Source organism: Dyella sp. 333MFSha (genome assembly GCF_900102405.1).
In the GTDB taxonomy this organism is placed as follows: Bacteria; Pseudomonadota; Gammaproteobacteria; order Xanthomonadales; family Rhodanobacteraceae; genus Luteibacter; species Luteibacter mycovicinus.
Genome location: NZ_FNBR01000005.1, coordinates 230687 through 284175 on the forward strand (window position 1 = coordinate 230687; position 53489 = coordinate 284175).

Consider the following 53489-nt stretch of genomic DNA (forward strand, 5'->3'; position numbering starts at 1 on the left):
GACATGAATCCGGTTGGCGTAGATCCCGCGCCCTCTCGGCACCACGACCTTTCCCTCACGCAGCCGGTCAAGCAGCTGCGTCCTCCCCGGTCCGTATAAGCCCGCCAGACGCACGCTGACACCACCGATATCGCGCGACGCGAGCCACCGCTCCGCTTCGAGCAACACGCGCCCGTTGAATCCCATCGGCGCGGGCACGCTCGTTTCATCGACCCAGTCGCCGCCATGCTCACCGTAAACCGCCGTCGACGAGACGAACACGGTTCGACGCGGCGGCGCAGGCAACGCATCGACCAGGTGACGCAGACCGTCGGGGAAGATGGCGCGGTAAGCCTCTTCGTCGCGCGCGCCGGGTGTGGGCGCGTAGACCACGGCATCGGCGTGAGGAAGGGCCTTCAGGGTGTCGGGGCGCGTGAGATCGCCACGCAGCCAGCGGATGCCCTCGCCGTCCGGCCGTTCGCTCCGGCGCAGGGCGAAGACGCGATGCCCCGCCTCGACGAGACGCCGGGCGACACGCGTGCCGACGTCACCCGCGCCCGCGACGAGCACGGTTTCGTACCTCTGGGGATGGCTTGTTGCTAGCATGGATGCGATGAATCCCTCGCCCAACCTGTTTCTGGTCGGCCCCACGGGCGCCGGCAAGACCACGATCGGACAACGCCTCGCGGCGCATTATGGCCTGCCGTTCGTCGATCTCGACGTGGAGATCGAAGCCCGCCTCGGCGTGACGATTGCCAGCCTCTTCGAGAGCGAAGGTGAGGCGGCGTTTCGCGCGCTGGAATCCGCGCATCTGGACGAGTTTAGTCGCGCCGACGGCATCGTGCTCGCGACGGGCGCGGGCGCCGTGCTCGACGAAGGAAATCGCGCGACGCTGGCGGAGCGCGGCACCGTGCTGCTGCTGTCAGTCAACGTCGACGAACAGTTCGACCGTCTGCGGCACGACCGGGCACGGCCGATGATCGCGGGCATCGACCGGCGCGGCAAGCTCGAAGCGCTGGCCGGACATCGCAACCACCTCTACGAAGAGATCGCCGACCTGATCTTCCACGGTCGCCACGAACACGTGGACGCCGCGGTGCCCCGCGCCGTCGCCCTCCTCGACCGTCACTGGAAACGCACCTGATGGATATCGCAACCGTCGACGTCGACCTTGCCGGTCGCAGCTACCCCGTCTGGATCGGTCCCGGCCTGCTGGCCGATAACGCACGCTGGCGCAAGGCCATCCGTGGCCGCCACGTGCTGGTGGTCAGCAATACCACCGTGGCGCCGCTCTACCTCGACGCGCTGGCTCAGGGGCTGGATGGTCTGCGCTGGTCGTCGTATCTGCTCGAGGACGGCGAGACGCACAAGACCTTCGCCAACGTCGGCAAGGTGCTCGAAGCGCTCGGTGAACTCGGCGCCACACGCGACGCCTGCGTGATCGCGCTGGGTGGCGGCGTCGTCGGCGATCTTGCCGGTTTTGCCGCCGCCTGCTGGATGCGCGGCATCGACTTCGTGCAGATACCGACCACCCTGCTGGCGATGGTCGATTCGTCGGTCGGCGGCAAGACCGGCGTGAACCTGCCCGCGGGCAAGAACCTGGCCGGCGCCTTCCACCAGCCGCGCGCCGTGGTGGCCGATACCTATGTGCTCGATACGTTGCCGCAGCGCGAGTTTCGCGCGGGTCTGGCCGAGATCGTCAAGGGCGCGGCCATCGGCGACCCGGACTTCTTCGCCTGGCTGGAAGACCACGCCGATGCACTGGCCGGACGCGAAACCGGCCCCCTCATCGAGGCGATCGCCCGCAAGTGCCGCTACAAGGCGGGCGTGGTCGCGCGGGATGAAACCGAACAAGGCGAGCGCGCGTTGCTCAACCTCGGCCATACCTTCGGGCACGCGCTGGAAACCGCGGGCAACTACAGCGAGATCCTGCACGGCGAAGGCGTCGCCATCGGCATGGTGCTGGCGGCGAAGCTCTCCGAACGGCTGGGCATGGCCCCGGCGGCGGACACGCAGCGTCTGGTCACCCTGCTGCGGCGACTGGACCTGCCCACGGAACCCTCGGGCAAGCATGCCGCCAGCCGACTTCTGGAACTGATGCGACTGGACAAGAAGAACACGGCCGGGACGCTGCGACTGATCCTCTGGCGAGGTGTCGGGCGGGCGGAGATCGTCGCCGGCGTGGCCGAGGACGACGTCCTCGGCGTGCTCATTTGACGCACAGGGTGCGCCCTTCCGGGGGAGCGCCTACAATGATCGGCCCTGCGCCAGCCCGGATCGCTCGATGCGGATCTACATGCAAACCATGCCCGAAGCGGGGACCGAAGCACCCCGCTACGTCCAGATCACGCTCGAACAGGACCTGTTCGGCGGCTGGACCCTGTACCGCGAAAGCGGCGTGCAGGGCGGCAAGGCCTCGCTCAAGCGCGAGGTACATATCGAACGCGACAGCGCGCTGGCGGCATTCGAAAAAGCGCGCGACGCGCAACTGAAGAAAGGCTTCAAAGTGATGTTCAGCCAAGGTCAGGAGTCGGCGCATGGCCGCTGACGTCCTGCGTAACGACCGTTTTCTCCGCGCGCTTCGTCGCGAACCCGTCGACACCACGCCCATCTGGGTCATGCGTCAGGCCGGCCGTTACCTGCCGGAATACCGCGCCACCCGCGCGCGGGCCGGCAGCTTCATGGGCCTGGCGACGAATCCCGAATTCGCCTGCGAAGTCACGTTGCAGCCGCTCGAGCGTTTCGAGCTGGATGCCGCGATCCTGTTTTCGGACATCCTGACCATTCCCGATGCGATGGGTCTCGGCCTGTCGTTCGAAGCGGGCGAAGGTCCGCGCTTCGCGCGTCCCGTCCGCGATGCCGCCGCGATCGACAAGCTGGTCGTGCCCGATATGGATGGCGAGCTGCGCTACGTCATGGACGCGGTGCGCCTCATCCGCAAGGAGCTCGACGGACGGGTGCCGCTGATCGGCTTCTCCGGCAGTCCGTGGACGCTCGCCTGCTACATGGTCGAGGGTCAGGGCTCGAAGGACTTCGCGCAGGTCAAGGCGCTGGCCTGGAACGATCCCGCGCTGGCCCACCGTTTGCTCGACACCATCGCGCGTTCGGTCGCGGCCTACCTGATCGCTCAGGCGCACGCCGGGGCGCAGGCCCTTATGATTTTCGATACCTGGGGCGGCCTGCTCGGTCCCGCGCCGTTCCGCGAGTTCTCGCTGCGCTACATGGCCCGGGTCGTCGACGCACTGAAGGCCGACCCGGTCAGCCGCGACCTGCCGGTCATCCTGTTTTCGAAAGGTGCGCACGGTCAGCTCGAAGCGCTGGCCGATACCGGCTGCGACGGCCTGGGTGTGGACTGGACCATCGACATCGGCGAGGCGCGCCGTCGTGTGGGCGACCGGGTCGCCCTGCAGGGCAACCTCGACCCCGCCGTCCTGCGCGCGTCACCCGAGATCGTGGCGCGTGAGGCCCGCGCGGTGCTGGATTCGTTCGGCAACCATCCAGGCCACGTGTTCAACCTCGGCCACGGCATCACCCCGGAAGTGAATCCGGAGAACGTAAAGGTTCTCGTCGATACCGTGCACGCCCACGGCCGGGCGATCCGGGGGCCCTGAGCCCCCTACCCCTGTAGGAGCGCGCCCCGCGCGCGATGCTCCTGACCGCGAACGTGCTCGCGCCAGAGCATATCGCGCGCAGGGCGCGCTCCTACGGGGTCTTATCTCAGAACCGGTTCGGTCCCGCGATGTGGCATTTGTTGAGCTCGGTCTTCGCCGACGCGGCGCCGGCCTGATCGTTCGCCTGCAGACGCATCTCGACCACCGTCTGCCAGTTACGTGCGCAGAGGCTGCCGGACTTCGGACCCATCTCGAACGACTGTTTGGCCAGCTGCTCCGCGCGGGGGAAATCCTGCATGCGCACGGCGATTTCCGCCCGGTCCTGGATCAGCTCGGGCGCGTCCGGCGCGCGCTTCAGCGCCTGCGCGAGCTTGGCGTCGGCATCGGGATAGTTGCCCGCGCGCTCGTCGGCCGAGGCGGCCTGCTGCAGGCCCTGCACGCCCGGATCGCGCAGCGGCGCGACTTCGATCGCCGACTTTTCACGCTCACCCGCGGCGCGGATCTGCGCCACGATGTCGTAAGACGGCTTGCTGGGGCGGGTGGCTTGCGGCGGCGCCGGCTGGCTGCAGGCGGCGACGAGGGTGACGGCGGCAATGGCGCAGAAGCGAAAGCGATGCATGGGTCAATCCGTAGGATTACTGGGAACGGGCGGCGCGGGCTGGTCAGCTCCGTCACCGCCGCCGAACATACCCTTGAATCGCTGCCAGAAACAGCCCTCTTCCGCTTCCGGCACGTAACCGGACACGAACGGGAACTGACGCGCGCCTTCGCACGACGGGTCCGTGCGCTTACCCGTCTGCGGATTCACATAGGCCATTTCCAGGCCCTCGCCCGGCGCCGCCGACAGCGGACGCGTCGGCAGCTTGCGGAACAACTCCTGCCAGACCTTCATGCTGCCGGTAGCGCCGTAGAGGCCGGTGGGCTTGTTGTCGTCACGGCCCATCCAGATCACCGCGAGACGGTCGCCCGTAAAGCCGGCGAACCAGGCATCGCGCTGGCTGTCGCTGGTGCCGGTCTTGCCCGCCGCGTGCAGATAGGCGAGGTTCGAATTACCGATGGCCGCGGCCGTGCCACCGTTGACCACCTGCTGCATGGCCCATGTCGTGAGGCGCGCGGCGGTCTGGTACTCGCCTTCGCCCTCCTTCACTTCGTAGCGCTTGATCGCCTGGCCCTTGCTGTCCATGACGCCGCGCACGGCCACGAGCGGCAAGGCGTGCCCGTCGGCGGCGATGTACTCGTACAGCTGCGCCACCTGCAGCGGCGAGATGTCGATGGCGCCGAGCAGGAGCGACGGGCTGGGATTGACGCCCTCGAGCCCGAACGACTCGAGAAAGCCCTTCACCCGGCCGACGCCGACCTGCATGCCGAGGTTGACCGTCGCCAGGTTCCACGAATGGACCAGCGCGTCCAGCATCGGTACCTGGCCGTGGACCTCGCGGTCATCGTTCTGCGGCGTCCATGGGGTGCCGTCGGGCTGACGCATGTTGATCGGCGAGTCGTCGACGATCGACGCCAGCGACCATTTGGACGGCTGCGCCAGCGCGACGAGATACACCAGCGGCTTGACCAGCGAACCGATCGAGCGACGGGCATCGAGCGCACGGTTGAAACCCTGCTCGCCCGGATCGCGCGAACCGACCACGGCCAGCACGCTGCCGTTGGTGGTATCGGTCACCACGGCGGCGGCTTGCGCGGCGGCGCCCCGCTTGCCGAGGCTCTTCATGGTCGTGACGATGGCCTGCTCGGTATAGAGCTGCGCGGTCGGATCGAGCGTGGTGAAGATGCTCAGGCTGCCGTCGCGCAGCGCGGCTTCGTCGAAGTCCGCCGTGATCTGCGACCGCACCAGCTGCATGAAGGCCGGGAAGCGGTTGTGCGGCAGCTGTGCGTTGGGCGCGATGCCCAGCGGCGCGGCCTGGGCCGCCTTCGTCTGCGCGTCGTCGAGCAGGCCGGTGTCGTGGAACTGCTGCAGGACGAGGTTGCGACGCGACAGGGCACGGTCGGGATAACGACGCGGATCGTAATAGCTGGGGCCCTTGACCAGGCCGATCAGCAGGGCGATCTCCTGAGGACGAAGGTCTTCCAGACGGCGGCCGAAGAAGAACTCGCCGCCGGCGGCGAAACCGTGCACCGCCTGATTCCCCTGCTGACCCAGAAAGACCTCGTTGACGTAGGCCTCGAGGATGCGTCCCTTCGGATAATGCGCTTCCATGAGCAACGAGAGAATGGCCTCGTTGACCTTGCGCAGCATGTTCTGGTCGCGGTCGAGGAACAGGTTGCGCACCAGCTGCTGGGTCAGCGTGGACCCGCCCTGCACCGTATGACCTGCACGGATGTTGGCGACCGACGCGCGCGCGATGGCCGAGAAATCCAGACCGATGTGATTCTTGAAGTCGCGGTCCTCGACCGCCTGCAGGCCCTGCACGAGCAGCGGCGGCACATTCTCCAGACGCACGATGCGACGCTCTTCCTGCTGCGCGCCATACAACGTCGCGATGCGCGCGGGATCCAGATGGATCGACTTGATCGGCTTGTCGTTGGTGTCGTCCACCACCGAGGCGACCTGACCGTTGGCCAGGACGACACGAATGCGGTGCGGCAGCTCGCCGCCATCCGGACCGAAGTAACCATGCGAGGCGATGATGAAGCGCGAGCCGTTCTTCGAGTAGCTGCCCTGAATCTTGCCGGCCCCCTCGGTGGTGTAGCCGGCGAAGGTCAGTTCCAGCTCGAGGGCCGCGGGGGTCAGTGCCCTGCCCGGTTCCAGTGGCAGCGGCCGGGCATAGACGCGGGTGGGCACCGCGAACACGAGGTCGTTGAAGCGCTCCTGCAGGCGCGCATTGAGAATCAGCGTGTAGGGCAAGAGGAAGCCGAACAGCAGCCCCATCACCAGCCAGAAGGGAATACGCAGCCACGGCCAGGCCGTGCGCAGGAGGGAGCCAAGACGATTCAGGAAAGCCAACGCGGGGAAGTCCTGCGAGAGAGGTCGGAGACCGATGATAGGGGCAGTTCACCGGCGCCCATCTGAACGGATGAGGGCAAAGTGACGGCGATGCGGATCAGCGGACCGGCTGCCAGGTGCCGGGCTGCGGCCGGAAAGGCCGCGGATGCACACCGAGGATGGCCTCCAGGTCCGTATTGTCGGCAATCAGGTCGGTATCGAGCCGGTTCACCGGTCCGCGCATGAGCGGCGACACGGACGCGGCAAGTTCGAGCACGAGACGAGGGACCGGGAGCGGCAACACGAAGCCGCCGGCGCTCCGCTGCGTCCGCCGGAACATGTCCGCGGCCGTGAGCCGTTCACCGCCGCCCATGGAGAGGGTGCGGCCGCGCGCCGCCGGTGTCCGCAGAGCGGCGACGACAGCCGCGGCGATATCGTCCGCGTGCACCGGCTGGCGCTGCCCCCGACCTGCCGGCAGCGGAAAGATATGGCGCCGGCGGGCGGACGCCACGATAGGCGTCAGACTCTTGTCCATGCCGGCCCCGTAAATAAGCGTCGGCCGGAAGACGGTCCATGGCATACCGCGCGATGCGCAGGTCGCTATCAGCATCGTTTCCGCGTCCCGCAGGCGGCGCGAGACTTCCCGCTCTTCGGGCACCTGCGATTCGCGCTTGGTTTCGGCGCTCATCGACGACGTGGCGACGATGTGGGGAATGCCCGGCAACCGCATCTCGGCAAGCCACTTTGCCAGCAGATCGATGGGCCCCAGCGAGACGACGGCCTGCAGCGGCGGCAGCTCCGGCATGCCGTCCGGAAGATGACCGGACCGCCAGCGAGGGTCGTTGCCCGGCGGGCGCCGGCTGACCGCCATCCACGCATATCCCTCCGCCTCGAGTCGCGGAAGGAGGAAGTGCCCGATCTGGCCGGACGCGCCCATCACCAATACCGTCATCGTGCTCAGCGCCCTGTCGCGATGCGCTCATAGGCGCTTTGCAGCCGCGGATCGTCCGGCACGTAGCGCCGTGCGTGGTCGAGCGACTGGAAGGCGCCCTGGCGATCGCCGCTGGACGCGCGCTGCAGCGCGTTATCGATGAGGGCGCTGCCGAGGCGATGACGCATCTCGCCCTGGGAAGCATCGCCCGGCGCCAGGTCGGACAGGGTGCCGTACAGATCTTCGGCGCGCTTCACGTTTCCAGCGGCGACGGCCTGCTGCATCTGCTTCTCGACCTGTGCGGGCAGGCCCTGCAGGCCCGCACGAGCGGTCGGGTCGTTACCGTCGATCGCCAGCGCATTGCGGTAGAGGTCGTAGGCGCTGTCGCCCGGGGGATCCATGATGTCGCCGCGCGACGCCGCGGCCTGTGCACGACGAACCAGATCGGCGACCTTAGCTTTCTGCTCCGGACTGACCGCGAGCGAGGCTTCCGGTGCGTTGTCATCACCTGCCTGCGCGCCTGCCGCGGGCGGGACGCCAGCGGCCGCATGCCCGTCGCCACCGCCCAGTCGTGCGCGTGCGGCGGCGAGTTCGGCGGATTTCGGGGCGAGCTTCGTCGCCTGATCGAGCAGCTTCGCCGCCTGGGCGTCGTCATTGCTGTCGAGCGCGGCATTGGCTTGCACGATCAGCGCCTGGGCCACCTGGCCGAGCCCGGCCTTCGCGCCCGCGTTGTCGGGGTCCGCGGCGAGCGCGGCGTTGAAGCGCGCCAGCGCGCTGTCGTCGCCGTCACCGGTGAAGCGCCCGGCGCGCATCGCATCGTTGCCCTGCTGGATGAGCGTGGCGATCGCCTGGTCGTCCTGCTTGCGTGTTTCCGCCAGCGAGGCACGCAGCGACGGAAGGTCGCTGTAGCCGGGCACGAGGATGGCGATACGATCGACCAGCGCATTGGCCCTGGGGCGGTCGTTGTCGGAAATCGCCTGCCTTGCCTGCGCCGCCAGCGCGTCGCCCACACGATCGAGACCGCGTGCCGCCACCGTGTTGTTGCGGTCGGCGTCGAGCACCCGGCGGTAAAGCGCACCCGCACCGTCGTCACCGTCGAACTTGCCGGCGGCGAACGCCGCCTGCGCACGGTCGATCAGTGATTCGGTGTGGCCCTGCGGATTACGCGCCTGCGACAGCTGCTGGGTGAGGCGTTCGACGTCGCTGCCACCCCCGAGCAGTTCGCGGGCGACGTTGAGCGCGGCTTCGGCTTCGTCGAGGTTGCCCGCGCTGAGGGCGGCGTCGGCGCGAGCCACTTCCGCCATGCCGACGCGGCGCAGGCCGTCGCGCGCCTGGTCGCTGTCGGGCTGCTGGTCACGCGCCTTCTCGAACAGTTCGCGGGCGCTGTCACCCGCCGTGCCATCGAGCTTGCCGGCCGCGAGGGCCTGGTTGGCCTGACCGAGGAGATCGTTGAGCTCCGTCGCCGGCATCAGATTGCGCAGCCGGTCCTGCTGCAACCACAGGCCGGTGACGCCACCGATGAGCACGAGAACCAGCACCGGAATGAGCCAGCCGCGTTTGCGCTCGCGCCGTGGCGGCGGTGGCGTGGGTCCGCCCGTACGCCGACGCGGCTCGTCGACGACGATGTGAGGCAGGCCGTCGTCCACCGGCGCGGCCGGACGGTCGAGGTCATCGAGCCGGCCGAGCGTCGGCTCGGTGCGACCGCGATGGTCGTGATCGTGGTTGTCTTTGCGTCCGCTCATGGGCGTGGGTCTTCCCTAGGAGCGGAGCAGCTTAACATTCAGGCGTGAACGGCCGTTGTAGGCCGCGCACGTCAGATTTCGACGCGGATCCGGCTGGCCGCGCGCTTGGCCTTGTCGAGCGCCTCGTCGACCGTCGCGGCGCGCGCCAGCGTCACGGCCATGCGGCGACGGCCGCGCACTTCGGGTTTTCCGAAGATACGCAGCATGGTGCCGGTCTCGGCCAGGGCTTCCGCCACGCCGTGGTACGTGGGCGAGTGCCCCTCCCCTTCCACCAGCACCGCGCAGGAGGCGGCGGGCGAAAAAGCGTGAATCTCCGGCACAGGCAGACCAAGGATGGCGCGCGCATGGAGGGCGAACTCCGACAGATCCTGCGAGATCAGGGTGACCAGGCCGGTATCGTGCGGCCGCGGGCTGACTTCGGAGAAGATCACTTCGTCGCCACGGACGAAGAACTCCACCCCGAACACCCCCCAGCCACCGAGCGCGGCCGTGATCGCGTCGGCCTGGCGTTCGGCGGACGCTCGCGCGGTATCGCTCATCGGCTGCGGCTGCCACGACTCGCGATAGTCGCCGTCTTCCTGGCGATGGCCGATGGGCGCGCAGAACGACACGCCGTCCCGGTGGCGCACCGTCAGCAGGGTGATCTCGTAATCGAAGTCGATGAAGCCCTCGACGATGACCCGGCCCCGGCCGGCACGACCGCCGGCCTGCGCATATTCCCATGCCGCCTGCGCATCGGCGGGCGTGCGCAGCACGCTCTGACCCTTGCCCGACGAGCTCATCACCGGCTTGGTGACGCACGGCGTACCGAGCACCTTCACCGCCTCGACGAACTCCTCGTAGGTGTCGCAGAACCGGTAAGGCGAGGTCGGCAGGCCGAGCTCCTCGGCGGCGAGGCGACGGATGCCCTCCCGATCCATCGTCAGCCAGGCCGCCTTCGCGGTCGGGACGACCCTCAGGCCCTCCTTTTCCATCTCGATCAGCGTCGGCGTGTGGATGGCCTCGATCTCGGGCACCACCAGATGCGGCTTCTCTTCCTCGATCAGAGCGCGCAGGGCTTTACCGTCCAGCATGTCGATGACGTGGCTGCGGTGGGCCACCTGCATCGCCGGCGCATTGGCGTAGCGGTCCACGGCGATCACCTCGACAGCGAAGCGCTGCAACTCGATGGCGACTTCCTTGCCCAGTTCGCCGGAGCCCAGCAGGAGCACCTTGAGGGCGGTATGGGAGTGCGGCGTACCGAAGGTATTCATGCGAGGGAGGTCCAGGAAAGCGTGATCGCACATTCTAGGTGTCGCGCCACAGGGGTGCCAGCGGGCCTTACATGAAGGTTTGCATCATTGACACGACAGCTAATCGTGCTTTCATGCGATCTGGCCTTACAACGTGGATGTATGCCCATGCGTCGTCAGATCGTCGCGCTCGCGCTCCTGTCGAGCCTCGCCACCGCCCATGCACAAGATTCGAAGACCTGGATGAGCGTGATGCTCGACGGGCGCAAAGTCGGCAAGCTGGTCACGGAACGCTCGGTCACCGGCGACACCGTGACCACCCGCCAGGCCATCGATCTGCGCGTCACGCGTGGCAGCACGCCACTGGTCACCCATAACGAAGCGGTCGCGACGGAGAGCCTCGACGGCAAGCCCCTGGCGTTCCACGCCAGCAAGACCGGCTCATCGCAGGAGAACGCCGTCGACGGCCAGCCGCGCCCCGACGGAACGTTTCAGGTGACCACGCGCGTCGGCGACGATGCGCACGTCAGCCTGCTGGCGTGGACGCCCGGCGCGGTGCTCAGTGAAGGACAGCGGCTCGCCATCGTCGCCGGCGGCTTCAAGGCGGGCAGCCACTACCCGCTGAAGACCTTCGACGCCATGAAGCAGGAGGTCGCGACGCTGGACGTCGAGGTGATCGGCGACGAGATGATCGACCTGCCGGGCGGCACGGAACGTCTCCATCATCTGCGCCAGCGGCTGGCCGGCGGCAGTGGCGCACAGTCGCTGGACATGTGGGTGAACGACCGCGGTGAAGTGCGTCGCGGCATCTCGCCACTGCTCGGTTTTCGTATGGAAGTCGCCGCGTGCGACGAAGCCTGCGCGACGGCGCCCGACCAGGACATCGACGTGCTTCGCTCGGCCATGCTGCAGTCGCCGCGGATCATTCCGAACGGGTCGCAGGGACAGGCGATGACGTATCGCTTTCACCTGCGCGACGATCTGCCGGCACCGTTCGTCAGCACGGACGAGCAGCAGGTGAAAAAGCTGTCGAACGGCGATTACGAGATCACCGTCGGCCATCCGCAGAGGCATGACGACGAACCCGGTCCGACGCCTGAAGACACGGCGTCCAACCCCTGGGTGCAGTCGGACGCACCCGAGGTGATCGCGCTGGCGAAGGAGGCCGTCGGCAACGCATCCAGCGATCTGAACCGGATGCGCCGCCTGCGCAGTTTCCTGACCAGTTATATCGACCAGACCGGTCTGGAAGTCGGCTATGCCTCCGCGCTGGAAACTATCCAGACGCGCCGTGGCGACTGCACGGAACACGCCGTGCTGCTGGCGGCCATGGCGCGATCGCAAGGCATTCCGACGCGCATCGTCACCGGCCTCGTCTATGCACAGCGATTCGCGGGCGCATCGCGGGTTTTCGTCCCGCACACATGGGTGCAGGCGTGGATCAACGGGCGCTGGGAAAGCTTCGATTCCGCGCAGTCGCGCTTCGACGCCACCCATATCGCTCTCGGCGTCGGCAGCGGCGATCCCTGGCGCTTCTTCGCCTCGATGGCATCGCTGGGACGCATGCAGGTCGCCGACGTCAAGATCTCCGGATCGATGCCCGATTTCATGCAGGGTCCGGCGCCGTCGCAGCAGCCCGCGACCCCATCGTTCAACCCGGTGGGCCCTGTCGGCCAGACGGGCGGCCGTCGCTGATCCGGGCATACCCCCCGACTCACGGGGGGCTTGACTGTGACGGCAAAAGTGCTGTCATGGAGCCGTCCCCGCCCATCCGGACGTACGCACATGAGACGGTATCCAGTCGTTCTCGCCGTACTGCTGTGTCTCCTGCCCGCGTGTGCGCTGGCGACGGAGACCTGGATGACCGTGTTGCTCGACGGGCGCAAGGTCGGCAAGGTCCGCATCGACCGTGACGTCGTCGGCGACCGGGTGACTACCTCGCAGAGCCTGGATTTCCGCCTCACCCGCGTGAAGACGCCGCTTGCGATGCATACCGATGTTCGCTCGGTCGAGACCAGTGCAGGTGCTCCCCTCGCGTTCTACGCGCGTAGCAAGATGTCCGCGCAGGAGAACACCGTCGAGGGCACCGTTCGCGACGACGGAGCCTTTCAGGTATCCAACACCGTGGGCGGCCAGTCGAAGGTAAACCTGCTGATCTGGCCGTCCGGGGCGGCGCTGATCGAAGGCCAGCGACTGACCATGGCCACTCATGGTTTCAAGCCGGGCACGACGTATCGTATGCGCAGCTTCGATGCGGTGAAGCAGCAGGTCGCCACCGTCGACATGGAGGTGATCGGCGACGAGATGGTCGATATGCCGCTGGGGCGCGAATCGCTGCACCACCTTCGGCAGACCCTGGCCTCGGGCAAGAACAACTCGTCGGTCGATCTGTGGGTCGACGGCCAGGGCTTCGTCCGTCGCGGCATCGCACCGTTGCTCGGCTTCCGCATGGAAATGACGGCATGCGATGAGGCCTGTGCCAATGCACCGGACCAGGACGTCGACCTGCTGCGCGCGGCGATGATCGGCGCACCCCGCCCCATGACCGCCAACCTTCGCTTCGCACCGGTCCGATATACGATCCTCGTGCGCGGCGGCTACACCAGTCCGTTTGTGCAGACCGACGAGCAACGCGTCACCCCGATCGGCGACGGGCTCTACCAGCTGGACATCGGGTTTTCCCAGTCGCACAGCGGCGAGCCCGGCCCGCTTCCGGAGGACACGGCGCCCAATCCCTGGGTGCAATCCGACTCGCCTGAAGTACTCAGCATGGCGCGATCGATCGTGGGCGACGCGGCGACCGATATTCAACGCATGCGACGCCTGCGCTCCTACCTCTCGGACTTCATCACGGAGAAAGGGCTGGACGTCGGTTACGCGTCGGCGCTGGAGACGATCCAGACCCGGCGTGGCGATTGCACGGAACACGCGGTGTTGCTTACCGCCCTCGCCCGCTCGCTGGGCATTCCCACACGCGTGGTTACCGGCGTCGTCTACGTCGAGCGATTTGGCGGCGTAAACCGGGTCTTCATCCCGCATGCATGGGCACAGGCGTGGATTGAGAACCGCTGGGTGAGTTTCGACTCCGCGCAACGCCGCTTCGACGCCACGCATATCGCACTGGGCGTGGGTGACGGCGAACCGTGGCGCTTCTTCTCGTCGATGTCGGTCCTGGGCAGGGTCCGCATCGAGCGCGCCATCCCGGCATCGTCGCTGATGGACATGCCGGCACCGAGCATGGGTGACATGGGCGGCGGAGCTGGCAAAGGCGGGTGATGGAGACGCTCTTGCAGGGAGCCGGCCCTGCTGGCGATCCTACGGCGCCCGCCGCAAGGACAGCCCGACCGCGATCCACGCAACGATAAACGCCACCCCGCCGAACGGCGTAATCGCCCCCGTCCACCGTGGCGCCCCCAGTGCCAGGGCGTAGAGGCTCCCCGAAAACAGCACGATGCCCACCGCGAACAGCGCGACGGCGACCGATCGCGCCCGTCCCGGCGCCAGCCCGACCACCGCGACGAACATCGCCAGCGCATGCCAGAAGTGATACTGCACCGCGGTGTGCCACACCTGCAGCCCGGCATCGTCGACCACGCCACGCAGGGCGTGCGCACCGAAAGCCCCTAGCCCCACGGCCGAAGCACCGGCCACGCCGACGAGGAGAGCATGGGCACCACTGACAGGTTGTCGCATTCGCTTCGTTCCGGGTGAGGGCGTGCCTGGGAACCGGCACGGGTGTCGTATCCTGCGCAGGATATCCCGCGGAGTGTCGCATGAAGCCGTTTCTTGCCCGCCGGGTCCTGCTGACCCTGCTCGCCCTCGTCTCACTGGCCGCGCTGAGCGCCTGCCAGCACGAGCCTCAGCCCGAGTGGCGACTGAACGATGTGTCGGGCCACCTTCCCGACCTGGACTTCAGGCTGACCGACGACAACGGCAAGGCGGTGACCGGTGCCGACTACCGCGGCAAGGTGACGCTCATGTACTTCGGCTACACCCACTGCCCGGACGTCTGCCCGCTGACCCTGACGCAGCTGCACGTCGTGCTCGGCCGCCTCGGGCCTGCCGCCGACAAGGTCCGCATCCTTTTCGTCAGCGTGGATCCGGCGCGCGACACCCCGCAGATCATGCACGACTACGTCAACGCCTTCGACAAGCACGCCGTGGGCCTGGTCGGTTCCGATGCCGATGTGGAAGCGCTGGCCAAGCGCTATCGCTCCGCATTCACCCGTGAGCCCGACAAGGGCGACGGCGCTTATGATGTCAGCCACAGTTCGGCCATCTACTTCTTCGATGCTCAGGGCAAGGCACGCCTGCTTGCCACACCGTCGGCGTCACAGGACGACATGGTCCACGACCTGACCCTGCTCACCTCGCTGGAACCCCACGCATGATGCTTCGCTCGCTCGCCGCCGCTCTGCTCGTTTTCGCCACGACGGCGCATGCCGCCGATACCGCGCCTGTCGTCGACGCCAGCGCCGCATGGATCCGCGTCCTCCCCGGCAGCCTGCCCGCCGGCGCGTACGTGACGTTCGAGAACCGGTCGACGACCGCACTGAAGATCGTCGGTGCGGAAAGCGCCGACTACGCCGAAGCCATGATCCACCGCAGCAGTACCGAAGGTGGCATGGGGCGCATGGAAATGGTGGACAGCGTGCCCCTGCCCGCGAATGGCAAAGTCGAGTTCAACCCGGGCGGCTATCACGTGATGCTGGAGAAGCCGAAGCATCCGGTGAAGGCGGGCGATACGCTGACCATCACCTTCGATTTGTCCGACGGGAAGAAGCTGCCGGTGAGCTTCGTGGCACGGCCGGCGAACGCCACGGGCCCGAAGGACTGAGGCGCGCTCCTACCGGATGAGGAAATCGACGGGCGCATCGTGCGCCCCGATGTCCTCGCGATACATCTCGTCCACCCGCGCGTGTTCCGGTCCGTCACGCAGCCAGACCTCGAGCTGGTCGATCGCCGCGGCATCACCGTAAGCGACCACCTCGACGCTGCCATCCGGCAGATTGCGCGCATGGCCGGTGAGCTTCAGCGCCACGGCCCGCTCGCGCGCCGAAGCGCGGTAGAACACGCCCTGCACCTTGCCTCTCACGATGAAGCGTGCGGCTTTCATCTCATGACCCCCTGGCGATGGCCTCGCTCAGTTTCTCGCCCGTCACCGGGCCGACGAAGCGCTGGGCGACGTGGCCGTCCGGCGCGATCAGGTAGGTGGTGGGCAAACCCTTGGGCGGGTCGAAGTCCTTCGGCGGTGCCGTGACGTCGAGCTGAGCGATCGGGTAGACCACCGGGTGCTTGTCGACGAAGGCCTTGATCTCCTTCGCGTCGGTGTCCTCGAAGGCGAGACCGATCGCCACGACGTCCTTGCGGCTCTTCACGAACGCGGAAATGTCGGGCATCTCCTTGATACACGGGACGCACCAGGTGGCCCAGTAATTCACGATCACCCACTTGCCGTGCTGCGCGGAAAGATCGAACGGCTTGCCCTCCAGCGTGGTGACCTTGAGCTCGGGTTTGGCGGCGGTGGCCGCCATCGCGGGCGTGGCGAGTGCCAGGGCGACGACGGCGAGTGTGCGCAGGATCATGCGGGGGAATCCTCGATGGAAACGGGTGCGGGTGTCGGAGGGAACAGCTGGTCGAGACGCGCGCCGAGTGTGGCGTCGAGCGCCGCCGCCAGATTGTCCAGCAACACCAGCAGGTCAGGGGGAAGGTAGATGCCCATGCGCTCGACCTGCTCGCGCGGACGCAACGGCAGACGGTACTGCGTGCAACGGTACACGCGCAGGAGTTCGGTCGTGTCGAGGCTGCGACTGAGCAACCAGCCACCAGCCTCGCCACGCTGAATCATGTCGGCGCGCTGCAGGTCTTCGAAATAGCAGGCGATCGCGCTGGACGGCAGATACGGCTCGCGCAGGCGGATGATGGCCGGATCGACGCTGTCACCGCGACGCTGCGCCGCGACGAAATGCTGCAGCACGACGAGCAGACCGATGAACTCCGCGCCTTCGGGCAAGGCATCGGTCGGTACGACGTACTCGAAAGCGGAAATCGACGCGGCGATGGAGGCGCCGAGGATCACGATGATCCACGACAGGTAGATCCACAGCAGAAAGATCGGGATCGCGGCGAGCGCGCCGTAGATCTCCTCGTAGTTGGGCGAGTTGCGGATGAACTGGGTGAAACCCCAGCGCGCGAACTCGAACAGGATCGCCCCCAGCAGCGCACCGATGGCCGCGTGCCGCCACGAGATGCGGCGGTTGGGCACCATCGTGTACATCAGCACCAGCGTCACGAAGGTGATGACGAAGGGCAGCAGGCTGATCAGCCGGAACTGCGAGGCGATCTGATCGGCCGCCGCATGCAGCAGCGGAAACGCGGTGATATAGGACGACAGGGCCAGACCGCCGACGACGAGGATCGGCCCGAGGGTGAGGGCCGCCCAGTAAAGCAGCAGCCGCGAGGTCCAGCCGCGCGGCTTGCGCACACGCCAGATCCGGTTGAGACGATCCTCAATGCTGATCATCATCGAGACCGCGCTGAACAGCATGACCAGGATGGAGATGCCGGTCAGCTGGCTGGCCTTGTCGGCGAAGGCCAGCATGTACTCCTGGATCTTCATGCCGGTGGCCGGCACGAAGTTCTGGAATGCGTAGTTGGCCAGGGAGCCGCGCCACTCCGCGAACACGGGGAAGGCCGAAAGGATGGCGAAGATCGCAACGGTCAGCGGCACCAGCGAGACCAGCGTCGTGTAAGACAGTGCGCCCGCGGTCTCGAAGCATTTGTCGTCGACGAAACGCAGCCAGGTGAAGCGGGTGAAGCTCAGGGCGCGGTCGCGGTCGAAGCGCAGCGGCATGGTGGTCCTTGAATCCTGGTCCCGGTGGTTTGGGAACGTAAACAGTTCTGCGAGACTAGTGCCTTCGCAAAGGCACTCATCCATGTCCCACGACGTTCTCGTACTCTACTACAGCCGCACTGGCCACACGGCCCAGCTCGCCCGACTCGTTGCCCGCGGCATCGAGGAAGTCCCCGGCATGCGCGCCCGGTTGCGCCAGGTACCTCCCGTGGCCCCGGTGACCGAAACCGCCATGCCGCCGGAACCCGAGGAAGGCGCGCCGTACGTCAGCCGGACGGACCTGGTCGAGTGCGTCGGTCTGGCGATGGGCAGCCCGACCCGCTTCGGCAACATGGCGGCCCCGCTCAAGCATTTCCTCGACACGACGGGCGCCGAATGGGCATCCGGCGCGTTGGCCGGTAAGCCCGCCGCGCTGTTCACCTCGACCAGCACCATGCACGGCGGGCAGGAATCGACCCTGCTGACCATGGCCCTGCCCCTGCTCCATCACGGCATGGTGATCGTCGGCCTGCCCTACACGGAGCCGGCGTTGTCCAGCACGACCACCGGTGGCACGCCGTACGGCGCCAGCCACGTCGCCGGCTCCCGTGGCGACAACGCGATCAGCGAGCACGAACGCGACCTTGCCCGCGCGCTGGGCAAGCGTCTGGCCGACATCGCGCGGCGGCTCGGCACCCCGGCATGAACGAAACGCCACAGGGCACGGGCGGCTCAGCCGGGCATCGCACGGCGCGCGCGGGCGGGATGAACGGCCTCAGCGCCAGCCAGAAGACCGGACTGGCCGCCTGGGCGGCACTGATCGTCATTCAGCTGCTCTGGTACTCGCTGTATCCGCCGGTCTCGATACCGACCTGGGTGGCCTTCGCGATCACCGTTCCGCCGCTGCTGCTCCCGCTGATGTCCCTGCCCCGCGTCACCCGCGCGCTGCTCTGGGTGGGCATCCTGGCGCTGTTCTACTTCTGCCATGGCGTGGCGGAAACCTGGAGCTCCGCGAACGATCGCTGGCTCGGCATCCTGGAAATCGTCGTGACACTGCTGCTGATCGGCACCCTCGGCGCAGGTGTGCGCCGTCGCCGATAAGGTCCAACCGGGCGTCATGCTGCTCCGCGTATCGACGCGGGCGTCCGCAGGATGCAGGCTTGGGTATCCGATCGACACGCCAAGGACGTCACGATGGCATTCGTGCAGCACGCGCCGCAGCTGGCGCACCCGTTTCAGCATGATCGCGTGCTCCAGGCATGGCTCGCGCAACGGCTTCCCGCGGAGCGAGCCGCGGCCGTGCGCCCGGACCTCGATGCCCTCGGCGACTACGCCGTCATGGCCTGGGAACGGCGTAACCGCACCCCGCGCACCGAACCGGTGCTCACCTCGTGGGATGCGTGGGGTAACCGCGTCGACCGGATCGCCCTGACGCCGGCGTGGGAAGAAGGCCCGGCCATCACCACACGCCACGCGGTGCTCGCTTCAGGTCACGAAGCCTCGCCCTGGGCGCGCGTCGAGGAGTTCTTCCGGGTTTACCTCTACCACGTGTCGAGCGAGTTCTATTGCTGCCCGCTGGCGATGACCGACGGCGCCGCCACGGCGATCCGCGCCTCCGGCAACGCGGCGCTGATCGAGCGGGCACTGCCGCACTTCCTCAGCCGCGACCCGGCCTCGTTCTGGCTCTCCGGCCAGTGGATGACCGAGACGCCCGGCGGCTCGGACGTCGGCCGTACCGAGACGGTCGCCCGGCAGGACGCGAACGGTCAGTGGCGGCTTTACGGCCGCAAGTGGTTCAGCTCCGCCGTCGTCGGCGAGGCCGCGCTCGCCCTTGCGCGCCCCGAAGGCGCTGGGCAGGGCACCGCCGCGCTGGGGCTCTTCTACGTGGAAACGAAGGACGACCACGGTGCGTGGCGTGAGATCACCATCGACCGGCTCAAGAAGAAACTCGGCACCCATGAACTGCCCACCGCCGAGATCCATCTGAACGGTCTGCCGGCCATCCCGGTCGGCCCCGTCGACCACGGTGTGCGCCAGATCGCACCCATGCTCAACGTCACCCGTACCTGGAACGCCGTCTGCGCGGTCGCGAGCATGGCCCGCGCGATCTCTCTGGCGCGAGACTACGCGAAACGCCGATACGCTTTCGGTGCGCGTCTCATCGACCACCCATTGCACGCGCGCACGCTGGCCGACATGCAGGCCGAATACGAGGCCGCCTTCGCCCTGACCTTCCACGTGGCCGAATTGCTCGGCCACGTCGAGCATGGCCAGGCCGGACCCCTGGACGCTCCCCTGCTCCGGCTGCTGACGCCGCTGGCCAAACTCTGGACCGCCAAGGTGTCCATCCGCGTCGTCTCCGAAGCGCTCGAGTGTTTCGGCGGCGCGGGCTACATCGAAGACACCGGCCTGCCACAGCTCCTGCGCGACGCGCAGGTCTACGCGATCTGGGAAGGCACCACCAACGTGCTGTCGCTCGACATGCTGCGCGCGCTGGGCAGCGTCGGCGTCGCCCCGATCCGCGGCGCGGTCGCCGCGCTGGCCGACGAAGGGAGCCCCGAACGGCGCGTCATCGACAGGACGCTCGATGCGACCGAAGCCCTTCTGGGCGACGTGGCGGCCGACCGGGCGTCCCTCGAGGCGTCGGCGCGAGGCATCGCCTTCACCCTCGCGCGCTGCATGGCGGCGGCCCTGCTCGCCCGTGCCGCACGGGCAGGCGATTCGGCCGGCGACGCCCGCCCGGCAGCCGCTCTCCGCCGGTTCGTCGCCCGCGGCCTCGACCGTCTGGCTCTTCCCGACAACGAGGGCGACAGCCTGCTCGCCGGCAGCATGTAAGATAGGCGCCCGTTTCACCCGGCTTCCCAGGTCAACCATGCAGCAGCTCACCATCGTCACCACCGGCGGCACGATCGACAAGGTCTACTTCGACGACAAGTCGGATTACCAGATCGGCTCCCCGCAAATCGGCGACATCCTGACCCAGCTCGGCGTCGCGTTCCGCTTCGACGTGATTCCGATCCTGCGCAAGGACAGCCTGCACGTGACGGACGAAGACCGTGCGCTCATGCGCAGCACCATCGAGGCCCAGCCGCATCGTCATGTGCTGGTGACCCACGGCACCGACACCATGGTGGAAACCGCGCGTGTACTGGCCGGCATCCCCAACAAGGTGATCGTGCTGACCGGCGCCCTGAATCCGGCTCGTTTTCAGGGGTCGGACGCCGTGTTCAACATCGGCTGCGCGGTCGGCGCGGTACAGACGCTGGCCGATGGCGTGTACATCGCCATGAACGGCCGCGTGTGGAATCCGGAAAACGTCCGCAAGAACCGCGACGCGAACCGCTTCGAAGCCATCTGATTCGAAGCGATCCAATACGCCGGCCTGAACGCGCCGGTCAGGGCTTGCCACGGTCTTCGACGACCGCGTCCACCGTGGCGCCTGCATCCATCAGGCCCGCACCGCAGCCTTTCGGACACGGACCGGGCAAGGGCCGCGCATTGTCGACGAGCTGCCGCGTGATCGCTTCCACACCGATCGCCGGGTCCGCCGATCGCATCAGCGCCACCAGCGCGGAAACCTGGGGTGCGGCCATGGATGTGCCCGCGTAGTACTTGAGAAGAGGCCTGCCCTCACTGCCGCGCTTGCCGCCGTCGACGGTCGACAGGATGTCGTCGGCACCGAATGTCGTCAGCGAGCCACCCGGCGCAGCCAGGGTGACGCCGTCGCCGTGATTCGAATACCACGCCATCGATCCGTCGCGAGCCAGGGCGTTCACGCTCACGACGCCCGCGCAATTGGATGGAGAGACCGCGGAGGCACGGATGCCGTCGTTACCTGCCGCCGCTACGACGGCGACACCACGCGAGCGCGCCTGTGCGATGGCCGTCGCCAGTGCCATCCCGCAGGCACCGGGCGTCCTCAGGCTCAGGTTGATGACGTCGGCGCGGCGGGCGATCGCGGGAACACCCGGCAGTTCACCACCGCTCGCCCAGACGATCGCATCCGCCACATCCGAGAGACGGCCTCCGCACTTGCCCATCACCCGCACCGGGATCACCTTGGCCTCGGGCGCGACGCCCAGCATCCCGCGACCATCGGGTGACCTCGCCGCCACGAGTCCGGCGACATGCGTGCCATGCCACGATGATTCGGACGCCGTTGCCGAACCACACTCACCCGCGTCGCTCCAGTCGCCTTCGTCCGCGGGATTCGTATCGCGTCCGTCACCGTCGCGTGCCGCGGCGGCATCGCTGACGAAGTCGTGGCCCGGCAAAAGCTGACCGACGAGTTGCGGATGCGGTGCGATGCCGGTGTCGAGTACGGCCACCACGGATCCGGCGCCTTTCGTGTAACGCCAGGCCACCTCCGCGTCGATGCCGACACGAGGATCGTGCATGTACCACTGGCGATGCCATAACGTCGTAAGGCGGCCCGCGGGCGTGACGATGCGGTCTTCTTCGATCTCGATGACACCCGGCATCGATGCGAGTACGGCCGGATCCAGGCCGCGCAGGTCGAAAACCTCACCGCCCGCCGCAAGGGTACGCACATGCACGGGCTGGATGCTGCGCGTGGAACGCGCGTGCGATACACGTGGATGCCTGGCGGCCGCCGCATGCACCTTGTCGCTGAAGTGCACGATGTATCGATCGGTGGGCATCTCGCCAGCCATGGCGACAGGTACGGGCACGCAGGCCGCGGCGGCGAGTAAAGCTAAACGGGGATACGTCATCGATCGCATCTCGGACACCCTGGGGAAAACGCGGCGACGCCGCAGTCGGTACAACGTAGGCCGATCCGTTCCCGGCTAGTACGCGCCGACGCTCATCAAGGCATGTAGGCGAAATGGGGATGCACGTTGAAGGGTTTGCGAGCAGCGAAGTGTGCAGACAGGCATCCTCTCGACGCGGGCACGAAAAAGGGCCCGGACGTTTCCGTCCGGGCCCCGACGCAGCAAGCGAGAGGGGTCGCTTACGGCGTCCAGGTTGCCTTGAGCGAGACGCCCGAGAACGTCGAGTAACCGCGGACCTTCACGTAATACGTGCCCGCCTGGGTGGTGGCGAAGGTGCAGGTTTCGTTGTTGCCCGAGACGTACGGACGGCAGTTGTAGCTGGAGGTGGTCGGTGCGGAACCGAACTTGACGTAGAGATCCGCATCACCGGTACCACCGCTGGTGACGATGCTGAGGTTCTTCGCGCCAGCCGCCACCACGACGGTGTAGCTGAGTTCGGTACCCGAGCTGCCGGCAAGGCCGGTCTTGGCCACACCGTTCTGCAGCGCCGTGCCACCGGTACCGCCACCGCCGCCGGTCGAGCAGCTGACACCCACGCCGGTGAAGGCGGTGGCGACATCCGTCGCGGAGTAGCCGAGATCGGTCGCCGCGCTGGCGACACCGCAGGCACCGGAGTTGAACGTGGAGCTGGCGGTCCAGTACAGGGCATTGGCGCGGGCGAACACCTTGAACGCCTTCACCGTGTCCCAGCCACTGGTCTTGGCCAGCAGGCAGAACGCCTTGTTGTAGACACCCGACGAGTAATGCACGTCGAGACCGCTGTAGTAATCGGACGCATTGTCGATCGAGCCACCGTCCTGCGACGGCGTGCACATGTAGCGCAACGCGTTACCGATACCGGCGCTGGTCTTGACGATGTCGGCACCGACGAGGAAGTCGTTGCTGCCGCGGTCGTAGTATTCGGCCGCTTCACCGGCGATGTCCGAGTACGCCTCGTTCATGCCGCCCGACTGTCCGCTATAGGCCAGGTTCGAGTGCTGTTCGGTGTACCCATGGCTGATCTCGTGCGAGGTCACATCCAGGGCGACCAGCGGGTAGAACGTGCTGGCACCGTCGCCGAAGGTCATCGAGCTGCCGTCCCAGAACGCGTTTTCGTAGGAGCTGCCGTAGTGCACCTTCATGATCAGAACCTGGTTCAGCGGCGCCGCGCCGGTGTACGAGGTGTACATGTCGTGCACCACGCCACCGAAGTGGTGGGCGTCGTTGATCGGGCCGTAAGCGCCGTTGACCGCGTCACCGCTCGATCCGGCGCTACAGGTGAAGCTCCACAGCGTGCCGCTTCCCGACGTCGCCTTCTTCATGTTGTACGACTTCACGTAGGCGTTCTGCGCCGTGCAGGTCGTGCCGGACTGCGTCACGCGCAGCGCGGGCTTGCCGCCGGCGCCCCAGGTGTACTGTCCGGTTTTCTGATTGCCGCCCGGACCGGTCGCATCGATCTCGGCGTAGGTCAGGCCTTCCCACTGCTCGATGATCTCCCCGGTGTTGGCGTCGATCAGGGCGGTCGGGCGGGTCGGATGGTCACCGCCGGAGAAGAACGAGGTGAGATAGACCAGACGCGCGGGAGCGCCGTCACCCGGATAGATGTACAGATCCGCCTTGACGTTCTCCGGCTTGACGGTGGCGACGCCGGCCAGCGACGGCGCCTGCTTGCTGAGCAAGGCGACGGCGCGCGTACCGTCCAGCCTGGGGGTGACCGAGGCGATATCGACCTGCAGGTCGGACGTGACCGCACCATTGGCGACCAGCGCATTCCCCTGCGTGTCCTGCTCGACGGCGATGCTGCGGCCATAGACCGGCACGCCCTTGAAGGTCTGTTGCATGCGGACGGTCTGCGTGCCCTTTACCGTGGGCAGCGAGGCTTGTGCGACGAATCCGTTGTCGGCGGAAAGTCCCAGTTTTGTCGCCAGCTGGTTGGCCGGTACGGCACCCAGGCTCTGCGCACGCAGTGCCTGTTCGGTAGCCGCCGATGCGACCGAGGTGGCGGCGATCCCGAGGGATGCGACCAGGAGCTTCAAGCGAACATGAGTTGCCATTAACGTTCCTCCTCCAGGAATGGGCCGCACTCCGCCATGGCGGACCGTGAGGACCACACTCCGAACGATTTGAATTCGCGCCGCGGCGCGATGCCCGTTTTATGTCGCGACGACCGGTCCCCCAACCGGAAGTCCTCATCAACCTAGCGCAAGAATTCGCGACCGACTACCTAGGGATTTCCCTAGGGCGGCAAAAAACGCGATGCTACGCACGAATTGCGAACACGAACTTGCGAAGGGGGCGACGCATGGCGCGATTACCGGATCTGGACCTTGACCTACGTCGACTGACGCCGACGGTGCGCGCGGCGTTCCGTCTCACGTCGGAGCGGCATACGCTGGATCATCTGCTGAGAGAGGTCGGCATCGAGGGTGCCGTCACGTGGCAAAAAGGCGAAAGCATCGCCTCGACGACGTTGCAGCGGCGGACCAACGGCTGGTGCTTCGAACTGCCGCCGCAACGCACGTACATGCTGGACGACGCGCTGACGGGGTTGTTGCACGCGCTTGCGCCGCATCGCGACCAGATCGTCGCGCTGACCAGGGCACTCGAACTCGACGCACACGTCGCGCTCGACACCGACATCTACGAAGACCGTGTGCCGACCGGCTACCTGTCACCCGCCAACGTCAAAGCCATCGCGACATACGGTGCGTCGCTCGGCACGGAAATTCATCTCGCCGAGCCGAACGGCTGAGGACGGCGTCGCCGGGATCAGAGCATCCCGGTTTCGAGCTTCGCCGCATCGGACATCATGGAGTGATTCCAGGGCGGGTCGAATACGAGGTCGACATCGGCCTCGACGATCGTGGGAATGAGCTCGACCTTGGTGCGGACATCGTCGACGAGGATGTCGCCCATGCCGCAGCCCGGCGCGGTCAGCGTCATCTTCACGTAAACGCGGCGCGAGCCCTCGTCGGTGGATTCGAGGCTGACGTCATAGACCAGGCCCAGCTCCACCACGTTGATGGGGATCTCGGGATCGAAGCAGGTGCGTAGCTGCTGCCAGACCAGCTTCTCCACGTCGTCGTCCGTCGCGCCGTCCTCGAGTTCGATCGGGCGCGGCGGCTCCTTGCCCAGCGCGTCGGCGTCGTCGCCGGCGATGCGGAACAGATTGCCTTCCACGTAAACGGTGAAACTGCCGCCGAGGGCCTGGGTGATGTAGCCGATCTGCCCGGCGGGGAGCGTCACCGTCTCACCCTGCGGCACCATGACTGCCTGGCAGTCACGTTCGAGGGTGAAGGGCTCGCTGCTGAGGCTGAAACCGCTCATTGCTGTCCTGTAAAGGCCGCGCCGCGGCCGCAAAGTCGTCGATTATGCGCCCGCCCGCGAAGCGGGGGGTAGGCACCTACCGGCTTAACGTCGGGGCGCACGCGTCGGGGCACAAGAGCGCCCGGCCGCTTGCCCCGCTATGATGGCCCCCTTTTTGCCGCACCCGGGATCCCATGCGCGACCTGACCGAAATCCATGCCGGCTGAGCGCACAGGCCTTCCCGGTTTCCTCTTCGGTGCACTCTGCGCGGCCATGTTCGGCCTCGCCGCGGGCGCCGTCTGGATGCTCCCCTCCATGATGTTCGGTCGCGCCATTCCAGCCCTCGTGCTGCCGGTGGGATGGGGGCTTGGCCTCGTCGTGCGCCGCTGGCTGCACTTTCGCGGCCTGGCAGGCGCCGTACTGGCGGCTGCGGCCACCGTGCTGGCGGCCCTGTACACGGCGTGCCTGGTGGCCGCCGCCACGATCTCCGGCATGATGGGCATCGGCTTCGGCCAGGCCATCGCCGACGCCGGACCGGCCATGCTGCTGGACCTCGCCCGTCTCGCGCAGCGCCCGGTCGACCTGTCGCTCTACCTGACCGGAGCCCTGATCGCGGCCCTTACCGCCTGGCCGCTGGGCCGGGGAAAGCCGCGCGGCGACTGACTTTCATAAGCGGTAAATCCCCCTACGGGAAAGATATTCCGGGGAAGTAACAGTCAACCGGCGGTCGATGACCGCGTTTACCGGAGTGAACCTGGCGATATGGAGCACGAGGATGCGAAACACGACGATGCGGAGAAAGCCGTGAACGGCTCCCTCGCACTCGACAGCGCATCGCTCGAGGATCTGCGCGAGGTCCCGGCGAACATGGACGCCTTCCTGGCGGGTATCGAGCGACGCGCCTGGCGCATGGCCGAAATCCACCTGGGCAACAAGGACGACGCCATGGATGCCGTCCAGGACGCCATGCTGCGACTCGTCAATCATTACGCGGGTAAGCCCGCCGGTGAGTGGACGCCGCTGTTCTGGGGCATCCTGCGCCGACGCATCGTCGATCTGCAGCGGCGCCGCAAGGTCCGGTCCATCGTCGTCAGCTGGATGGGCGGTGGTCGCGACGACGAAGGCGACGAACTCCCGATGTGGGAGCCGGCGGACGACGCGCCGGATCCCTCGGCCCGGTTGCAGGACACGCAGGCCTACGGCGACATCGTGACGGCCGTGCGCAAGCTGCCCCGGCGCCAGCGCGAAGCGTTCACGCTGCGCATCATGGAAGGCCTGGATGTGGCCGAGACGGCCGCCGCGATGGGCTGCTCGGACGGCAGCGTGAAAACCCACCTTTCGCGCGCGATGCATGCGCTGCGCGATCAACTGGAGGCTTGGCGATGAGCCAGCACGATCGAGAACTCGAACGTCGCGCCCGGGACCTGTACCTGCGGGCCAGCCGCGACGTGGATCCGGCCACCGCGGGGCGCCTGCGCGCGGCGCGGCGCACCGCGCTCGCCCGTCCGCAACCGTCCATGACGCGACGCCTGCTGCTCCCCGCGGGAGCCTTCGCCGTGGTCGCTCTCGCTTCGCTGATGATCTGGCAGCCGCGGGTATCCCCTTCGGACATGCCCGTAGCCACGCAGCAGTCCGCGGAAGCGGAGCCCAGCGATCTGCCGCCCGATGCCGACAGCGCGGACCCCGCGCTGTACAAGGACATGCAGTTCTACAGCTGGCTCGCCTACAACGACGCGCCCTCGTCCCCGTCCCGCAAGTGAGCCCCATGCGCCGCCTTCCGCTCGTCCTCGCCTTGTTCATGGCCTTCGCGGCGCCGCTGACGGCGAGCGCGCAGGATCGCCCCCCACCGCCGCCCGGCGGTGAGATGCCGCTGCCGCCGCCCCGTCCGTGGAGCGCGTTGTCGGCCGACGAAAAGGACATCCTGGCGCCGCTGGCCCACGACTGGGACACGTTCCCGCCGCAGCGCCAGTCGCGGATGCTCGAAAAAGCCCAGCGCTGGCGCGGGCTGCCGCCGGATCGTCGTGCGGAAATCCGCGACCGCATCGAACGCTGGCAGCACATGACGCCGGAGGAGCGAGCCGAGGCACGCCGGAACCAGCAGAAGTTTCAGGACCTCTCTCCCGACCAGCGTGCCCGCCTGCACGACGCCTTCGAGCGTTTCAGGAACCTCACGCCCGACCAGCGGCACGCGCTGATCGAGAAGTGGCGCAACATGACACCCGATCAGCGCCGCGACGCGGTGGACCACGCGGGCCCGAACGACATCGTGCCCCCGCCACACGGCGGTCCGGGCGGCCCCGACGGCCCGGGCGATCGCCGGCCGCCTCCCCCTCCGGGGGAGTGAGCTAAACTGGGCCAATGACCGAAAACGACCTGGCTTTCCTCAACGACCGCCGTTCGGTGCCTTCGCGCCAGCTCGGCGAACCCGCTCCCGATGACGCCACGCTGCGCCGCCTCCTCGAGGCCGCGATCCGTGTGCCCGACCACGGCAAGCTCGAACCCTTCCGCATCCGCGTGCTGCGCGGCGAGGCCAAACTGGTCTTTGGCCGCAAGCTGGCTAAGCTGGCGGTCGAAGCCAATCCGGACCTGTCCGAATCCAAGCGCGAGAAAGAACAGCGCCGCTACGAATTCGCCCCGCTGGTCCTGGTCGTTTCCGCGAAGATCGACACCGACAGCAAGGTCCCCGAGCTGGAGCAGGACCTCACCGCCGGCTGCGTCGCCTATAACATCCTGCTCGGCGCGCAGGCGCTCGGCTACGGAGCGCAGTGGCTCAGCGGCTGGGCCGCCTACGACCGTGAAGTCGCGAAGCTGCTCGACATGAAGAAAAGCGAACACATCGTCGGCTTCATCCACATCGGCACGGCCGCCATCGACGCGCCGGAGCGCGATCGTCCGTCGTACGACGACATCGTGAGCGTGTGGTCGCCGTGAGCGACGACTCCCTCGTCCACCTGGTCGACGGCAGCCTGTATGTGTTCCGCGCATGGCACTCCATGCCCGACGAATTTCACGACCACGAAGGCGAGCCGGTCAACGCCGTGCACGGCTTCACGCGATTCCTCTGCGAGCTGCTCGAGCGCAGCCGTGCGGAGCACATCGCGGTGGCGTTCGACGCGTCGCTCACCACCTCGTTCCGCAACACGATCTATCCGGCGTACAAGGCCAACCGCGACCTGCCACCGCCCCATCTGGTCCGTCAGTTCGGGCTGTGCCGCGAGATTTCCGCGGCCCTTGGACTCACCGTGCTCAACGATCACCAGTACGAGGCCGACGATCTGATCGGCAGCGCGCTGTGGGGCCTGCGCTCGCATGGCTTCCGCGGCGTCATCGTTTCCGCCGACAAGGACTTCGGTCAGTTGCTCGGCGAGCACGACGAGCAATGGGATTTCGCGAAGAACGTGCGCTGGGGGCCTTCCGGCGTCTTTGACAAGCTCGGCGTGCATCCACACCAGGTCGCCGATTATCTGGCGCTGTGCGGTGACGCCGTCGACAACATCCCCGGCGTGCCTGGCATCGGCGCGAAGACCGCGGCCGCCCTGCTCGCCCACTTCGGTAGCCTGGACAACCTGCTCGATCGCATCGACGAGGTGCCGTACCTGCGCATCCGCGGCGCCGCGGCCTGTGCGGTCCGTCTGCGTGAACATGCGGAACAGGCGCTGCTGTGCCGTCGCCTCACCCGCATCGCGCTGGATATCGCCGTCGCCGAGACCGCCGATGCCCTGAGCCGCCGTCAGGGCGAGGCCGCGACGATCGACGAATTGTGCGAGCGCCTGCGCTTCGGACCGCTGACCCGGTCACGCCTGCGCGCCTTGATGTAATACGTTACCCAGTCGATATACCCTTGGTCGGATATTCCCTTATCCCTCCAAGGAACCCGCCATGCAGACCAGTCCGCTGCCCCATGCCTCGCCGATCCCCGATGACGCCAGTGCGCCGGAAGAGGTCCTGCACAAGGCGAAGTGGCTGACCCTGAAGAAGCGCGGCCGCTGGGAATACGCCGAACGTAACAATCCGGGTGGCGCGGTGATCATTCTCGCGGTGACGCCCGACGACAAGGTCGTCTTCGTCGAGCAGTACCGCGTGTCGATCCTGAAGAACACCATCGAGATGCCCGCCGGCCTCGTCGGCGATCTTGCCGGTGCCGAGGACGAGGACGTACTGCTGGCCGCTCGCCGCGAACTGGAAGAAGAAACCGGCTACGCCTGCGGCAGCATCGAGTTCGTGCATGAGGGCCCGTCGTCGGCCGGCATGAGCACGGAGATGATCGCCTTTGCGCGCGCCTGGGACCTGTCCAGGGTGGGCAAGGGCGGCGGTGACGAGACGGAAAACATCATCGTTCACGAAGTGCCACGCGCCGAAGCCGGCAAGTGGCTGTTCGACCGTGCAAAGGAAGGTTTCTCCATCGACGCGAAGCTGTTCGCAGGGCTCTGGTTCATCGAGCATCCCGAAGCGCACATGCGCTGACAGCTAGCGGCAAACCCACTCCGGCCGGGTGGCCGGAGTGGGTGACAATCAATTCGCCGCGGTCGGCTGGACGCTGACGTGCACGTTCTGGATCGACACCGAGCCGCCTTCCATCCACATCTCATGGCCTCCCGGGGTCGAGACCCGCTCCTCCGAGTGGATGTCGACATACAGGAAGTTGGGATCGAACCCGACGTTCTGGCCCGGCACGGTGAAGCGGAACGTGCCGGCGGTATCGCCGCCGAACGTCGCCTTTTTCTCGCCAAGGTCCAGCCGGTGCCGCCCCTGGTCGTCGCCCAGCCAGAAATTCACTCGCAGCTTGCCGAGGGCGCCGCCCTCGACCTGCGTGAGACCTGCGTTGAACTGGACGGTGTAGCTGACGTCGCCGCCGTAATACGTCGTACCGAGCGGCGTGAACCCACGGACCGTCATGGTCGGAGCGTGCCACGCCGGGCCTACGCCTCCGTCGATCTGCTCGCCAGGGTGGCCGAACGATTGCCACATCGAGGTCCGCTCGAATAAGCCGTGGTCGGTCCGCAGTCGGCAGGCTGCCTGAGCCATGGCATCGATCGAGCCGCGGCAACCGGGGAGATTTTCCAGTGACGGAGCCGCCAGCGTGTGACCGGTGAAGAGCAGGGTCGCGATCGCCGCCGTGGCGACCCACCGCCGGTGAGAAGGGTGCTTGCGCATGACTTACATTCCTTTGTGAGTGATGAGGGGTAGTACGTACGCTGGCGCCAGGGCGAGGGAGGGGGATAGCTCAGGCGCCAGCCGACGGGATTGTCGGTCGATTGCCCAGGAAACTGTGGCCCGCTGACAGGCCTGACGGCGTAGACCGCAGCAACCTCGCGGCGACCACCTACACGGCCCCGCTAAATCACCTGCCGAGGCCGCCAGATGGCTGTCCGGCGGACAAATCCGTCCTGTCAATTCTTGTCCCCGCCCCCATCCCGGCGTAGCCTTCCCTCTGCTCTGCCCGGCGCCGCCCATGTCTGTTCGTTTCGCCCATCTCCACCTGCACAGCGAGTACTCGCTGGTCGACTCGACCATCCGCATCAAGCAGCTGGTCGCCGCCTGCGCGCGGGCGGGTATGCCCGCCGTCGCGCTGACGGACGAGAACAACATGTTCGGGCTGGTGAAGTTCTACAAGCAGTGCACGGCGGCGGGCATCAAGCCGATCGGTGGCTGCGACATCTGGGTCTCAAGCCCCGATGATCCGCGCCCCTGGCGTCTCACGCTGATCTGCCAGGATCGCGACGGCTACCTCAATCTCTCCCGGCTGGTCTCACGCGCCTGGCGCGAAGGCCAGGGTACCGGCCGCGCGCTCGTCGATGCCGCCTGGATGCATCCCGAGAGCGTACGCGGCCTGATCGCCATCGCCGGTCGCGAGAGTGAAGTCGCGCGCGTCGCGCTGACGGCGGGTCTTCCCGCCGCGACCCTGCGCCTCAGCTTCCTGCAGCGCCTGTTCCCCGACCGTCTTTACCTCGAACTGACCCGCACGGGTCGCGAGAACGAAGAAAACTGGGTGCGCGCCGCCATGGCGCTGGCAGGCGATCACGAACTGCCCGTGATCGCGAGTAACGACGTGCGCTTCCTGCTGCGCGAAGACTTCGATGCGCACGAGGCCCGCACCTGCATCAACCAGGGCCGCGTTCTCGCCGATCCGAAGCGCCCGAAGGATTACAGCGAAGAGCAGTACTTCAAGTCGCCCGAGGACATGGAGGCGTTGTTCGCCGACATTCCCGAGGCGCTGGAAAACACGGTCGAACTGGTCAAGCGCTGCAATCTCGTGCTCGAGTTCGGCACGTATTACCTGCCCAACTTCCCGGTCCCCGAAGGCCACACGCTCGACACCTTCATCCGCGATCTCGCGCAAAAGGGGCTCGAAGAACGCCTCAGCCAGCATCCCATCGCCGCCGGCAAGACGCTGGAGGATTACCAGGCGCGCCTGGATCGCGAAGTCGACGTCATCATCCGGATGGGCTTTCCCGGCTACTTCCTGATCGTCGCGGACTTCATCGGCTGGGCGAAGGACAACGGCATTCCGGTGGGCCCGGGCCGAGGCTCGGGCGCGGGCTCGCTCGTGGCGTGGGTGCTGAAGATCACCGACCTGGATCCGCTGCAGTTCGAGTTGCTTTTCGAGCGCTTCCTCAACCCCGAACGCGTGTCGATGCCCGACTTCGACATCGACTTCTGCATGGATCGCCGCGACGAGGTGATCGACTACGTGGCGCGCAAGTACGGTCGCGATCACGTCAGTCAGATCATCACCTACGGCTCGATGGCGGCGAAGGCCGTGCTGCGCGACTCCGGTCGCGTGCTCGGCATGGGCTACGGTCAGGTCGACCGTCTCGCCAAACTCATTCCCAACCGGCCGCTCGACCTGACCCTCGGCGACGCGCTCGGCCGTACGGAAAAAGCCAGAAAGGAACCCGATCGCATCGTCAAGGAATTCTGCGACGTCTACGATCAGGAAGAAGAGCCGCGCCAGCTGATCGACCTGGCGCTCAGCCTCGAAGGCCTCACCCGCAACGCCGGCAAGCACGCGGGCGGCGTGGTGATCGCGCCCACACCGCTGACCGACTTCGCACCGCTGTACTGCGAAGCCAGCGGCGAAGGCGTCGTCACGCAGTACGACAAGGACGATGTCGAGGCGGTCGGCCTGGTGAAGTTCGACTTCCTCGGCCTGCGCACGCTCACGATCATCGACTGGGCGGTCAAGGCGATCAACAAGCGCCGGGCGAAGGAAGGCACGGACGCGCTGGTGATCGAATCGCTGCCGCTGGACGATCCCAAGGTCTACGACCTGCTGAAGAAAGCGCAGACCGTCGCCGTCTTCCAGCTGGAGTCGCGCGGCATGCAGGGCATGCTGAAAGAGGCCCAGGCCGACCGTTTCGAAGACATCATCGCACTGGTGGCGCTGTACCGCCCCGGCCCGATGGATCTGATCCCCAGCTTCTGCGCGCGTAAGCACGGGCGCGAAGCGGTGGAGTACCCGGATCCGCGCGTCGAACCCATCCTGAAAGAGACCTACGGCATCATGGTCTATCAGGAGCAGGTGATGCAGATGGCGCAGATCGTGGGCGGTTACACGCTCGGCGGCGCCGACCTGCTCCGCCGAGCGATGGGTAAGAAAAAAGCCGAGGAAATGGTCAAGCACCGCGCGACCTTCCGCGAAGGTGCCGCCAAAGACGGGATCGTGGGCGACAAGGCCGATGCGATCTTCGACCTCATGGAGAAGTTCGCCGGCTACGGCTTCAACAAGTCGCACGCCGCTGCGTATGCGCTGGTGTCGTACCAGACCGCCTGGCTGAAGGCGCACTACCCCGCCGAGTTCATGGCCGCGACGATTTCGTCGGACATGGACAACACCGAGAAGGCCGTCACCTTCCTCGAAGAAACGCGGGCGATCGGCATCAAGGTGCTGCCGCCCGACGTCAACGCGTCGGACTGGATGTTCGAAGCGGTGGAGCCGCGCGTGGTGCGTTACGGCCTCGGCGCGATCAAGGGCGTCGGCCAGGGTATCTGCGAGGAAATCGTCGCCGAACGCAAGGCGAAGGGACCGTTCCGCGGACTGGTCGACTTCTGCCAGCGCGTCGGCTCGAGCAAGCTCAACAAGCGCACCATGGAAGCGCTGGTCCAGTCCGGCGCGCTCGACGCGCTCGGCGAGAACCGCGCCACCCTGGTCAAGCACATTCCCGAAGCGATGCGCGCCGCCGACCAGGAAGCGAAGAACCGCGCCTCGGGACAGGTCGACATCTTCGGCAACGCGTTCGGTGAGGCGGAAGCCCCCAGCATCATCGAACTCTCCGGTTCAGTGCCGGAGTGGCCGCTCGAACAGCTGCTGCAGGGCGAGCACGACACGCTCGGCCATTACCTGTCCGGTCACCCCACCGACCCGTGGAAGGCCGAACTGGCGCAGCTGGGTAGCTGCCCCATCGGCGAGATTCCGCAGCGCTACCAGCCGCCCAAACCGCGCCGTAACGACGACGACGAAAACGCCAACCGCTTCCGTCGCGGCCCGGACACGCCGTGGACCGTCGCCGGCATGGTGGTGGGCATGCGCAAGCGTGGCGAGAGCGATGCGTTCGTCCAGATCGAGGACGCGACGGGCGTGCTCGAGACCAGCTTTTTTCGTGACGTGTTCACCGACGCCGCCCCCCTGCTTACACGCGGAAGCATGATCGTGGTTGAAGGGGGCCTGCGTATCGACGACTTCGCCGGCGGCTATCAGCTGCGTGCCCGCAAGGCCTACGCGCTGTCCGACGCCATGGAGCACTTCGGCCGCCTGCTCACGCTGAAACTCAACGGCGTCGGTCCGGACTTCCCGCAGCACCTGCGTCAGGCCCTGATGGGTTATCGCGGGGGACGTACCCCGCTGATGCTCGCCGGCTACCGCAACGCGGAAGGCCAGGCCAGCCTGGAACTGGGCGATCAGTGGCGCGTGCGCGCCCTCCCCGACCTCGTGCGCACCTTGCGGACGATCCCCGGTGTTCTGGGGACCGAGCTGCGCATGGTACGGCCGGCCGACTGAGCGCCGGCCGCTCCTGCCGGCCGGGCGATACGCCGCCTATTCGGACGCCGACAGCTGGACGGGAATCTGGCCGGGGTAGGAACGGACGACGACGACATCGTCCGCCTTGATCGCACCGACGCCGTCGACTTTCTGGATCCTCACGCCGATATGCCGGACATGCGAGCCTGCCGGGACGAGGACGCTGTCGACAAGTTCGCCCGAGGGCCAGCCCCCCGAGTTCAACTCGCCCTTGATGGCCTGTGTCTTATGCGCCGCGTTCCACTTCTTGTCGCCGTCGTCGAACGCGGTGGCTATGAGGACCGTGGCACCGCCCTGCTCGGCACCGACATGCGCGTGGACGGTGTAGACGAAATCGTCGGCGTCGGCGGGCGGGAGGGCGACCCACTGGGTCACACTGTCTTCCGGCTCCGCCAGGCGCACCGTCCGGTACCGGTTATTCGACGTGTCGTAGAGCGCCAGCGACGCGTTGTACCTGTCGGCGCCCGGTCCTTCGAAGACCCAGGGCGCGAGGTGATCCCCCATCGCGTGGCGCTTCGTGTTGAACCCGAACCACTGGTACTCGCCATGCCAGAAGACGTCGTTTACGCCTTCAAAGTCACCGTTTGGCACGGTGAGCCGGCAGATCTGGCCTTCCGCGGCGATGTCGCACTCGGGCATGCGATGGATCGCGTAGGGGCCGGGGATCTCGGCGAACGCCACGTTCGCCCCTGAGACGCTGGCGACCAGGCCGACCATCAGAAGCGAGAAGCGGCGGCATTTTGCGATACGGTGAATTGCACCGGGCATGATGATTCCTTTCGTCAGAAGAGGTGATCCTCCCGTCGACGCGAAGGTCGAGGCAGGGCCGCGGGCAGCCGTGCCCGCCGACGCATTCAATCAAAGATCACACGCCCGGGGGGGGCCGTCTGACGCGTGCGCCCGTTGTACCTACATGAATTTCGGGCAATTCTTACGTCCGGGGCCGACCGTACCCTCGCGCACACGTCCCAGGGCGCCACTGGGTATAATCAGCGGTCTTGTCCGGATGCTTCGTATTCATGAATCCCAACTTCCTCGATTTCGAACAACCCATTGCCGAGCTGGAAGCGAAGATCGAAGAGCTTCGTCATGCCAGCAGTGGGCAGGCTTTCAACATCGACGAGGAAGTGGGCCGTCTGCGTGAAAAGCTGAAGATCAAGACCAACGAGATCTTCCGCAATCTCACCCCGTGGCAGATCAGCCAGGTATCGCGCCATCCGGCACGTCCGTACACCCTCGATTACATCCAGGCGATGTGCGAGGAATTCCACGAGCTCAAGGGCGACCGCATGTTCGCGGACGACCAGGCCATCGTGGGCGGCCTTGCCCGTATCAATGGCCGCTCGGTCATGGTGGTCGGTCACCAGAAGGGCCGCGACACCAAGTCCAAGGTGAAGCGCAACTTCGGCATGCCGCGCCCCGAGGGTTATCGCAAGGCGCTGCGGCTGTTCAAGATGGCGGAGCAGTTCAGGATCCCGGTCTTCACCTTCATCGATACGGCCGGCGCGTGGCCGGGCATCAATGCGGAAGAACGCGGTCAGTCCGAAGCCATCGCCCGCAATCTGCTCGAAATGGCCGAGCTGCGCGTGCCGATCATCTGCACCGTAACCGGCGAAGGCGGCTCCGGCGGCGCGCTGGCCATTGGCGTAGGCGACCGCACGCTGATGCTGCAGTACTCGACGTACTCGGTCATCACGCCCGAAGGTTGCGCGTCCATTCTCTGGAAGAGCGCCGACAAGGCCAAGGATGCCGCCGAGGTCATGGGCCTCACCGCGCCGCGCCTGCTCGAGAACGGCCTGATCGACAAGATCGTCCGCGAGCCCCTGGGCGGTGCGCATCGCAGCCCGCAGTCGATGGCGGTGCGTCTCAAGGCCGTGCTGCTCAACGAGCTGGACGCCCTCGAAGCGCAGCCGGTCGAAGCCCTGCTCGAAAACCGCTACAAGCGCCTGCGCGGCTACGGCGCCTTCACCGAGGGCTGATCGTCCCGGCATTGCGGTTACCATCGGCGCATATCCCCAGCGGACATGCGCCATGGCCGACGCTCTCGTCAAACTCGCCGTCCTGATCGACGCCGACAACGCCCGCCCCGCCATCGTCGATGGCCTGCTCGCCGAAGTGGCGAAGTACGGCACCGCGCACGTGAAGCGCATCTACGGCGACTGGACCGGCCCCAACCTCAACGGATGGAAGGCCGCCCTGCTCGATCATTCGATCCAGCCGATCCAGCAGTTCGCCTATACGTCCGGCAAGAACGCGACGGACTCCGCGATGATCATCGACGCGATGGACCTGCTGTACTCCGAACGCTTCGATGGCTTCTGCATCGTTTCCAGCGACAGTGACTTCACGCGGCTGGCGTCGCGCATTCGCGAGGCGGGGCTCATCGTTTACGGCTTCGGCGAACTGAAGACGCCCAAACCGTTCGTCTCCGCGTGCGACAAGTTCATCTACACCGAGGTGCTGGTGGGCGCCAGCGAAAACGAGGGCGATGAAGCGCCCGCACCGAAGTCCGCCAGCGAACTGCGCGGCGATACCAAGCTTGTCAATCGCCTGCGCAACGCGGTGGAAGCCGCCTCCGATGAAAATGGCTGGGCCGCGCTCGGCGGCATCGGCAGCATCCTCAGCAAGCGCTCACCCGACTTCGATTCACGCAATTACGGCTACGCCAAACTGAGCGGCCTGATCAACGGCATCGGCCTGTTCGACGTGGACGAGCGTCAGTTCGGCAATGCCAAACACCTTTACGTGCGCATGCGAAGCAAGGGCAAATGAGCCGTTCCCTGACCGATCACGTGGCGAGCGCTCTCAGTGACGCGCCCAGGGCTGCGCTCGTCGTCGCGTTCAGTGGCGGGCCGGACTCGAGCGCCCTCCTGCACGCCCTGGCGACCCATTCGCCACGCCCGCCGTTGCGTGCGCTGCACGTGGATCACGGGTTGCATGCCGAAAGCGGCGCGTGGGCTTCGCACTGCCGACGATTCTGCGACGGTCTGGAAATACCTCTCGAGGTATCCCGTGTCTCCGTGGATCTCAGTCGCGGCGAAGGGGTCGAATCCGCCGCGCGACGTGCGCGGCACGCCGCCTTCGCTGCATCGCTGCGTCCCGGCGAGCGCATGGTGCTGGCACATCATCGGGACGACCAGGTCGAGACCGTGCTGCTGAAACTCCTGCGTGGCGCGGGGCCCGACGGCCTGGGCGGCATGCGTCCGCTGCGTCCGTCAGGCGCGGGGATGCTCTGGCGGCCACTCCTCGACCTGCCGCGCGACGCGCTGCTCGAGCATGTCGCCACGCATGCCCTGTCGACGATTCACGACCCGTCCAACGACGACCCGTCGATCGCCCGTGGCTACCTGCGCGGCAGCGTGCTTCCCGTGCTTCTCGAGCGTTGGCCTCAGGCTGGCACCAGCATCGCGCACAGCGCGCGGCTATGCATGGAAGCGGCCGACAGCCTGCGCGATGCGTGGATGGATGCACTGGAAACCGTGCGCCGCCCCGAGGGAACGCTGGACGCCGAAGGCTGGCTCGCGCTTCAGCCGGCGTGGCGGACGCCACTGCTCGAGCACTGGCTGCACACGCAGGGCCTGTCCGCCCCCACGACCGGACAGCGACTGCAACTGGAACGTCAGGCCCGCGAAGGTGGCGCCGAAAAGCTTCCGCTGGTCGGCTGGCTGGATACCGAGGTGCGTGTCTGGCGCGGCCGCCTGTGGGCCATGCGGCGACTGCCCTCGTTCGATACCGAATGGTCGGCCATATGGTCGGGTGAGCCGCTGGCGCTGCCCGGTGGGGGCACGCTCACCCTGGGGTCCGCGCGACTACGGGAGCCGCTCCAGGTGCGCTATCGCTCCGGCGGCGAAACCTTGCGTCCCGAGGGGGACCGGCACACCCGCGAACTGCGTGACCTGTTCCAGCAGGGCGCGGTGCCGCCGTGGCGCCGTCCGCGCATGCCGCTGCTGTGGTCCGGCAAGGAGCTGGTCGCCGTCGGATCCCGCTGGATGAGCGAACGCGGCCGACGGCTGTTCCAGGAAGCGGGTGGCGTCCTCACGTGGGATGAGGACGCCTGATTCGCCGCGCGATTGATCAAAAAGCCTATGTGAGCTAGTTTTGCGGCCATGCCGAAGTCGTCCGCCCCTGCCGCCGCCACTCCCTCGATCGCCGAGTTCGAGCATTCGCTCGACGAACTCGAGCAACTCGTCACACGGATGGAAGGCGGCGAACTCAGTCTCGACGAGTCCCTCAAGTCCTTCGAACGCGGCATCGGCCTCTATCGCCACTGCCAGACGGCGCTGGAGCAGGCCGAACTGCGCGTGCGACTCCTGCTCGATCCCGAAGCCCCCGAAACCGCCGAAGCCTTTGACTCCCGCACCGACTGACCTGCCCGCGCCGCTCAAGGCGCTGGTCGGCCGTGCAGACGACGCGCTCGCGCGCGCGCTGCCCGCCGAAGATCTCGCCCCCACCGAACTCCATCGCGCCATGCGCTACGCGGTGCTGGGCGGTGGCAAGCGTCTGCGCCCCCTTCTCGTCTACGCGGCGGGCCATGCCCTCGGTCGCGACGGCGGGATCCTCGACGCGCCCGCGAGTGCCGTGGAAATCATCCACGCGTATTCGCTCGTGCACGACGACCTGCCGGCCATGGACGACGACGACCTGCGCCGCGGCCGCCCGACCTGCCACATCGTCTTTGGCGAGGCCATGGCGATCCTCGCCGGGGATGCGCTGCAGGCGCTGGCGTTCGAGATTCTGGCCACGCCGTTCGGTTCCGAGGACGACGCCATGTCACGGATCGCCATGCTGCGCACCCTCGGCGCGGCCTGCGGTGCCGAAGGTATGGCCGGCGGCCAGGCCTTCGATCTTTCGGCGGTGGGTACCCGGCTGTCGCTCGATGAGCTCGAGCGCATGCACGCCTACAAGACCGGCGCCCTGATCCGCGCCTCGGTTCGCCTCGGCGCTCTCGCGGCCGGGTGCCGGGATGACGCCTTGCTGCAACGACTGGACCGTTACGGCCATGCCGTCGGACTGGCGTTTCAGGTCCGCGACGACATCCTCGATATCGAGGGCGAATCCGCCGTCATCGGCAAGACCGCCGGCAAGGACGCGGCAGCCGACAAGCCGACGTTCCCGTCGATCATCGGCCTCGACGCCTCGAAGGCGCACCTGACCGCCCTGGTCGACGATGCCCTCGACGCCATCGCCCCGCTCGGTCCTCGTGCCGAATGGCTGGCGGACCTCGCCCGCTATTCCGCCAATCGCGGCCACTAACCGCCCACGGCGCGAGGCAACGCGACGGTGAGGCCCAGCCCTGCCGCCGAACGAAAAAAACCCGCCTGAGCGGGTTTTTTTCTTTCCGTCACAACGGTTCGAATCAGCTCACCAGCCGCAAGGCGAACGGATACCGATACGTTCCCGTCTGACTCACCTTTATCGCGGCGAGGATGCAGAAGACGATGTTGACGATCCACAGAACCAGATGCAGGAAGGCACCGATGAGGATCACCGTGAGGATCCAGCAGATCACGTAACCGATAAGCACGGTCAGCTGAAAGTTCAGCGCTTCCTTGGCCTCGGCCACCAGGTAGCCCTTATCCGCCTTGTCCTTGTTGATCAGCCAGACGACGAGCGGCACGATGATGCTGAGGATCAGCCCGGACAGATGCGTGAGCATCGCCAGGTTCTTGTCGTCGTTGGTGTGCGCGGAGGCGGGCGGCACCGGTTCGTACGGCGGGGCGCCATACGGGGGCGGCGGCGGTGTAGGCGGCGGCGGTGTCGGCGGGATGTGGTCGGACGGCGTACTCATGGCGCTGCTCCGTAAGATGTCGCGCCCACTGTCGGAGAGCGCCGTGAGCCTGTCAAGCAGACTTCCGGCAGGGTCGGGCCGTACGTCACGACGGCCCGGACCCGGTCATTCGCCGGCGATGGTCATCTTCTCGATGAGCCAGGACCCGGTCAGCACGTGCGAGCGCCGGTCCACGTCGGCACCGACCGCCGCCAGGCCGGCGTACATGTCGCGCAGATTCGCCGCGATGGTGATCTCTTCGACCGGGTAGGCGATTTCGCCGTTTTCTACCCAGAAACCCGATGCACCGCGGGAATAATCACCCGTCACGATCGACACACCCTGCCCCATCACCTCGGTGACGAGCAGGCCGGTACCGAGCTGGCGCAGCATGCCGGCGAGGTCGTCGTCACCCGTCTTCACGACCAGGTTGTGCACGCCACCGGCGTTGCCGGTGGACTGCAGACCCAGCTTGCGTGCCGAATAGCTGCCGAGGATGTAACGCTGCAACACGCCATCCACGACCAGCGGCGACTCGACCGTGGCGACGCCTTCGGCATCGAAAACGGACGAGCCCAGACCGCGAGGAATGAGCGGTTTCTCATCGAGCCGGAACCACGACGGCAGGATCTGCTTACCCGCGTGGTCGACGAGAAAGCTCGACCGGCGGTACAGCGATCCGCCGCTGATCGCGCCGAGCAGGTGTCCGAGCAGGCCGCGGGCGACTTCCGGTGCGAACAGCACCGGCGACTGGCGTGTACCGAGGCGACGCGCATTCAGGCGCGAGAGCGTGCGCTCGGCGGCCTTGCGACCGATCTCGGCGGGGTCCATGAAGTCCTGCGCGCGGCGGCCACTGTCGTACCAGTAGTCGCGCTGCATGGCGTCGTCCTCGCCCGCAATAAGCGCGACGGACAGCGAATGGCGCGTGCCTCGCTCGCGGCCGAGGAAGCCATGCGAGTTAGCGTAGACCGACAGGCTCCGGCCCGTGTTGACACTGGAACCGTCGGAGTTGGTGATGCCCGCCACCTCGCGACCGCCGTCCTCAATGGCCTGGCCCAGCGCGATGGCCTGGTCCACGTCGAGGTCCCATGGGTGCCAGAGGTCCAGGTCGGGGAAGCTCGTGGCCATACGGTCGGCGTCGGCCAGACCGGCCGCCGGGTCTTCCTCGGTGAACCGGGCGATGGCGCAGGCCTGCTCGATCGTGGCCTGGATCGAGTCCGGATTGAGGTCCGCCGTACTCGCGGAGCCCTTGCGCTGGCCGAAGTACACGGTCAGCGAGAAGCCGCGGTCACGGGTGTGCTCGACGGTCTCGACCTCGCCCAGACGGACGTTGACGCTGAGTCCCGTGTCGATGCTGGCGGAGACCTCCGCCTGGCTGGCGCCGGCCGCGCGGGCCCGGCGGATGGTGTCCTCGGCGAGGGTGGCGAGGCGGTCGAGGTCCTGCTGGCTGCTGTCGGCGGTGGAAACGAGGCTCACTTAGGGCTTCCCGGAGGGCTGGGTTAGAATGACGGGCCGCACGCGGCCAACCCACCGGATATGGGGCCGCGTGACCCGATCAAAAGCAACGCAGCGCACCGTCCATGGTGCCATGGAACCGTTATGAGCATCCGTGTCGGCTACTACCGCCACTTCAAGGGCATGCCCTATCGCGTACTGGGCACCGCCCGGCACAGCGAGACGATGGAAGAACTCGTCGTCTATCAGGCCCTCTATGGCGAACACGGCCTCTGGGTACGCCCGGCCAGCATGTTCGCCGAGACCGTCCAGCACGACGGCAACACCGTACCGCGCTTCGCCTTCGAGCGTGACGCCACCGATCCGCTCGCCATTCAGGAGACCCAGGCATGAGGCCGCATGACGACCGTCCGCGCGCGGACGAGGAAGAAGAAGACTTCGGCCCGAGCCGCAGCGAACTGCGCCGCAATGCGCTCGATATGCTGAAGCTCGCCGGCCAGCTGATGGACCTGCCGCCCAGCCGCATCCCCAAGCTGAAGCTGCCCGATGACATCGTCGACGAGATCGGCCGCACCCGGAAAATCACGGCGCACATCGCCCGCAAGCGCCAGCTCGCCTACCTGGCCAAGCAGATGCGCCGCCACGGCGACGCCGCCTTCGTCGACGCCCGCGCCGCGCTCGGTGAAGACCGTGATCGCCAGCGTCAGGAAGCCGCGCACATGCATCGCCTGGAGGCCGCACGCGAAAAGCTGCTGACCGGTGGTGACGAGGCGCTCGGCGAGCTGTTCGACAAGTACCCCGATCTCGATCGCCAGCACGTACGATCGATCGTGCGTCAGGCACGCGTCGAGCGCGACGCGAACAAGCCGCTGCATGCGTTCCGCGAGATTTATCGGTTGTTGAAAGAGCTGGAAGCTTCGCAGGCGGACGACGCTGCGGAATGAAGATGAGCCCGGCCGATGCCGGGCTTTTTCTTTGAGGTGTTCTTGTTGGTTTCATGCACGACGAGATGGATCGCGCCCTGACTTCGGGGCAATGCTGAAAAATGCGACTGATTTTAGGACTGGCGCGAACCTGTGTCGCGAGCAGGCTCGCTCCTACAACAGCGGTCGCGGACGCGCAGCTGGGGCGAACCTGTGTCGCGAGCAGGCTCGCTCCTACAACAGCGGTGGCGGGCGGTGGCGGGCGCACGGCCGCGGGTGAGCGAGCGGTTGCTCTTAGCTCGGCATACCTCACCGATCAGAGGTGACGTCGGTTGCCGTTCCTGGAGCGCTTCCGCACGAAGGCGAAGGCCGTAGGAGGACTTAGCGACAGGAATGGCAGCCGGCGGCGCCCTCCCTCAGGGCGAACGCTTCGAAGCGAACCGCGATGGCGAAGCCGAGCCATCCCGAGAAAGACAAACAAAAAAGGGCGACGGATCACTCCGCCGCCCTTTCTCTTTTTCACGTACTCAACTTACCAACCAATCCCCAGATCCAGATGCTCCGGCTGGGTCTCGATCAGCGTCGAGCTCTGATCCGACACATCGTCATATGCAAAGCCATACGCCTTGCCGTTCACCCCATGCAGGTGCCAGAAGCGCGCGTAGTAGTTCGCCGGCGACTGCAGGTAGAACGCGCCGGCGTCCTTCCACTCGCTGTTGTCTTCCATCACGTGACGGTTGAACTCCGCACAGATCTGCGCCTCGAGCTGGCCTTCCACGCCCCACGGATCGTTCGATCGCGCCAGCGTGCCCTTACCTTCGAGCACATCCTGCGTGGTCGGCTTCTGCACGTTGAAGAGCATGCCCTGCGGCTCGTCCGGCTCGTGCGTGTCAGCCCAGTTCGTGTGTCTGAACACCAGCACGCCATCGACCACGGAACCTTCGAACTGCTTGGCACCGATGCTCATCTGCAGCACGTTGGACTGGTAGTACGTCCACGACTGGTCGATGTAATCGTCGAAGTAATGCTCCTGCGGCTTGCCCACATCGAACGCCGCCTTGCCCGGGGCCAGGATCCGGATCGGATCGGCATCGGCGATCTGGAACTCCGCCGGCACCTCCTGGTTGTACTCGGCGAAGATCTGCGCACGTGTCTGCGTGATACCCGAGTTCACGTGACGGGTCTTGTTACCGCCATACACATCGAGCGACAGCGGGATGGAGAACTGATCCACCTGCGTCGTATTGATGAAGATGGCATCGTCGTTCCAGGTGAACTCATACCAGTCGTAGTACACGTCGATGTTCGGGTCCGTCGCGTTGAGCGGGTTGGGACCGGCAAAACCGATGGTGTTATCGGCCGCCTTGAGCACCTTGATGTACATCGGCTCGCCGACCGAGACGAAGATACGCCCCGAACTCAGCTTCGGCAGCTTGAGCAGTTTCGACTGCGCGAGCGTGAAGAAGTAGTTCGGATAGTTCTGTCCGTTCTTGGTCAGGTGACCCGTAGCATCGTTGTCCTCCACGGCGAGCGGCACGGTCGTGCCGTCCGGCTTCACCCACGAGAACACGTTGGTGGTCGGGTCGCGGCCGATGACGGCGACAAATACCTTGTCGTCGGGCCACTTGCCGTTGGTCGCGTTGCGCAGCTGCGTACCGATGAAGCCCGGGTACACGTCGTAGTCGAAGCCCGTCGACGGATCGTTCGTGCCGGTGCCCGGATTGGACGGATCGGTCGGCGTCGTGCCTGCATCCGCACCGTACACCTCGAACTCCCACAGCGAGTAACCGTACTGCGTGGAACGCGTCTGGCCGTGCATACGCACATATCGGGCCGAGACGGCCGGGAAGGTCAGCGTTTCGACCCCACCCGTGCTGCCGGCCTTCGCGTACGCGGTGCTCCATGACTGGCCATCCATCGACACCTCGATCAGATACTTGATGGCATGCGCGTTTTCCCAGTTCAGTACCACCTTGTTCACCGACTTCACCGAGCCGAGGTCGACGCGGATCCATTGGTCGTCCGTGAAGCCCGAGGACCAGCGCGTACCGGCGTCACCGTCGTTGACGTTGGCTGCCTTGAACGCCACGGCGTTCTCGGTATCCGATGCCAGCACCGGTCGATTCAGTGCCAGGTTGCCACTGGCGGGTGCCGGATCCTGCGAGGCGACCGGCTGCTGCACCGTCAGCGTCGCCGCGCTGCTGGTGACGCTGCGGCCCGACGCATCGGTCACGACCACATCGTAGCTACCCGCGTCCGCGGTCGTCGCGGTGAAGCCGAAGGTCGCCGACGTCGCACCGGCCACCGAGGCGGCGTTACGTCGCCACTGATAGCTGACCGCGCTACTCGCCTTGACGCTGACGCCGAAGCTCGCCGCCTGGCCCGCGGTCACGCTCTGCGACTGCGGCTGGGTGATGAACGACGGGGGCGGCGCGGCGGCATACACCTCGAACTCGAACATCGAGACACCGTAACCGGTGATGCGCTTCAGGCTGTTCATGCGCACGTACTGCGCCGTCTGCACCGGGAACGTCTGCGTGTCGACGCCACCCTTGCCCACAACCGGACCCACGATGGTGTTCCACGACTTGCCGTCGCTGGAGACATCGATGGTGTACTGCGCCGACGACGCGTTCTCCCAGCGCATGATCACGTGGTCGAAGCTCTTCACCGACCCCAGGTTGACCACCAGGTCGACCGGATCCACCTGCTGCACCGAACCCCAGCGCGTATCGAAGTCCCCATCGATCGCGGCGGACGGACTCAGGTCCGGACGCTCCGTACCGAGGGACGACGACGCGGACGCACCGGCGGAAGCGAGCGCGATGTTCACGCCCCCCTTGCCGTCACCCGGCTTACCCGGGCTGGCCGGATTGCCACCGCCGTTGTCGTTGCCGCCACCCGGCTGCGTCACCGGACCGGCCCATGCCGGCGGATCGAAGCCGGCCGTCGAATTATCGACGGTCAGCACGACGTTGTTGCTTGCCGTGGTGATGCCCTGCGCGCTGACGACATTGACGCGATACACCGTGCCGTTCTGCGCGGCCGTGAGGGCACGCGTGGCATAGGTACCGTCGGCCGTGCTCGAGACGAACGTGAGCACATCCTGGTCGTTGGCGTCCCTGGTCACCGTGTACCAGTCGTAGCTGAGCGGACCCACGCCCGTCGCCGTCACGGCGAAGTGCGCGGAACGACCGACACCGGCCTTCTGTGCGCCCGGCTGAGCCGTAATCGTCGGCGCGACCACCTTCGCACCCTTGACGCAGAGCACATGGCCCGGATTGTTCTCGGCCACTTCACGACGGATATCGCCCAGCGAACTCACCTGGAAGGCGAACGTCGCGTCGGTCGGGTCCTTGCCATCGGTCCACGTATTCCATGCGCCCGGGAACGCGGCGCTGGAATAATGCTGGCCGCTGATGGCCAGCGCTTCGTCGACGGTCGGCAGACGCATCCCATCCTGCGCACAGGTCTGGATCGCGACGGATTGCGTGAACTGCGCACCCTGGTCGGCGAAGCCACGCTGCACGCGATCCCACTGCAGGCCACTGAGGTTGTCCGTCACCAGCGTCGAGCCCGTCGCGGACGTGTAGCGATCCGTGATGGCGCAGCAACCGGGCGAGTTGTACACCTCGAACTCGTAGAGCGAGTAACCGTAGTCCGTGGCACGCTTGACGCCCTGCATGCGGACATAGCGACCCTTCACCGGGTGGTCGAAGGTGAAGTCCTCGGTGCCACCGTTGCTCGTATCGGTGTGATACGCGTCCTGGAAGCCGCCGTCGGGGCTGTCGGAGTACTGGATCTTGTACTCGCTGGCGTGCGCGTTTTCCCACTTCAGCACGACACGGTTGAACGTCCGTGACGAGCCGAGATCGACCGTGATGTTCGCGTTGTCGTCGCCGACCTTCGAACCCCAGCGGGTGGTCTCGTCACCATCCACCGCCTGCCATGCGGCAGTGCCGTTGACGTTCTCCACCTCCGTGGACGAGGTCGCCTTCTCGCGGGCAAGATTCGCACCCGGCGGTGCCAGTGTGAGCTTCGCCGAGGCGGTCGCGACGACGCCGGTGATGTTGGTCACCGACACGGTATACGTGCCGACATCGCTCTGCTGCACGGAGGGCAACGTGAGTGTGGGCAGATCGTCGCCCACCGCGACGCCACCGACCGACCACTTGTAGTGGAACGGTGAGGTGCCCGCCACGAGCGTGGACGCGTCGAACGTCGCCGGCTGACCCGGGTTGGCACGCACATCGGCCAGCGCACCGGTGAACACCGGCGGACGCGCGGCATTCACCGTGAGGTGAGCGGGCACCGACGACGCATTGCTGCCGAAGTTCCTGATGACGACAGCGTAGTTCACGTTGTTGTCGGCCACGGTCAGGCTCGGCGTGACATAGCTCGGGCCATTCGCACCCGGGATCTCCGCCGCGCCTTTCATCCACTGGTAGCTGAGCGTGGGCGAACCCGACGCGACCACCTGGAAGTGCGCCTGCTGGCCCTCGTCGACGTTCTGCGCGATGGGCTGCGTCGTGATGGTCACCGGGCTGAAGGCGAACACCTTGAGCAGCGCGGGGGCCGACTCCTGATCCGGGCCCTGTCCGTGCACGACCACCGTATAGCTGCTGCCGTCATCCGCACGCGTCGACGCCGGTGTCACATAGCTCGCGCTGGTGGCGCCCGCGATGGCGACGCCGTTCTTCTTCCAGGTGAACGTGAGCGGCGGCGTGCCGGACGCGGTCACGGAGAAGTGGCCCACATCACCTTCCGTCACGTCCTGCCCGATGGGCTGCGCGATGATCGACGGCGGACCCGAAGCATTCGGAGCCGCGGGAACGTCGACGATGTTGAACGTCGCCGTGCCTGCCGTGAGGCCGGCCGCCGTGGCGGTGACCGTGACCTGGCCGGCGGTGAACTTCGAGCGCAGGGCGATCTTCTGCAGGCCACCTTCGAACTGCAGCTCCGGCGAACCCGGTGAGTGATAGCTGTGAATCGGCTCGGGGATGCCGCCATTGTTGTCCGGCACTTCACCGGCGCTGTAATCCACGTACTGCTGCGTACCGCCCTGATAGGTCACGATGGACGCGCCGCCGGTGACTTCGAAGGTCACCTTCTGCGCCGCCGTCGGAACGACGACACCGTTCTTGTCGACCACCTTCGCCACGATGAACGCGGCGTCGGAGCCGTTGGCGGTGACCTGGAAGCGCGAGCCATCGGGCTTGACCACGTTCGGCACGACGTCGAGCTCGATGTGATCGGCGGTGCCTGCCGTGGTCAGCGTATCCTGCACGGACTGACCGTTGGCATCGGTGCGCACGTTGCCCAGTGCGTCGAGACACTGCGCGGTCGCCGTACCCGACTGCCATGTGAGGTTCCAATGCACCTGACCGGGCAGCTTCGTGGTGGCCTGCGCCTTGTCGGCACCGACCATCTTGCCGGTTTCTTCGTCGACCGGGCCGTTCTCGAGCGCGTAAGACGCTTCGTCGATGGTGTCCCAGGTATTGGGTACCTGATCGCTGCCCTGCGGCACGCCGTTCACCAGCAGGCGCACCTTCGGGCAGTTACTGAACGCATTCACCTGGATATTGCCGGGGCGATTCCAGTGATTGGCCAGCTTGACCACCGGCCGCAGTTCGTACGGCACCCACACCGATTCGTAGATGTAGTACAGCATGCGCGGAAAGCGGTTCGCATCGGTCATCGATGCGTTGTTGCCGCGCACGTTGTGGCGGAAGCCCTTGATCGGCTTGCCGTCGGCGTGCGTCGCGATACTGCCGTCCGGGTTGCGCTGGTAGGTCCAGTGCGTCGCGTCCTCGAGACCTTCGACCATCTCGATGACTTCGCCCGGCGTATCCGACATGTACCACTGCGCCATGCCGAACGTGCCGACCTTGCGCGCCTGCGAATACGGCACGAGGTAGTTGAGCGCGAAGGCCAGTTCGTAGTCGTACGAATGACGCAGCGTACCCGGACCCCAGTATTCCGCGCCCCAGGCCGGTTTGTTCGGGAATTCGTTCGAATGCAGGTAGGTTTCGCAACCGGCCTTCGAGCAGCTGAGGATGTCGCCATTGGCGGCATCGGGCGTGCGGTCCGCCGCGGCACGCGGTGCGATGCTGTCCCACGTGCGTGCCAGCGCGCGAAGTTCCACCGCGAACGGTGTCGACATCACGCCATTGTCGTGCTCCCACGCGAGGATCGACGGGTGGCTGCGATCGCGGATCACGATGTCACGATGGACCTCGCGCTTGATCGTCCACATGTCGTTGCACGCCCGGTCGCCGGTCGCGCAGGGCGTGGCGAAGCCGTTCTCGCCGTCGCCGCTGGGCTGCACGATGAATACGCCCAGCGCGTCCGCCGCCTCGACGAATTCGGGACTGGACGGCGAATGACCCGGGCGCCACAGGTTGCCGCCACCGGCGGCCAGCTGCTGCAGATCGCGCCATTGCTGTTCTTCCGGCACGGACGAGCCGAGCGCGGGGTAATCGTAGCGGCCGGAGCCACCCCACATGTATTGCTTCTTGCCGTTGATGTACGGGAAGTCCTTGTCCCAGGTGATCACGCGAATGCCGAGCGTGCTCTGCTTCGCATCGACCACGACGCCGTCGATACTGACGGTATGCAGCACCTTGTACAGGTACGGCTTGCCGTCCAGGCTGTTGTTCGGAAACCACAGGTGCGGGTTGCTCACCTGCAGTGTTTCGTCGAACACGGGCGTCTGGTCGCTGGGTACGTAGTTGGCCGGCAGCGACTTCTGCTGCTGGTCCGACGTCACGACGTTGCCGTCGGCGTCGACGATCTGGGTCGTCAGCGTGACCGTCTTCGCGGCGGCGGTTTCGTTCGCGACGTTGGTCTGCACGCGTACGACGGCCGAGGTGTGGTCGGCACTCAGGCTCTGCGTACCGACGTAGGTACCCCAGGTGTTCTGACCCGCGTAGACATTTTCCGGGATGTGCACGAAGTTGGTGACGTGCAGCTTCACCGGGCGGAACAGGCCCGCTTCGGCCTGGCCGAAACGGAAGGAACCGGAGAAACCCGGGTCCTCGAAGAAACCGCCGCCGCTGCGGCTGACCTTGACGGCCAGCACGTCGCTGCCGTCGAACTTGAGGAACGGCGTCAGGTCGACGATGTGCGGCACGAAGCCGATGACGTGGGTCGCCTGCGCGTCCTTCTGGCCTGGCTGGTTGAGCACGCCGGTGCCGGGAACGAAATGGCCGTTGATGTAGACACGGTCACCCGTGTGCGCACCTTCGAACTCGACCATGACCTTCTTGCCGGCGAACTTCGCCGAGTCGTCGAGCCTGACGCGATACCAGCTGGTCTCGCCGTCCAGGCTGCCCTGGCCACCGCCGGACTCCTGGTTGATGAAGGTGGTGAAGTCGTTGGCCGCGTGCGGGATGCCGACGGTCAGCCACGCGCTGTCGTTGTAGTTGACCAGGGCGCCGTCGTCGCCGTTGGGCAGCGGCGCGTAGGTCACCGGGTCATTCGGGTTGGCGATGGCCTGCTTGGTGTATTTCCAGGGCCGGGCACCGAGATTGATGTCCTGCCGGTCCGAGGGCGCGAGCGTGACGGCTTGCGCCGTCGCGGTCACGCCCAGGAGCGCGATGGCGAGCAAGGCGGACAGCCTCGCCAGCCTCGGCGTACCGCGGGGTGATCTGGGTTGTCGCTTCATGGACGAGAGGTCCCCTGTATGTGCCGCGTGTGAGGTGAGCCGCGTGATCGACAGCACATTTCCCATCGCGCACGAACGCGTGCGCCAGCGCATATCGCGCCGGCGGTCTTCGTTCGTTTCGCGGTAAGTGGAGGTGGACCCGCCTTGCCCCGGGCTTTAGCCATCCATACGCTGTCAGCGCGGATCTTCCGCTTGCTGAATGTCACTCACAATACTAGAGGGTGCTCGAAGCACGACTTTTCGCAGAGTGAGTTCGCATTCCGTGACGGACGTCCGGTTTGCCCTGCAGAGGATTGCTTCGATCAAGACCGGAACGCACGTTGCATGCGTTCCTTGGTGACATACCTCTTCCGAGGTATGTCACGAAAACGTTCCACGTCAACGTATTGGCGGTCAGGCCGCGGTGCCGCCGACGGTCATGCCATCGACACGCAACGTCGGCTGGCCCACACCGACGGGCACGCTCTGCCCGTCCTTGCCGCACACGCCCACGCCTTCGTCGAGCGCGAGGTCGTTGCCGATCATCGAGACGCGCGTGAGCACCTCGGGGCCGGATCCCACCAGCGTGGCACCCTTGACCGGACGCGTGACCTTGCCGTCTTCGATGAGATAGGCCTCGCTCGCCGAGAAGACGAACTTGCCGTTGGTGATGTCGACCTGACCGCCGCCGAAGTTCACGGCGTAGAGGCCACGCTTGACCGACCGGATGATCTCCTCCGGCTCACGGTTACCGGCGAGCATGTAGGTGTTGGTCATGCGCGGCATCGGCAGCTGCGCGAAGGACTCGCGACGACCGTTACCGGTGGACCTGACGCCCATCAGCCGCGCGTTGAGCTTGTCCTGCATGTAACCCTTGAGGATGCCGTTCTCGATCAGCGTGGTGCATTCGGTCGGCGTGCCTTCGTCGTCGATGCTCAGCGAGCCACGGCGACCCGGCAGCGTGCCGTCGTCGACGATGGTCACCCCGTCGGCCGCGACACGCTGGCCGATGCGACCGGTGAAGGCGGAACTGCCCTTGCGGTTGAAGTCACCTTCGAGACCATGGCCGATGGCCTCGTGCAGCAGCACGCCCGGCCAGCCCGGGCCGAGCACGACGGTCATGTTGCCGGCCGGCGCATCCACCGCTTCGAGATTGACCAGCGCCTGGCGCACCGCTTCCTCGGCGAAGGCGTGGGCGCGACCGTTCTCGATCAGTTCGCCATAGCCGTAACGACCGCCGCCACCGGAATGACCCTGCTCGCGGCGGCCGTTCTGCTCGGCGATGACCTGGACGTTGAGACGCACGAGCGGACGTACGTCGGCGGCCAGCGTGCCGTCCGAGCCGGCGATGAGGATCGTGTCGAGCGTGGCCGCCAGGCTGACGATGACCTGCCTGACGCGCGGATCGCGCGAACGCGCATAGGCATCCACCTCGCGCAGGAGCGCGATCTTGGCTTCGTTGGGCAGGCTCTCGACCGGGTCGATGGCCGGATACAGCCCGCGCCCTGTCGCGATGGCGAGCGGTTTGCCGGCACCCGCTCCGCCCTGCGCGATCGCGCGCGCGGCACGGGAGGCTTCGAGCAGCTGCGGAAGCACGATTTCGTCCGAATAGGAGAAACCGGTCTTCTCACCGGAGATGGCGCGCACGCCCACACCCTGCTCGATCGAGTGGCTGCCATCCTTGACGATGCCTTCCTCCAGCACCCACGACTCGCTGCGGGAGTGCTGGAAATACAGATCCGCCGCGTCGATCGACGGCCCCATCAGCTGGGAAAATACGCGATCGAGGTCGGTGGAAGCCAGGCCGCCGGGGGTGAGCAGGCGCCGTTCGGCAAGGGAAATCAGGGAATCCATCAGGTTCGCCGGTAGAGATGGGGTACCCCACAGGTGGGGTCGGATGGGGTCAGCTTAAACCCTGGTCCCTCCTGCGTCACCGGCGGCGGACGGCCCAGGCAGCCCCCAGGCCGGCCGGGTGCTAGGATTCGTCCAAACTCACCGGAACGGAGCCTCCATGAGCAGGGGAAAGAAGCGGGCCATCGCCCGTCGTGTCGCGACGGCGCCTGTCCGTCGTGCGGAAGCGGTCGTCGACGAAACACGCGACCTGCTGAACAAAAGCGGTCACCTCGACCCCCGCAAGGCCATGGTCAGCACGGCGATTGCGCTGTCGCTCGGCTTCCTCTGCCTGTTGGCCGTCATTGCCTTTCATTTCCCCCAGTACCTGACCACGCCCGATCTGCGGCACAAGTATTCGGTGGATGTCCTGCGTCAGGCACTGCTGGGTGCGCTGCTGATCGCCGGCGGCCTGTCGCTGGCGAACGTCATCCTCGGCCGCCGCCGCAACCTCAATATCGCCGCGTTCGCCATGGTACTCGCCGCCGTCGCGCTCGGCGGGTCGCGCGTGCCGGTAGGCGCATTCCCCGACCACACGCCCTACATCGGCCTCGACTGGTTCATCCTCGACCTGCTCGGCTCGACAGTGTTGTTCGTCGTGATCGAAAAACTGTTTCCGCTTTACCGTGGTCAGTCGGTGTTTCGCTTCGAGTGGCAGACCGACATGAAGCACTTCGCCGTGAATCACTTTGCGGTGGGCCTCGCGCTGCTCGTGGTGAACTTCCTGATCCACCACGCGTTCACCTGGCTGGTGAACAGCGACTTCCAGCGCATGGTCGCGAGCATCCATTTCGTGCCCCAGCTGTTGTTGTGCATTCTCGTCGCCGACCTGGCGCAGTATGCAACGCACCGCGCGTATCACGAGGTGCCTTTCCTCTGGCGCTTCCATTCCGTACACCACAGTGTGAAGACGATGGACTGGCTGGCCGGTTCACGCCAGCACATGCTGGAACTGCTGTTCACCCGCGTCTGCGTGCTGGCTCCGCTTTACGTGCTGGGTTTCAGCGAAGCGGTGACCAACGCGTACATTCTGGTGGTCGGCTTCCAGGCGGTGTTCAACCACGCCAACGTGCATCTGCCGTGGGGTCCGTTGAAGTACGTCCTCGTGACACCTGATTTCCATCACTGGCATCACGCGTCGGACGACGAAGCGATCGACAAGAACTATGCGGCGCATTACGCCTTCATCGACTATGCGTTCGGTACCGCCGTGAAGTCGACGAAGCAGTTTCCGGAGAAATACGGCGTGGTGGGTGACTACATGCCGGATGGGTTCGTGAAGCAGCAGCTGTTTCCGTTCAGCAAAACGAAGACCTGAAGCGCGTCCGGATCCGGCATGCGTTTCGCGCGCAGGGCTGTAGTGGCCGGGTATTTGAGGACCACGCATAGGAGCGTTAAGCCGCCATCCTCTCAAACTCGGCCGGCGGGCGGTAGTCGAGCGCGGAGTGCA

Annotated in this window: 48 protein-coding genes (1 of these 48 cut by a window edge); 29 read left to right on the plus strand and 19 right to left on the minus strand. The window is 66.4% G+C overall.

Features of this window, described 5'->3' with window-relative positions; translation table 11 throughout:
* Positions 1-585: the 5' portion of an NAD-dependent epimerase/dehydratase family protein gene (locus tag BLT40_RS17360; protein ID WP_090355229.1), read on the minus strand. It extends 258 nt beyond the left edge of the window; 585 of the gene's 843 nt are visible here — the first part of the coding sequence; its start codon is at positions 583-585; its stop codon lies beyond the left edge, outside the window.
* A 7-nt stretch (positions 586-592) separates the two neighbouring features.
* On the opposite strand from BLT40_RS17360, the gene BLT40_RS17365 reads away from it, so the two are divergent.
* The 4 genes from BLT40_RS17365 (at position 593) to hemE (ending at position 3590) form a co-directional block, all read left to right on the plus strand.
* Positions 593-1123: a shikimate kinase gene (locus BLT40_RS17365; RefSeq protein WP_079520922.1), complete on the plus strand. Its 531-nt coding sequence runs from the start codon at positions 593-595 to the stop codon at positions 1121-1123.
* Positions 1123-2196 carry a 3-dehydroquinate synthase gene (aroB, locus tag BLT40_RS17370; protein ID WP_090355233.1) on the plus strand — a complete coding sequence of 358 codons (1074 nt, stop codon included), beginning with the start codon at positions 1123-1125 and terminating at the stop codon, positions 2194-2196. The genes BLT40_RS17365 and aroB overlap by 1 nt, the downstream gene beginning before the upstream one ends.
* 67 nt (positions 2197-2263) lie before the next feature.
* Entirely contained in the window at positions 2264-2527 is a 264-nt protein-coding gene (locus BLT40_RS17375; protein WP_036115167.1) for a WGR domain-containing protein, read from the plus strand.
* Positions 2517-3590: a uroporphyrinogen decarboxylase gene (hemE, locus tag BLT40_RS17380; RefSeq protein WP_090355236.1), complete on the plus strand. Its 1074-nt coding sequence runs from the start codon at positions 2517-2519 to the stop codon at positions 3588-3590. Before BLT40_RS17375 ends, hemE begins: the two co-directional genes overlap by 11 nt.
* Positions 3591-3696: 106 nt before the next feature.
* On the opposite strand, the gene BLT40_RS17385 is transcribed toward hemE, so the two are convergent.
* The 5 genes from BLT40_RS17385 to purT form a co-directional block, all read right to left on the minus strand.
* The gene (locus BLT40_RS17385; RefSeq protein ID WP_043692760.1) at positions 3697-4209 is read right to left on the minus strand and encodes a tetratricopeptide repeat protein; all 513 of its coding nucleotides are present in this window, start codon (positions 4207-4209) and stop codon (positions 3697-3699) included.
* Between the two features lie 3 nt (positions 4210-4212).
* Positions 4213-6546 (minus strand): penicillin-binding protein 1B, encoded by a 2334-nt coding sequence (gene mrcB, locus BLT40_RS17390; RefSeq protein ID WP_090355238.1) that lies wholly within the window; start codon positions 6544-6546, stop codon positions 4213-4215.
* 97 nt (positions 6547-6643) lie between these two features.
* A complete protein-coding gene (locus BLT40_RS17395) occupies positions 6644-7477 on the minus strand; it encodes an NAD(P)H-binding protein (RefSeq protein WP_079520784.1) in 834 nt (277 codons plus the stop codon).
* Positions 7478-7482: 5 nt separating this feature from the next.
* Complete coding sequence (locus BLT40_RS17400; protein ID WP_090355241.1) at positions 7483-9198, minus strand: tetratricopeptide repeat protein; 1716 nt, start codon at positions 9196-9198, stop codon at positions 7483-7485.
* Positions 9199-9269: 71 nt separating this feature from the next.
* Positions 9270-10451, minus strand: coding sequence for a formate-dependent phosphoribosylglycinamide formyltransferase (gene purT / locus BLT40_RS17405; protein ID WP_090355243.1), 1182 nt, complete (start codon positions 10449-10451; stop codon positions 9270-9272).
* Positions 10452-10598: 147 nt separating this feature from the next.
* Between purT and BLT40_RS17410 the strand changes: the two genes are divergently transcribed.
* The gene (locus BLT40_RS17410; RefSeq protein WP_176809208.1) at positions 10599-12125 is read left to right on the plus strand and encodes a transglutaminase-like domain-containing protein; all 1527 of its coding nucleotides are present in this window, start codon (positions 10599-10601) and stop codon (positions 12123-12125) included.
* A gap of 90 nt (positions 12126-12215) precedes the next feature.
* Positions 12216-13706: a transglutaminase-like domain-containing protein gene (locus tag BLT40_RS17415; RefSeq protein ID WP_090355250.1), complete on the plus strand. Its 1491-nt coding sequence runs from the start codon at positions 12216-12218 to the stop codon at positions 13704-13706.
* Between the two features lie 39 nt (positions 13707-13745).
* Here BLT40_RS17415 and BLT40_RS17420 read toward each other — a convergent pair whose 3' ends face one another.
* Positions 13746-14123: a DUF423 domain-containing protein gene (locus BLT40_RS17420; protein WP_090355253.1), complete on the minus strand. Its 378-nt coding sequence runs from the start codon at positions 14121-14123 to the stop codon at positions 13746-13748.
* An 80-nt stretch (positions 14124-14203) separates the two neighbouring features.
* Here BLT40_RS17420 and BLT40_RS17425 point away from each other — a divergent pair, with 80 nt between their 5' ends.
* Positions 14204-14821 carry an SCO family protein gene (locus BLT40_RS17425; RefSeq protein WP_079520779.1) on the plus strand — a complete coding sequence of 206 codons (618 nt, stop codon included), beginning with the start codon at positions 14204-14206 and terminating at the stop codon, positions 14819-14821.
* Positions 14818-15267, plus strand: coding sequence for a copper chaperone PCu(A)C (locus BLT40_RS17430; protein ID WP_079520778.1), 450 nt, complete (start codon positions 14818-14820; stop codon positions 15265-15267). Before BLT40_RS17425 ends, BLT40_RS17430 begins: the two co-directional genes overlap by 4 nt.
* A 9-nt stretch (positions 15268-15276) precedes the next feature.
* On the opposite strand, the gene BLT40_RS17435 is transcribed toward BLT40_RS17430, so the two are convergent.
* The 3 genes from BLT40_RS17435 to BLT40_RS17445 are packed head-to-tail and all read right to left on the minus strand — an operon-like array spanning position 15277 to position 17283.
* Positions 15277-15546 (minus strand): acylphosphatase, encoded by a 270-nt coding sequence (locus BLT40_RS17435; protein ID WP_036115200.1) that lies wholly within the window; start codon positions 15544-15546, stop codon positions 15277-15279.
* 1 nt (position 15547) lies between these two features.
* On the minus strand, positions 15548-16015 hold the full coding sequence (locus tag BLT40_RS17440; protein ID WP_052191147.1) for a TlpA family protein disulfide reductase: 468 nt from the start codon (positions 16013-16015) through the stop codon (positions 15548-15550).
* Positions 16012-17283 carry a YihY family inner membrane protein gene (locus tag BLT40_RS17445; protein WP_090355256.1) on the minus strand — a complete coding sequence of 424 codons (1272 nt, stop codon included), beginning with the start codon at positions 17281-17283 and terminating at the stop codon, positions 16012-16014. The genes BLT40_RS17440 and BLT40_RS17445 overlap by 4 nt, the downstream gene beginning before the upstream one ends.
* A gap of 82 nt (positions 17284-17365) precedes the next feature.
* Here BLT40_RS17445 and wrbA point away from each other — a divergent pair, with 82 nt between their 5' ends.
* The 4 genes from wrbA to BLT40_RS17465 all read left to right on the plus strand — a co-directional run bounded on the left by wrbA (position 17366) and on the right by BLT40_RS17465 (position 20620).
* Entirely contained in the window at positions 17366-17968 is a 603-nt protein-coding gene (gene wrbA, locus BLT40_RS17450) for an NAD(P)H:quinone oxidoreductase (RefSeq protein ID WP_036115205.1), read from the plus strand.
* On the plus strand, positions 17965-18363 hold the full coding sequence (locus tag BLT40_RS17455; RefSeq protein WP_343123899.1) for a DUF2069 domain-containing protein: 399 nt from the start codon (positions 17965-17967) through the stop codon (positions 18361-18363). Before wrbA ends, BLT40_RS17455 begins: the two co-directional genes overlap by 4 nt.
* 93 nt (positions 18364-18456) lie before the next feature.
* Complete coding sequence (locus tag BLT40_RS17460; RefSeq protein WP_090355260.1) at positions 18457-20097, plus strand: acyl-CoA dehydrogenase family protein; 1641 nt, start codon at positions 18457-18459, stop codon at positions 20095-20097.
* A gap of 37 nt (positions 20098-20134) precedes the next feature.
* Positions 20135-20620, plus strand: coding sequence for an asparaginase domain-containing protein (locus BLT40_RS17465; RefSeq protein WP_090355263.1), 486 nt, complete (start codon positions 20135-20137; stop codon positions 20618-20620).
* A gap of 37 nt (positions 20621-20657) precedes the next feature.
* Here BLT40_RS17465 and BLT40_RS17470 read toward each other — a convergent pair whose 3' ends face one another.
* Both BLT40_RS17470 and BLT40_RS17475 read right to left on the minus strand, forming a co-directional pair.
* Positions 20658-21995, minus strand: coding sequence for a S8 family peptidase (locus BLT40_RS17470; protein WP_176809209.1), 1338 nt, complete (start codon positions 21993-21995; stop codon positions 20658-20660).
* Between the two features lie 239 nt (positions 21996-22234).
* Positions 22235-24088, minus strand: a complete 1854-nt coding sequence (locus BLT40_RS17475) for a M4 family metallopeptidase (RefSeq protein ID WP_079520773.1) — start codon at positions 24086-24088, stop codon at positions 22235-22237.
* Between the two features lie 248 nt (positions 24089-24336).
* Here BLT40_RS17475 and BLT40_RS17480 point away from each other — a divergent pair, with 248 nt between their 5' ends.
* A complete protein-coding gene (locus BLT40_RS17480; RefSeq protein ID WP_176809210.1) occupies positions 24337-24786 on the plus strand; it encodes a DUF4279 domain-containing protein in 450 nt (149 codons plus the stop codon).
* Between the two features lie 17 nt (positions 24787-24803).
* Here the strand turns inward: BLT40_RS17480 and sufT are convergent, their stop codons facing one another.
* Entirely contained in the window at positions 24804-25361 is a 558-nt protein-coding gene (gene sufT, locus BLT40_RS17485) for a putative Fe-S cluster assembly protein SufT (RefSeq protein ID WP_043692734.1), read from the minus strand.
* A gap of 195 nt (positions 25362-25556) precedes the next feature.
* On the opposite strand from sufT, the gene BLT40_RS17490 reads away from it, so the two are divergent.
* The 7 genes from BLT40_RS17490 to BLT40_RS17520 all read left to right on the plus strand — a co-directional run bounded on the left by BLT40_RS17490 (position 25557) and on the right by BLT40_RS17520 (position 29804).
* On the plus strand, positions 25557-26003 hold the full coding sequence (locus BLT40_RS17490; RefSeq protein ID WP_079520770.1) for a hypothetical protein: 447 nt from the start codon (positions 25557-25559) through the stop codon (positions 26001-26003).
* 141 nt (positions 26004-26144) lie between these two features.
* Positions 26145-26726 (plus strand): RNA polymerase sigma factor, encoded by a 582-nt coding sequence (locus tag BLT40_RS17495; RefSeq protein WP_036118197.1) that lies wholly within the window; start codon positions 26145-26147, stop codon positions 26724-26726.
* Positions 26723-27100 (plus strand): hypothetical protein, encoded by a 378-nt coding sequence (locus tag BLT40_RS17500; protein ID WP_036115221.1) that lies wholly within the window; start codon positions 26723-26725, stop codon positions 27098-27100. Before BLT40_RS17495 ends, BLT40_RS17500 begins: the two co-directional genes overlap by 4 nt.
* A 5-nt stretch (positions 27101-27105) precedes the next feature.
* Complete coding sequence (locus tag BLT40_RS17505; protein WP_090355277.1) at positions 27106-27684, plus strand: DUF3106 domain-containing protein; 579 nt, start codon at positions 27106-27108, stop codon at positions 27682-27684.
* A 14-nt stretch (positions 27685-27698) separates the two neighbouring features.
* Positions 27699-28271, plus strand: coding sequence for a nitroreductase family protein (locus BLT40_RS17510; RefSeq protein WP_090355280.1), 573 nt, complete (start codon positions 27699-27701; stop codon positions 28269-28271).
* Complete coding sequence (locus BLT40_RS17515) at positions 28268-29158, plus strand: 5'-3' exonuclease (protein ID WP_255364055.1); 891 nt, start codon at positions 28268-28270, stop codon at positions 29156-29158. The genes BLT40_RS17510 and BLT40_RS17515 overlap by 4 nt, the downstream gene beginning before the upstream one ends.
* Before the next feature lie 61 nt (positions 29159-29219).
* Positions 29220-29804 (plus strand): NUDIX hydrolase, encoded by a 585-nt coding sequence (locus tag BLT40_RS17520; RefSeq protein ID WP_036115229.1) that lies wholly within the window; start codon positions 29220-29222, stop codon positions 29802-29804.
* Between the two features lie 48 nt (positions 29805-29852).
* Here BLT40_RS17520 and BLT40_RS17525 read toward each other — a convergent pair whose 3' ends face one another.
* The gene (locus BLT40_RS17525) at positions 29853-30494 is read right to left on the minus strand and encodes a hypothetical protein (RefSeq protein ID WP_090355283.1); all 642 of its coding nucleotides are present in this window, start codon (positions 30492-30494) and stop codon (positions 29853-29855) included.
* A 298-nt stretch (positions 30495-30792) separates the two neighbouring features.
* On the opposite strand from BLT40_RS17525, the gene dnaE reads away from it, so the two are divergent.
* Positions 30793-34338, plus strand: a complete 3546-nt coding sequence (dnaE, locus tag BLT40_RS17530) for a DNA polymerase III subunit alpha (protein WP_090355287.1) — start codon at positions 30793-30795, stop codon at positions 34336-34338.
* Positions 34339-34374: 36 nt separating this feature from the next.
* On the opposite strand, the gene BLT40_RS17535 is transcribed toward dnaE, so the two are convergent.
* On the minus strand, positions 34375-35127 hold the full coding sequence (locus BLT40_RS17535) for a hypothetical protein (RefSeq protein ID WP_090355289.1): 753 nt from the start codon (positions 35125-35127) through the stop codon (positions 34375-34377).
* A gap of 251 nt (positions 35128-35378) precedes the next feature.
* On the opposite strand from BLT40_RS17535, the gene BLT40_RS17540 reads away from it, so the two are divergent.
* Genes BLT40_RS17540 through ispA form a run of 5 tightly spaced genes read left to right on the plus strand, consistent with a single transcriptional unit; the run spans position 35379 to position 39612 of the window.
* Entirely contained in the window at positions 35379-36338 is a 960-nt protein-coding gene (locus BLT40_RS17540; protein ID WP_043692721.1) for an acetyl-CoA carboxylase carboxyltransferase subunit alpha, read from the plus strand.
* Between the two features lie 52 nt (positions 36339-36390).
* The gene (locus tag BLT40_RS17545) at positions 36391-37131 is read left to right on the plus strand and encodes an NYN domain-containing protein (protein WP_079520763.1); all 741 of its coding nucleotides are present in this window, start codon (positions 36391-36393) and stop codon (positions 37129-37131) included.
* Entirely contained in the window at positions 37128-38417 is a 1290-nt protein-coding gene (gene tilS, locus BLT40_RS17550; protein ID WP_090355293.1) for a tRNA lysidine(34) synthetase TilS, read from the plus strand. Before BLT40_RS17545 ends, tilS begins: the two co-directional genes overlap by 4 nt.
* A gap of 48 nt (positions 38418-38465) precedes the next feature.
* Positions 38466-38726 carry an exodeoxyribonuclease VII small subunit gene (locus BLT40_RS17555; RefSeq protein ID WP_090355296.1) on the plus strand — a complete coding sequence of 87 codons (261 nt, stop codon included), beginning with the start codon at positions 38466-38468 and terminating at the stop codon, positions 38724-38726.
* 1 nt (position 38727) lies between these two features.
* Entirely contained in the window at positions 38728-39612 is an 885-nt protein-coding gene (gene ispA, locus BLT40_RS17560; RefSeq protein WP_090355337.1) for a (2E,6E)-farnesyl diphosphate synthase, read from the plus strand.
* Positions 39613-39715: 103 nt separating this feature from the next.
* On the opposite strand, the gene BLT40_RS17565 is transcribed toward ispA, so the two are convergent.
* Positions 39716-40147: a DUF4870 domain-containing protein gene (locus BLT40_RS17565; RefSeq protein ID WP_090355299.1), complete on the minus strand. Its 432-nt coding sequence runs from the start codon at positions 40145-40147 to the stop codon at positions 39716-39718.
* A gap of 105 nt (positions 40148-40252) precedes the next feature.
* Positions 40253-41602 (minus strand): metalloprotease PmbA, encoded by a 1350-nt coding sequence (gene pmbA / locus BLT40_RS17570; protein ID WP_036115253.1) that lies wholly within the window; start codon positions 41600-41602, stop codon positions 40253-40255.
* Between the two features lie 123 nt (positions 41603-41725).
* On the opposite strand from pmbA, the gene BLT40_RS17575 reads away from it, so the two are divergent.
* A complete protein-coding gene (locus tag BLT40_RS17575; RefSeq protein ID WP_036115254.1) occupies positions 41726-41974 on the plus strand; it encodes a DUF1653 domain-containing protein in 249 nt (82 codons plus the stop codon).
* A complete protein-coding gene (gene yjgA, locus BLT40_RS17580) occupies positions 41971-42525 on the plus strand; it encodes a ribosome biogenesis factor YjgA (RefSeq protein WP_036115257.1) in 555 nt (184 codons plus the stop codon). Before BLT40_RS17575 ends, yjgA begins: the two co-directional genes overlap by 4 nt.
* A 511-nt stretch (positions 42526-43036) precedes the next feature.
* Here the strand turns inward: yjgA and BLT40_RS17585 are convergent.
* Both BLT40_RS17585 and tldD read right to left on the minus strand, forming a co-directional pair.
* The gene (locus BLT40_RS17585; RefSeq protein WP_176809211.1) at positions 43037-50170 is read right to left on the minus strand and encodes a beta-1,3-glucanase family protein; all 7134 of its coding nucleotides are present in this window, start codon (positions 50168-50170) and stop codon (positions 43037-43039) included.
* A gap of 393 nt (positions 50171-50563) precedes the next feature.
* The gene (gene tldD / locus BLT40_RS17590) at positions 50564-52006 is read right to left on the minus strand and encodes a metalloprotease TldD (RefSeq protein ID WP_176167742.1); all 1443 of its coding nucleotides are present in this window, start codon (positions 52004-52006) and stop codon (positions 50564-50566) included.
* Between the two features lie 154 nt (positions 52007-52160).
* Between tldD and BLT40_RS17595 the strand changes: the two genes are divergently transcribed.
* Positions 52161-53357, plus strand: coding sequence for a sterol desaturase family protein (locus BLT40_RS17595; RefSeq protein ID WP_090355305.1), 1197 nt, complete (start codon positions 52161-52163; stop codon positions 53355-53357).
* The last annotated feature ends 132 nt before the right edge of the window (positions 53358-53489 follow it).

Excerpts from the sequence above, each read along its gene's own strand:
- BLT40_RS17500 (WP_036115221.1), top strand. The coding sequence starts at position 26,723 with ATGAGCCAGCACGATCGAGAACTCGAACGTCGCGCCCGGGACCTGTAC.
- yjgA (WP_036115257.1), top strand. The coding sequence starts at position 41,971 with ATGAGGCCGCATGACGACCGTCCGCGCGCGGACGAGGAAGAAGAAGAC.
- BLT40_RS17440 (WP_052191147.1), bottom strand. The coding sequence starts at position 16,015 with ATGATCCTGCGCACACTCGCCGTCGTCGCCCTGGCACTCGCCACGCCC.
- BLT40_RS17420 (WP_090355253.1), bottom strand. The coding sequence starts at position 14,123 with ATGCGACAACCTGTCAGTGGTGCCCATGCTCTCCTCGTCGGCGTGGCC.
- BLT40_RS17410 (WP_176809208.1), top strand. The coding sequence starts at position 10,599 with ATGCGTCGTCAGATCGTCGCGCTCGCGCTCCTGTCGAGCCTCGCCACC.
- hemE (WP_090355236.1), top strand. The coding sequence starts at position 2,517 with ATGGCCGCTGACGTCCTGCGTAACGACCGTTTTCTCCGCGCGCTTCGT.
- BLT40_RS17400 (WP_090355241.1), bottom strand. The coding sequence starts at position 9,198 with ATGAGCGGACGCAAAGACAACCACGATCACGACCATCGCGGTCGCACC.
- BLT40_RS17555 (WP_090355296.1), top strand. The coding sequence starts at position 38,466 with ATGCCGAAGTCGTCCGCCCCTGCCGCCGCCACTCCCTCGATCGCCGAG.
- BLT40_RS17445 (WP_090355256.1), bottom strand. The coding sequence starts at position 17,283 with ATGCCGCTGCGCTTCGACCGCGACCGCGCCCTGAGCTTCACCCGCTTC.
- BLT40_RS17475 (WP_079520773.1), bottom strand. The coding sequence starts at position 24,088 with ATGGCAACTCATGTTCGCTTGAAGCTCCTGGTCGCATCCCTCGGGATC.
- BLT40_RS17365 (WP_079520922.1), top strand. The coding sequence starts at position 593 with ATGAATCCCTCGCCCAACCTGTTTCTGGTCGGCCCCACGGGCGCCGGC.
- BLT40_RS17435 (WP_036115200.1), bottom strand. The coding sequence starts at position 15,546 with ATGAAAGCCGCACGCTTCATCGTGAGAGGCAAGGTGCAGGGCGTGTTC.
- BLT40_RS17565 (WP_090355299.1), bottom strand. The coding sequence starts at position 40,147 with ATGAGTACGCCGTCCGACCACATCCCGCCGACACCGCCGCCGCCTACA.
- BLT40_RS17375 (WP_036115167.1), top strand. The coding sequence starts at position 2,264 with ATGCGGATCTACATGCAAACCATGCCCGAAGCGGGGACCGAAGCACCC.
- BLT40_RS17505 (WP_090355277.1), top strand. The coding sequence starts at position 27,106 with ATGCGCCGCCTTCCGCTCGTCCTCGCCTTGTTCATGGCCTTCGCGGCG.
- tilS (WP_090355293.1), top strand. The coding sequence starts at position 37,128 with ATGAGCCGTTCCCTGACCGATCACGTGGCGAGCGCTCTCAGTGACGCG.
- BLT40_RS17425 (WP_079520779.1), top strand. The coding sequence starts at position 14,204 with ATGAAGCCGTTTCTTGCCCGCCGGGTCCTGCTGACCCTGCTCGCCCTC.
- BLT40_RS17595 (WP_090355305.1), top strand. The coding sequence starts at position 52,161 with ATGAGCAGGGGAAAGAAGCGGGCCATCGCCCGTCGTGTCGCGACGGCG.
- BLT40_RS17490 (WP_079520770.1), top strand. The coding sequence starts at position 25,557 with ATGCCGGCTGAGCGCACAGGCCTTCCCGGTTTCCTCTTCGGTGCACTC.
- aroB (WP_090355233.1), top strand. The coding sequence starts at position 1,123 with ATGGATATCGCAACCGTCGACGTCGACCTTGCCGGTCGCAGCTACCCC.
- BLT40_RS17510 (WP_090355280.1), top strand. The coding sequence starts at position 27,699 with ATGACCGAAAACGACCTGGCTTTCCTCAACGACCGCCGTTCGGTGCCT.
- BLT40_RS17465 (WP_090355263.1), top strand. The coding sequence starts at position 20,135 with ATGCAGCAGCTCACCATCGTCACCACCGGCGGCACGATCGACAAGGTC.
- BLT40_RS17575 (WP_036115254.1), top strand. The coding sequence starts at position 41,726 with ATGAGCATCCGTGTCGGCTACTACCGCCACTTCAAGGGCATGCCCTAT.
- BLT40_RS17585 (WP_176809211.1), bottom strand. The coding sequence starts at position 50,170 with ATGAAGCGACAACCCAGATCACCCCGCGGTACGCCGAGGCTGGCGAGG.
- BLT40_RS17535 (WP_090355289.1), bottom strand. The coding sequence starts at position 35,127 with ATGCCCGGTGCAATTCACCGTATCGCAAAATGCCGCCGCTTCTCGCTT.
- BLT40_RS17430 (WP_079520778.1), top strand. The coding sequence starts at position 14,818 with ATGATGCTTCGCTCGCTCGCCGCCGCTCTGCTCGTTTTCGCCACGACG.
- BLT40_RS17415 (WP_090355250.1), top strand. The coding sequence starts at position 12,216 with ATGAGACGGTATCCAGTCGTTCTCGCCGTACTGCTGTGTCTCCTGCCC.
- dnaE (WP_090355287.1), top strand. The coding sequence starts at position 30,793 with ATGTCTGTTCGTTTCGCCCATCTCCACCTGCACAGCGAGTACTCGCTG.
- purT (WP_090355243.1), bottom strand. The coding sequence starts at position 10,451 with ATGAATACCTTCGGTACGCCGCACTCCCATACCGCCCTCAAGGTGCTC.
- BLT40_RS17540 (WP_043692721.1), top strand. The coding sequence starts at position 35,379 with ATGAATCCCAACTTCCTCGATTTCGAACAACCCATTGCCGAGCTGGAA.
- BLT40_RS17470 (WP_176809209.1), bottom strand. The coding sequence starts at position 21,995 with ATGACGTATCCCCGTTTAGCTTTACTCGCCGCCGCGGCCTGCGTGCCC.
- BLT40_RS17385 (WP_043692760.1), bottom strand. The coding sequence starts at position 4,209 with ATGCATCGCTTTCGCTTCTGCGCCATTGCCGCCGTCACCCTCGTCGCC.
- BLT40_RS17520 (WP_036115229.1), top strand. The coding sequence starts at position 29,220 with ATGCAGACCAGTCCGCTGCCCCATGCCTCGCCGATCCCCGATGACGCC.
- BLT40_RS17480 (WP_176809210.1), top strand. The coding sequence starts at position 24,337 with ATGGCGCGATTACCGGATCTGGACCTTGACCTACGTCGACTGACGCCG.
- BLT40_RS17395 (WP_079520784.1), bottom strand. The coding sequence starts at position 7,477 with ATGACGGTATTGGTGATGGGCGCGTCCGGCCAGATCGGGCACTTCCTC.
- sufT (WP_043692734.1), bottom strand. The coding sequence starts at position 25,361 with ATGAGCGGTTTCAGCCTCAGCAGCGAGCCCTTCACCCTCGAACGTGAC.
- BLT40_RS17545 (WP_079520763.1), top strand. The coding sequence starts at position 36,391 with ATGGCCGACGCTCTCGTCAAACTCGCCGTCCTGATCGACGCCGACAAC.
- BLT40_RS17455 (WP_343123899.1), top strand. The coding sequence starts at position 17,965 with ATGAACGAAACGCCACAGGGCACGGGCGGCTCAGCCGGGCATCGCACG.
- BLT40_RS17460 (WP_090355260.1), top strand. The coding sequence starts at position 18,457 with ATGGCATTCGTGCAGCACGCGCCGCAGCTGGCGCACCCGTTTCAGCAT.
- BLT40_RS17525 (WP_090355283.1), bottom strand. The coding sequence starts at position 30,494 with ATGCGCAAGCACCCTTCTCACCGGCGGTGGGTCGCCACGGCGGCGATC.
- wrbA (WP_036115205.1), top strand. The coding sequence starts at position 17,366 with ATGTCCCACGACGTTCTCGTACTCTACTACAGCCGCACTGGCCACACG.